Origin of the sequence: Streptomyces malaysiensis subsp. samsunensis, assembly GCF_024519315.1 — a bacterium.
GTDB classification, from domain to species: Bacteria; Actinomycetota; Actinomycetes; order Streptomycetales; family Streptomycetaceae; genus Streptomyces; species Streptomyces malaysiensis.
The window spans coordinates 1-57,671 of the sequence record NZ_JANIIC010000038.1 but is presented as its reverse complement, the minus strand read 5'-3'; the positions used below and the strand labels follow the sequence as shown (position 1 = coordinate 57,671).

General features: G+C 71.1%; 48 protein-coding genes and 1 pseudogene (1 of these 49 running past the window's edge). 30 read left to right on the top strand and 19 right to left on the bottom strand.

Annotated elements, in window-relative coordinates:
* The 4 genes from NQU54_RS28975 to NQU54_RS28960 all read left to right on the top strand — a co-directional run.
* Positions 1-522, top strand: the 3' end of a protein-coding gene (locus NQU54_RS28975; RefSeq protein ID WP_257633640.1) for an acyl-CoA synthetase. 858 nt of this gene lie to the left of the window's left edge; 522 of the gene's 1,380 nt are visible here — the last part of the coding sequence; its start codon lies beyond the left edge, outside the window; its stop codon occupies positions 520-522.
* Between the two features lie 102 nt (positions 523-624).
* A complete protein-coding gene (locus NQU54_RS28970; RefSeq protein WP_079257908.1) occupies positions 625-900 on the top strand; it encodes a hypothetical protein in 276 nt (91 codons plus the stop codon).
* The gene (locus NQU54_RS28965; protein WP_257633639.1) at positions 887-1,510 is read left to right on the top strand and encodes a DUF6879 family protein; all 624 of its coding nucleotides are present in this window, start codon (positions 887-889) and stop codon (positions 1,508-1,510) included. The genes NQU54_RS28970 and NQU54_RS28965 overlap by 14 nt, the downstream gene beginning before the upstream one ends.
* Before the next feature lie 54 nt (positions 1,511-1,564).
* On the top strand, positions 1,565-3,928 hold the full coding sequence (locus tag NQU54_RS28960) for an ATP-binding protein (protein ID WP_257633638.1): 2,364 nt from the start codon (positions 1,565-1,567) through the stop codon (positions 3,926-3,928).
* Between the two features lie 51 nt (positions 3,929-3,979).
* Here NQU54_RS28960 and NQU54_RS28955 read toward each other — a convergent pair whose 3' ends face one another.
* The 5 genes from NQU54_RS28955 to NQU54_RS28935 are packed head-to-tail and all read right to left on the bottom strand — an operon-like array spanning position 3,980 to position 8,928.
* Positions 3,980-5,458, bottom strand: coding sequence for a purine-cytosine permease family protein (locus NQU54_RS28955; protein WP_257633637.1), 1,479 nt, complete (start codon positions 5,456-5,458; stop codon positions 3,980-3,982).
* 16 nt (positions 5,459-5,474) lie between these two features.
* A complete protein-coding gene (locus NQU54_RS28950) occupies positions 5,475-6,413 on the bottom strand; it encodes an ABC transporter substrate-binding protein (protein ID WP_069873380.1) in 939 nt (312 codons plus the stop codon).
* Positions 6,414-6,471: 58 nt separating this feature from the next.
* Positions 6,472-7,149, bottom strand: a complete 678-nt coding sequence (locus NQU54_RS28945) for an ABC transporter permease (protein WP_069873378.1) — start codon at positions 7,147-7,149, stop codon at positions 6,472-6,474.
* Position 7,150: 1 nt separating this feature from the next.
* Complete coding sequence (locus tag NQU54_RS28940) at positions 7,151-7,792, bottom strand: ABC transporter permease (RefSeq protein WP_069873376.1); 642 nt, start codon at positions 7,790-7,792, stop codon at positions 7,151-7,153.
* Positions 7,789-8,928: an ABC transporter ATP-binding protein gene (locus tag NQU54_RS28935; protein WP_257633636.1), complete on the bottom strand. Its 1,140-nt coding sequence runs from the start codon at positions 8,926-8,928 to the stop codon at positions 7,789-7,791. The genes NQU54_RS28940 and NQU54_RS28935 overlap by 4 nt, the downstream gene beginning before the upstream one ends.
* 161 nt (positions 8,929-9,089) lie before the next feature.
* Between NQU54_RS28935 and NQU54_RS28930 the strand changes: the two genes are divergently transcribed.
* From NQU54_RS28930 to NQU54_RS28920, 3 genes are all read left to right on the top strand, one after another.
* The gene (locus NQU54_RS28930) at positions 9,090-10,616 is read left to right on the top strand and encodes an aromatic amino acid ammonia-lyase (RefSeq protein WP_372506070.1); all 1,527 of its coding nucleotides are present in this window, start codon (positions 9,090-9,092) and stop codon (positions 10,614-10,616) included.
* Positions 10,617-10,647: 31 nt separating this feature from the next.
* A complete protein-coding gene (locus NQU54_RS28925) occupies positions 10,648-11,676 on the top strand; it encodes a MurR/RpiR family transcriptional regulator (RefSeq protein ID WP_257633634.1) in 1,029 nt (342 codons plus the stop codon).
* Between the two features lie 139 nt (positions 11,677-11,815).
* On the top strand, positions 11,816-12,403 hold the full coding sequence (locus NQU54_RS28920; RefSeq protein ID WP_100807024.1) for a hypothetical protein: 588 nt from the start codon (positions 11,816-11,818) through the stop codon (positions 12,401-12,403).
* Positions 12,404-13,364: 961 nt separating this feature from the next.
* On the opposite strand, the gene NQU54_RS28915 is transcribed toward NQU54_RS28920, so the two are convergent.
* Positions 13,365-14,720: a type III PLP-dependent enzyme domain-containing protein gene (locus NQU54_RS28915; protein ID WP_257633633.1), complete on the bottom strand. Its 1,356-nt coding sequence runs from the start codon at positions 14,718-14,720 to the stop codon at positions 13,365-13,367.
* Positions 14,717-15,655, bottom strand: coding sequence for a helix-turn-helix transcriptional regulator (locus tag NQU54_RS28910; protein WP_257633632.1), 939 nt, complete (start codon positions 15,653-15,655; stop codon positions 14,717-14,719). Before NQU54_RS28910 ends, NQU54_RS28915 begins: the two co-directional genes overlap by 4 nt.
* A gap of 453 nt (positions 15,656-16,108) precedes the next feature.
* Here NQU54_RS28910 and NQU54_RS28905 point away from each other — a divergent pair, with 453 nt between their 5' ends.
* Positions 16,109-17,191 (top strand): SDR family NAD(P)-dependent oxidoreductase, encoded by a 1,083-nt coding sequence (locus NQU54_RS28905; RefSeq protein WP_257633631.1) that lies wholly within the window; start codon positions 16,109-16,111, stop codon positions 17,189-17,191.
* Positions 17,192-17,220: 29 nt separating this feature from the next.
* Here NQU54_RS28905 and NQU54_RS28900 read toward each other — a convergent pair whose 3' ends face one another.
* Positions 17,221-18,237, bottom strand: coding sequence for an MDR family NADP-dependent oxidoreductase (locus tag NQU54_RS28900; RefSeq protein ID WP_257633630.1), 1,017 nt, complete (start codon positions 18,235-18,237; stop codon positions 17,221-17,223).
* A 283-nt stretch (positions 18,238-18,520) separates the two neighbouring features.
* On the opposite strand from NQU54_RS28900, the gene hutU reads away from it, so the two are divergent.
* The 4 genes from hutU to hutI all read left to right on the top strand — a co-directional run bounded on the left by hutU (position 18,521) and on the right by hutI (position 24,208).
* Positions 18,521-20,179, top strand: coding sequence for a urocanate hydratase (hutU, locus tag NQU54_RS28895; RefSeq protein ID WP_079153734.1), 1,659 nt, complete (start codon positions 18,521-18,523; stop codon positions 20,177-20,179).
* A 158-nt stretch (positions 20,180-20,337) separates the two neighbouring features.
* Positions 20,338-21,525 carry an allantoate amidohydrolase gene (locus NQU54_RS28890; RefSeq protein WP_257633669.1) on the top strand — a complete coding sequence of 396 codons (1,188 nt, stop codon included), beginning with the start codon at positions 20,338-20,340 and terminating at the stop codon, positions 21,523-21,525.
* Positions 21,516-22,976, top strand: coding sequence for a formimidoylglutamate deiminase (locus NQU54_RS28885; protein WP_372506068.1), 1,461 nt, complete (start codon positions 21,516-21,518; stop codon positions 22,974-22,976). The genes NQU54_RS28890 and NQU54_RS28885 overlap by 10 nt, the downstream gene beginning before the upstream one ends.
* Before the next feature lie 44 nt (positions 22,977-23,020).
* Positions 23,021-24,208, top strand: coding sequence for an imidazolonepropionase (gene hutI / locus NQU54_RS28880; protein ID WP_069873356.1), 1,188 nt, complete (start codon positions 23,021-23,023; stop codon positions 24,206-24,208).
* Between the two features lie 117 nt (positions 24,209-24,325).
* On the opposite strand, the gene NQU54_RS28875 is transcribed toward hutI, so the two are convergent.
* The gene (locus NQU54_RS28875) at positions 24,326-25,273 is read right to left on the bottom strand and encodes an RNA polymerase sigma factor SigF (protein ID WP_069873353.1); all 948 of its coding nucleotides are present in this window, start codon (positions 25,271-25,273) and stop codon (positions 24,326-24,328) included.
* 261 nt (positions 25,274-25,534) lie between these two features.
* On the opposite strand from NQU54_RS28875, the gene NQU54_RS28870 reads away from it, so the two are divergent.
* From NQU54_RS28870 to NQU54_RS28845, 6 genes are all read left to right on the top strand, one after another.
* On the top strand, positions 25,535-25,903 hold the full coding sequence (locus NQU54_RS28870) for an STAS domain-containing protein (RefSeq protein WP_069873351.1): 369 nt from the start codon (positions 25,535-25,537) through the stop codon (positions 25,901-25,903).
* Positions 25,904-26,086: 183 nt separating this feature from the next.
* The gene (locus tag NQU54_RS28865) at positions 26,087-26,596 is read left to right on the top strand and encodes an ATP-binding protein (protein WP_167501968.1); all 510 of its coding nucleotides are present in this window, start codon (positions 26,087-26,089) and stop codon (positions 26,594-26,596) included.
* 185 nt (positions 26,597-26,781) lie between these two features.
* Complete coding sequence (locus tag NQU54_RS28860; RefSeq protein ID WP_099013997.1) at positions 26,782-27,549, top strand: LPXTG cell wall anchor domain-containing protein; 768 nt, start codon at positions 26,782-26,784, stop codon at positions 27,547-27,549.
* A gap of 26 nt (positions 27,550-27,575) precedes the next feature.
* Positions 27,576-28,634, top strand: coding sequence for a COG1470 family protein (locus tag NQU54_RS28855; protein WP_257633629.1), 1,059 nt, complete (start codon positions 27,576-27,578; stop codon positions 28,632-28,634).
* Positions 28,631-29,689, top strand: coding sequence for a hypothetical protein (locus NQU54_RS28850; RefSeq protein ID WP_257633628.1), 1,059 nt, complete (start codon positions 28,631-28,633; stop codon positions 29,687-29,689). Before NQU54_RS28855 ends, NQU54_RS28850 begins: the two co-directional genes overlap by 4 nt.
* A gap of 1 nt (position 29,690) precedes the next feature.
* A complete protein-coding gene (locus NQU54_RS28845; protein ID WP_257633627.1) occupies positions 29,691-31,097 on the top strand; it encodes a hypothetical protein in 1,407 nt (468 codons plus the stop codon).
* Positions 31,098-31,270: 173 nt separating this feature from the next.
* On the opposite strand, the gene NQU54_RS28840 is transcribed toward NQU54_RS28845, so the two are convergent.
* Positions 31,271-32,797, bottom strand: a complete 1,527-nt coding sequence (locus tag NQU54_RS28840; RefSeq protein ID WP_257633626.1) for a peptide MFS transporter — start codon at positions 32,795-32,797, stop codon at positions 31,271-31,273.
* A gap of 327 nt (positions 32,798-33,124) precedes the next feature.
* Here NQU54_RS28840 and NQU54_RS28835 point away from each other — a divergent pair, with 327 nt between their 5' ends.
* Both NQU54_RS28835 and NQU54_RS28830 read left to right on the top strand, forming a co-directional pair.
* On the top strand, positions 33,125-33,805 hold the full coding sequence (locus NQU54_RS28835) for a response regulator transcription factor (protein ID WP_014061218.1): 681 nt from the start codon (positions 33,125-33,127) through the stop codon (positions 33,803-33,805).
* A 40-nt stretch (positions 33,806-33,845) separates the two neighbouring features.
* A complete protein-coding gene (locus NQU54_RS28830) occupies positions 33,846-35,096 on the top strand; it encodes a sensor histidine kinase (RefSeq protein ID WP_069873336.1) in 1,251 nt (416 codons plus the stop codon).
* A 42-nt stretch (positions 35,097-35,138) separates the two neighbouring features.
* On the opposite strand, the gene NQU54_RS28825 is transcribed toward NQU54_RS28830, so the two are convergent.
* Positions 35,139-35,669, bottom strand: coding sequence for a GtrA family protein (locus NQU54_RS28825; protein WP_257633625.1), 531 nt, complete (start codon positions 35,667-35,669; stop codon positions 35,139-35,141).
* Positions 35,670-35,828: 159 nt separating this feature from the next.
* Here NQU54_RS28825 and NQU54_RS28820 point away from each other — a divergent pair, with 159 nt between their 5' ends.
* From NQU54_RS28820 to NQU54_RS28810, 3 genes are all read left to right on the top strand, one after another.
* The gene (locus NQU54_RS28820) at positions 35,829-36,971 is read left to right on the top strand and encodes a 5-(carboxyamino)imidazole ribonucleotide synthase (RefSeq protein ID WP_257633624.1); all 1,143 of its coding nucleotides are present in this window, start codon (positions 35,829-35,831) and stop codon (positions 36,969-36,971) included.
* Positions 36,968-37,492 carry a 5-(carboxyamino)imidazole ribonucleotide mutase gene (gene purE / locus NQU54_RS28815; RefSeq protein ID WP_257633623.1) on the top strand — a complete coding sequence of 175 codons (525 nt, stop codon included), beginning with the start codon at positions 36,968-36,970 and terminating at the stop codon, positions 37,490-37,492. The genes NQU54_RS28820 and purE overlap by 4 nt, the downstream gene beginning before the upstream one ends.
* Before the next feature lie 215 nt (positions 37,493-37,707).
* Positions 37,708-38,901 (top strand): dipeptidase, encoded by a 1,194-nt coding sequence (locus NQU54_RS28810; RefSeq protein WP_257633622.1) that lies wholly within the window; start codon positions 37,708-37,710, stop codon positions 38,899-38,901.
* A gap of 60 nt (positions 38,902-38,961) precedes the next feature.
* Here the strand turns inward: NQU54_RS28810 and NQU54_RS28805 are convergent, their stop codons facing one another.
* On the bottom strand, positions 38,962-40,302 hold the full coding sequence (locus NQU54_RS28805) for a UDP-glucose dehydrogenase family protein (protein ID WP_069873326.1): 1,341 nt from the start codon (positions 40,300-40,302) through the stop codon (positions 38,962-38,964).
* Positions 40,303-40,465: 163 nt separating this feature from the next.
* Here NQU54_RS28805 and NQU54_RS28800 point away from each other — a divergent pair, with 163 nt between their 5' ends.
* On the top strand, positions 40,466-41,641 hold the full coding sequence (locus NQU54_RS28800) for an acyl-CoA dehydrogenase (protein ID WP_257633621.1): 1,176 nt from the start codon (positions 40,466-40,468) through the stop codon (positions 41,639-41,641).
* 67 nt (positions 41,642-41,708) lie between these two features.
* Here NQU54_RS28800 and NQU54_RS28795 read toward each other — a convergent pair whose 3' ends face one another.
* Positions 41,709-43,031: an LCP family protein gene (locus tag NQU54_RS28795; protein ID WP_257633620.1), complete on the bottom strand. Its 1,323-nt coding sequence runs from the start codon at positions 43,029-43,031 to the stop codon at positions 41,709-41,711.
* Between the two features lie 107 nt (positions 43,032-43,138).
* Here NQU54_RS28795 and NQU54_RS28790 point away from each other — a divergent pair.
* Together NQU54_RS28790 and NQU54_RS28785 are read left to right on the top strand one after the other, a co-directional pair.
* Positions 43,139-43,390 (top strand): annotated as a pseudogene (locus NQU54_RS28790) (acyl-CoA thioesterase); the annotation flags it as partial.
* Positions 43,391-43,503: 113 nt separating this feature from the next.
* Positions 43,504-44,043 (top strand): acyl-CoA thioesterase, encoded by a 540-nt coding sequence (locus NQU54_RS28785; protein WP_198269208.1) that lies wholly within the window; start codon positions 43,504-43,506, stop codon positions 44,041-44,043.
* Between the two features lie 51 nt (positions 44,044-44,094).
* Here NQU54_RS28785 and NQU54_RS28780 read toward each other — a convergent pair whose 3' ends face one another.
* On the bottom strand, positions 44,095-45,234 hold the full coding sequence (locus NQU54_RS28780) for a methyltransferase domain-containing protein (RefSeq protein ID WP_257633619.1): 1,140 nt from the start codon (positions 45,232-45,234) through the stop codon (positions 44,095-44,097).
* Here NQU54_RS28780 and NQU54_RS28775 point away from each other — a divergent pair.
* Entirely contained in the window at positions 45,221-45,646 is a 426-nt protein-coding gene (locus tag NQU54_RS28775; RefSeq protein WP_308408507.1) for an RNA-guided endonuclease InsQ/TnpB family protein, read from the top strand. The two genes, NQU54_RS28780 and NQU54_RS28775, sit on opposite strands and share 14 nt — an antisense overlap.
* A gap of 340 nt (positions 45,647-45,986) precedes the next feature.
* Here NQU54_RS28775 and NQU54_RS28765 read toward each other — a convergent pair whose 3' ends face one another.
* Positions 45,987-47,444: an LCP family protein gene (locus NQU54_RS28765; RefSeq protein WP_257633618.1), complete on the bottom strand. Its 1,458-nt coding sequence runs from the start codon at positions 47,442-47,444 to the stop codon at positions 45,987-45,989.
* Between the two features lie 219 nt (positions 47,445-47,663).
* On the opposite strand from NQU54_RS28765, the gene NQU54_RS28760 reads away from it, so the two are divergent.
* Positions 47,664-48,680 carry a glycosyltransferase family 2 protein gene (locus NQU54_RS28760; RefSeq protein ID WP_257633617.1) on the top strand — a complete coding sequence of 339 codons (1,017 nt, stop codon included), beginning with the start codon at positions 47,664-47,666 and terminating at the stop codon, positions 48,678-48,680.
* Between the two features lie 94 nt (positions 48,681-48,774).
* Here the strand turns inward: NQU54_RS28760 and NQU54_RS28755 are convergent, their stop codons facing one another.
* The 4 genes from NQU54_RS28755 to NQU54_RS28740 form a co-directional block, all read right to left on the bottom strand.
* Complete coding sequence (locus NQU54_RS28755; RefSeq protein ID WP_257633616.1) at positions 48,775-50,409, bottom strand: LCP family protein; 1,635 nt, start codon at positions 50,407-50,409, stop codon at positions 48,775-48,777.
* Between the two features lie 87 nt (positions 50,410-50,496).
* The gene (locus NQU54_RS28750; RefSeq protein WP_257633615.1) at positions 50,497-52,188 is read right to left on the bottom strand and encodes an LCP family protein; all 1,692 of its coding nucleotides are present in this window, start codon (positions 52,186-52,188) and stop codon (positions 50,497-50,499) included.
* Positions 52,189-52,415: 227 nt separating this feature from the next.
* Complete coding sequence (locus NQU54_RS28745; RefSeq protein WP_257633614.1) at positions 52,416-53,534, bottom strand: LCP family protein; 1,119 nt, start codon at positions 53,532-53,534, stop codon at positions 52,416-52,418.
* A 301-nt stretch (positions 53,535-53,835) separates the two neighbouring features.
* On the bottom strand, positions 53,836-54,588 hold the full coding sequence (locus NQU54_RS28740) for a TIGR03089 family protein (protein WP_257633613.1): 753 nt from the start codon (positions 54,586-54,588) through the stop codon (positions 53,836-53,838).
* A 128-nt stretch (positions 54,589-54,716) separates the two neighbouring features.
* Between NQU54_RS28740 and NQU54_RS28735 the strand changes: the two genes are divergently transcribed.
* Positions 54,717-56,381: a peptidoglycan recognition protein family protein gene (locus NQU54_RS28735; protein ID WP_257633612.1), complete on the top strand. Its 1,665-nt coding sequence runs from the start codon at positions 54,717-54,719 to the stop codon at positions 56,379-56,381.
* Positions 56,382-56,453: 72 nt separating this feature from the next.
* The gene (manB, locus tag NQU54_RS28730; protein WP_257633611.1) at positions 56,454-57,560 is read left to right on the top strand and encodes a mannose-1-phosphate guanylyltransferase; all 1,107 of its coding nucleotides are present in this window, start codon (positions 56,454-56,456) and stop codon (positions 57,558-57,560) included.
* The last annotated feature ends 111 nt before the right edge of the window (positions 57,561-57,671 follow it).

The following is a 57,671-nucleotide window of genomic DNA, read 5'->3' as shown; positions in this document are numbered from 1 at the left end:
CGCCGCCCCGGCTATGTCGGCACCCCGCTGTCGGGCATCAGCACCCGGATCGCCGCCGAGGAGGGCGCCGAGATCGGCGAGCTCCAGCTGACCGGCCCGACCCTCTTCGACGGCTATCTGAACCGGCCCGAGGCCACGGCCGGTTCATACACCGAGGACGGCTGGTTCCGGACCGGCGACATAGCCGCCATCGACCCGGACGGCTTCCACCGCATCGTGGGCCGCGCCTCCACCGACATGATCAAGTCCGGTGGCTACCGCATCGGCGCGGGCGAGGTCGAGAACGCCCTGCTGGACCATCCGGCCGTCCGCGAGGCCGCCGTCGTCGGCGCCCCGCACGAGGACCTGGGCCAGGAGATCGTCGCGTACGTCGTGGCCGACGGCATCGGCGAACAGGAGCTGATCGACTTCGTAGCCTCGCAGCTCTCCGTCCACAAGCGGCCCCGCAAGGTCCGATTCCTGGAGGCGCTGCCCCGCAACGCCATGGGCAAGCCCCAGAAAAAGCTGCTGCCCCCGGCCTGAGGGGCCCGGCCCGCGGGCGCAACGGCGACTCTGATGACACGGGGTGTGCCAGGTCACTACACTGAGCAATCTCGGTTCTGAGATTTCTCATCGGAGGTCACAGTGACTCGCACATGGGAAGCCGACCCCTCCGCCTCATTCGCGCGCCGATTAGGAAAATCGGCGCGCGAACTTGGGAACACTGGCGGACGCGACGGATGCCCCGACATCTGGCAGCTCGACAACGGCGATATCGCGGTCATCGGCCGTGATCTCACAGACGACTACCGAGCGAAGCTCCCCGAGGATGCCAGCATCGCACCGGACGAGCGCCTCGTCGTCATTCCGTGCAACACCCTGAGCGCCGCGAAACCGGATATCCCCGATGCTCGGACTTGACGGCCCCCGCCTCGACTCCGCCCGGGGCGACTCGCTCCCCCTCGATGCCTACCGACACGACTTCCGTGAGCGGCAGTGGACGATCGACGGGCAGGATTCCTGGAAGCTGGAGCGTCAACAGCGCTTCAGGGAGCCGGGTTTCGCCAGTTGGGAGGCGTTCGCCCGAGGTGACTGGGACGAGGCCCTGCGTCTCATCGAGGAGGAGCGCGACTATCTGCGGGAATTCTCGCAGCAGGTCGAAAGCCACCGGATCACCCTTTTCCGGGTGCGGGTGGTGGAAGAGCCGATCGCCCCGTATCTGCAATGGGAGTTGCATCTGCTGCGGCTGCGTGCGGAATGCGGGGAGAAGATCCGGGTGGTCGGCCCGGAACAGATCGCCGACCTGGAGAGGCTCGAACCACTGCCAGAGCTTCTGACGCTGGGTGACCACACGACGTATCGGATCCGCTACACGGATGAGGGGATTCTCGACGGCGCGGTGCGGTTCATGGACGACGCCACCACCGCACGCTGCCGTGAACTGACCAGAGACCTCTACGACGCCGGTGAGGATCTGGCGCCGTATTTCGCCCGGGCAGTGGCACCTTTACCGCCACCACATGCGGAGTAGCTGATCAACGAGGACCATGGGACGCATTCCGAGCTGTCGGGGTCCGCAGGCGACGTGGTGCAGGCCCGGGACATCAGCGGAGGCATCCACTTCCACGGCGACAGCCGCCCCGACAGCCCGAAGCCCCGGCAACTGCCCGGGGACATCCGGGGGTTCGTCAACCGGGGTGAGGAACTGGGGCGGCTCGACGCCTTGCTGGCCGACGGCGAAGGCGAGACCGGCGGCTTGGGCGAAGCCCTCGCCGTCTCGGTCTGCGTCCTCGCCGGGACCGCGGGCGTCGGCAAGACCTCCCTGGCGCTGCGCTGGGCACACCGCACGCTGGCCCGCTTCCCGGATGGCCAGCTGTATGTGAATCTGCGCGGCTACGACCCGGGCGCACCGATCACCCCACAGGAGGCGCTGCACCGGTTCCTGTCGACCCTGGGCGTACCGGCGGGGGCGATACCGGCGGACCCGGAGGCGGGCGCGGCGCTCTACCGGTCGCTGCTGGCCGGGCGCAGGATGCTGGTCATCCTGGACAACGCGGCCACCGTGGGCCAGGTCCGGCCGCTGCTTCCGGGCACCGCCGGATCTCTGGCCCTCGTGACCAGCCGGAGCCGGCTGTCGGGCCTGGCTGTCCGCGATGGGGCGCATACGCTCACCCTGGGCACTCTGGATGAGCCCGAGGCCGTCGCGCTGCTGAGCGCCGTCACCGCCGCCTACCGGCCCCAGGACAACCGGGACCAGCTGGTTGAGCTGGCGCGGCTGTGCGCCCGCCTTCCACTGGCCCTGCGCATCGCCGCGGAACGGGCCGCCAGCCGTCCGCGGATGGGACTGGACGACCTGATAAGAGACCTTCGCGACGAGTCAGTCCTGTGGGAGGCCCTGAGCGTGGGAGACGACGAGGAAGCCGAGGCGGTGCGTACCGTGTTCGCCTGGTCCTACCGGGCGCTGCCCACTGATGCGGCGCGTCTCTTCCGGCTGCTCGGGCTGCATCCGGGCGCCGAGTTCGGGGCCGCGGCCGCCGGCGTTCTGGACGGGGGCGTCGGCATCGGCCGCGTACGGCATCTGCTGGACGTGCTGGTCGGCGCCCATCTGCTGGAGCAGACCGCGCCCGACCGCTATGAGTTCCACGATCTGCTGCGCGCCTACGCGGCCGACCAGGTGCGGCAGGAGGAGTCCCCGGAGAGCCGCGAGGCGGCGCTGCGCCGGGTGCTGGTCTGGTACCTGCACTCCGCGGACGCGGCCCAGACCTGGATCAACTCGCAGGAGGCTCATATCCCGCTCGACCCGCCAGGCGATGACCTCACCCCCGCGTCCTTCGCGGACTATGAGGAGGCCATGCGGTGGTACGAGGCGGAGCGCGGCAATCTGCTGGCCGCCACCCGTGCCGCCGAGGAGGCGGGTCTCGATGTGATCGCCTGGCAGCTGCCGGCGGTGCTGCGGAGCGTGCACATGCTCCTGAACCCGTTCGAGGAGTGGCTCGCCATGAGCCGTATCGGACTGAGGGCCGCGCGTCGCCTCGGCGACCGGACGGCGGAAGCCGAACTGCTGGAGAGCCTCGGGATGGCCTGCACGCAGTCCCATCGCCTGTCCGAGGGTGCCGAGTACCACCAGGGCGCCTTGGCCGCCCGTCGGGAGACCGGCGACCGGCTCGGGGAGGCGCTGTCGCTGAACGACATCGGGCTGATCCATTTGCGCGGACGCCGACTGGAGGAGGCGAAGGACCAGTTCGAGCAGGCCGCGGCACGCTTCCAGGAGCTGGGCGCCGCCCAGTGGCAGGCCGTCGTGACGTCGAATCTCGCCGAGGTGACGTATGAGCTGGCGCGGACCGAGGAGGCTTCCGGCTTCGTTGAGCGGGCCCTGGCAATGCACCGTGAGCTGGGCAACCAGGGCGGTGAGGGCAACGCGCTGCGCATCCTGAGCGCCGTGCAGCGGGATCGCGGGCAGGCGGAGGAGGCGCTGCGGTCCGCGGAGGCCGCGCTGGACATCGCCCGCACCCACCGCAACCACATGTGGGAGGGGTACTGGCTGTTGGAACTGGGCCGGGCACAGCGGGCCAACGGTGAACTCGACGCCGCGCTGGTCTCGTTCCAACGGGCCGCCTCGCTCCAGCGCCGCCTCGGCGACCAGGCGCGGGAGGCGCGGGCGTGGCACGGCGCCGGGGAGACGTACCGGCGACTCGGGCGTCCCGGAGAGGCGGCCGACTTCCACCGCCGCGCCGCGGCGGTCCACCGGGAGTTGGACGACCTGTGGCACGCGGCCCTCGCCCTCGACGGTCTCGCCGGTGCGTTGCGCGAGGCAGATGAGGGGGACGGGACGGGCGCGGCCGAGGAGGCACGGCGACACTGGGCCGAGGCCCTGAGGGCGCTCGCCTCGTACGACGACCCCCGGGCGGTCACACTGCGCGAACGCGTCTCCGCCGCCCTCGCGCAATAGGGCCATCAGCATGTGAACGGCTGGGTGTGACAACGCCTTTGTGGGTCCCGCTCACCCGGGTCCTGCTCGCCCGGGTCCTGCTCGCCCGGGCTCGGTGGCGTACGGGCGGTCCTCTGGTGGTTGTGGGGTGAGGATCATGTGGGTCGGGACATGGGCGGTGTCGTTGTGGGCCAGGAGCCAGTAGACGGCGGCGGGGACGGTCAGGCCGACCAGCCAGGAGATGTCCGCGCCGCCCAGCGGGGTGACGAAGGGGCCGGTGTAGAAGGCGGTGGACAGGAAGGGGAGTTGGGCGAGGACGCCGAGGGCGTAGGTGGACAGCGCCTTCCAGCGCCAGGCGCCGTAGCGGCCGTCCGGGTCGCTGAGGGCGGGGATGTCGTAGCGCTCCTTGGCGATGGCGTAGTAGTCGACGAGGTTGATCGCGCTCCATGGGGTGAAGAAGGTCAGCAGGAACAGCAGGAAGTCCTTGAAGGAGGACAGGAAGCTGTCCTTGCCCAGCAGTGCGACCGCCGTGCCCGCGACCATGATTCCGGCAATATAGGCGGCCCGGCCGCGCGGGGAGAGGGTCGCGCGGCCGCGGAAGCCGCTGACGCTGGTCACCATCGACATGAAGCCGCCGTAGGTGTTGAGCACGTTGATCGTCAGTTTGCCGAGGGCGATGACGAAGTAGAGCAGTGAGGTGATCAGGGCCGCGCCGCCGCCGAGGCCGACGATGTAGGAGACCTCGTGGCCGACGAAGGCGTGGCCCGCCGCCGCGGCCGCGAGGGCGCCGAAGGTCATGGACCACTGGGAGCCGAGGACGGTTCCGGCGAGGGTCCAGGAGAAGGTGGCCCTGGCGGAGGTGGTGCGCGGCAGATAGCGGGAGTAGTCGGCGACGTACGGGCCGAAGGCGAGCTGCCAGGAGGCGGACAGCGACACCGCGAGGAGGAAGAGCGGGAAGTCGAAGGTCCGGTCGTGGAGCAGGATGGCCAGGTCGGTGCGGTCCAGCAGCCGGATGCCCAGGTAGACGAAGGCCAGGGCGCAGATCACGCCCGCGATCCGGCCCAGGGTGTGGATCAGGCGGTAGCCGACGGCGGCCGCCACGGCGGTGACGAGGGCGAAGAGGATGATCCCGGTGGTGTCGCCGAGATGGGTGAGCTCGCCGACCGCCTGTCCCGCCAGCACGCTGCCGCTGGCGAAGAAGCCCACGTACATAACGATGACCAGCAGCAGTGGGACGATCGCGCCCCGGACCCCGAACTGGGCCCGGGAGGAGATCATCTGGGGCAGGCCGAGCCGTGGTCCCTGGGCGGAGTGGAGCGCCATGACGGAACCGCCGAGCAGGTTGCCGATCAGCAGGGCGATGATCGCCCAGAAGGCGCCCGCGCCGAAGACGACGGCCAGGGCGCCGGTCACCACGGCGGTGATCTGGAGGTTGGCGCCGAGCCACAGGGTGAACTGGCTGAAGGCGGTGCCATGGCGCTCCGCGTCCGGGACGACGTCGATCGAACGCTTTTCGACCAGGGAGTCCAGTGGGTCCGGGGAGTCGGGCATATGTGTGCTCCTGCCGCTATTCCTTGGTGAGGCCGTTCTTGGCGGCCCAGTCCGCGGCGACCCGGTCCGGGTCCTTCTTGTCGTTGCTCACCAGCTTGTTGAGCCGGGCCAGTTCCTGGGTGGTGAGGGCGCCGCCCAGGCGGGCCAGGGCCTTGCGGACCTTGGCGTCGGCCTTGGCGGAGCGGACGACGGGCACGATGTGCTGGGCGGGGATGAGGGCCTTGGGGTCGGCGAGGATCACCCAGTCGTTGGCCTCGATGTCGGGGTCGGTGGAGAAGAGGTTGGCGACGTCGACATCGCCCTTCTTCAACGCGCCCTTGACCAGGGGGCCGGAAGCGTCGAGGGCCTTGAACTCCTTGAAGGTCACGCCGTAGCGGTTCTTGAGGCCGACCAGGCCGACCACGCGGTTCTTGTCCTCGGCCGGGCCGCCGAAGACCAGCTTGCCGTTCTGCTTGGCCAGGTCGGCGAAGCTGCGCAGACCGTACTCGCGCGCGGCCTCACGGGTCACGCAGAAGACGTCCTTGTCCTCGGCGGCCGCGTACGACAGGGCCTCCAGACCGCCCGGGAGGGCGACGGTGAGGGCGTTCTGGAGGTCGCCCGCCTCGGTCTGGGGGGCCTTGTCGTCGAAGTGGAGCAGCAGATTGCCCTGGTACTCGGGGAGCAGATCGATATCGCCCTGCTGGAGGGCGGGGATGACGATCTCGCGTGAGCCGAGGTTGGGCCGCACGTTCGTCTTGATGCCCGCGCCCTTCAGCGCCTCGGCGTAGAGGTAGCCCAGCAGCTGGTTCTCGGTGAAGTTGGCGGTGCCGATGACCAGGCCGCCCACGCTGCTGCCGCCGCCCGAGCCACCGCTGCCGCCGTCGCCCTTGAGCGAGGTGATACCGCCGCCGCAGGCGGCGAGCGCGGGCACGGAGGCGCCGGCGAGCAGGCCGCCGAGCAGTTTCCTGCGGTTCATGGGGTCGTCTCCTCGGATCGGAGTGAACTCGGTGAGTGGGTGAGTCGGTGCTCAGCGCTCAGTGCGCGTGGGCGCGCGGGGGGCGGTTGCGGAACAGCAGACGCTGTACTCCGGCCAGCGCCAGATCCAGGGCGATGGCCAGTACGGCGACGAGCACCGCCCCGCCCAGCACCTGCACCAGATCGCGCTGGGCGAGCCCGTCGAAGACATAGCGGCCGAGGCCGCCGAAGCTGACGTACGCGGCGATGGTGGCGGTGGCCACGACCTGGACGCAGGCCAGCCGCAGCCCCGTCATGATCAGCGGCAGCGCGAGGGGCAGTTCGACCTGGAACAGCACCTGGTACCAGCGCATGCCCTGGCCCCGTGCCGCGTCCCTGACCTCGGGGTCTACGGCGGCCATGCCCGCGTACGTATTGGTGACGATCACCGGGACCGCGAGGGCGACCAGCGAGATGTAGACCGGCCACATGCTCAGCCCGCTGGCCAGGAAGACCAGGGTGACCAGGCCGACGGTCGGCAGCGCCCGCCCGAAGCCGGAGAGGTTGATGGCGAGGAACGCGCCGCGCCCGGTGTGCCCGATGAGCAGCCCGACCGGGAGGGCGATGGCGGCGGCGACCAGGGTGGCCAGCAGGGAGTACTGGAGGTGTTCCAGGAGGCGGGTCGCGATGCCGTCGGTGCCGGACCACTGGGAGCCGCTGGTCAGCCAGCGCAGCAGGTTCTGGAGTAGCTCGATCATGTCAGGCACGCCTCCTCAGCCACGGGGTGCACAGCCACTGGATGGTGACCAGCACCGCGTCCGCGACCAGCGCGAGCAGCAGGGACAGGATGACTCCGGCCACGACGGGGGTGGGGTAGTTGCGCTGGAAGCCGTCGGTGAACAGCTGGCCGAGACCGCCGTACCCGATGTAGCTGGCCACGCTGACCAGCGAGATCGCCATCACCGTGGCGACCCGTACGCCCGCCATGATCACCGGGAAGGCGAGCGGCAGCTCGACGGTGAGCAGGGTGCGCAGCGGACGGGCGCCCATCGCGGTGGACGCCTCGCGGACCTTGCTGGGCACGCTGTCCAGCCCCTCGACGGTGTTCCGGAGCAGCACGACCAGGGTGTAGATGGTCAGCCCGGTGATGGCGGTGGTCCGGGTGAGACCGGTGACCGGCAGCAGCAGGACGAAGATCGCGATGGAGGGGATCGTGAACAGGATGTTCGAGACCCCGAGCAGAAGTCCGCGCAGCGGGCGCACCCGGTGGGCGATCACCGCCAGCGGCAGCGCGATCAGCAGGCCGAAGAGGACGGCCGGGACGGCGGTGGAGAGGTGGTCGAGGGTGAGGGTGACCAGGTCGGACCGGTGGTCGGGGAACCAGCCCCAGTCGACGGTCATGCGGTCACGCTCGCGTCGGAGGCCGTGGTGCCCTCACCGGTGTCAGCGGTTTCGGGTGCCTCGTCGGCGTCCTTGAGGGCGGCCGCGCGGCCCGCCTCGGCGTGGCGGCGTCCGGCGTGCTCATGGATCCTGTCGCGCCCGGTGACCCCGGTGAGCACGCCGTCGGCGTCCACGCGGGCCACCAGACCCGCGGGGGATGCCAGCGACTCGTCGAGGGCGGTGAGCAGCGAATCGCCGTCCCGCAGCGGGCGCACCGGCAGCAGCGGGGCCCGGTCGCCGTCCGGCCCCTCGGTGTCGCGCCAGCCCAGCGGCTCACCGCGCTCGGAGGTGACCAGCCGCCAGCGCTCCCCGTCGGCGGGCGCGGCCTCCTGCGGCACGTCCGCGAGGGTGGACAGCGAGAGCAGCTTCAGCCCGCGCTCGGCGCCCAGGAAGCCCGCCACGAAGTCGTCGGCGGGGCTCGCCAGCAGCTCGGCGGGGGGCGCGCACTGGACGAGGTGGCCGCCGGTGCGGAAGATCGCGATGCGGTCGCCGAGCCGTACCGCCTCGTCGATGTCGTGGGTGACGAAGACGACCGTCTTGCGCAGCTCGCTCTGGAGCCGCAGCAGCTCGTTCTGGAGCTGGGTCCTCACGACCGGGTCGACCGCCCCGAACGGCTCGTCCATCAGCAGCACCGGCGGGTCGGCGGCGAGCGCGCGGGCGACCCCGACGCGCTGCTGCTGACCGCCCGAGAGCTGGTGTGGGTAGCGCTTGCCGGAGTCGGCGGGCAGCCCGACCAGCTCCAGCAGCTCGGCGGCGCGGGCCCGCGCCTTGCGGCGGCCCCAGCCGAGCAGCAGCGGGACGGTGGCGATGTTGTCGAGGATCGTGCGGTGCGGGAAGAGCCCGGCCTGCTGGATCACATAGCCGATCCCGCGCCGTAGCTCGGCGGCGTCCGCTTCGAGGACATCACGCCCGCCCACGCTCACCGTGCCGCTGCTCGGCTCGACCATGCGGTTGACCATGCGGAGAGTGGTGGTCTTGCCGCAGCCCGACGTGCCGACAAGAACGGTTATGCCCCCTTCGGGGAGTTCGAGATCGAGGCGGTCCACCGCTGTGGTGCCGTTCGGGTAGTGCTTGCTGACGTCCTTGAAGCTGATCATCCGCTTCCCCTTGCCCTGTCTGCATATAGTCATGCACAGTCATAGGCGAGTGAATAGAAGTCAAGAGGTCTGCGTTAATCACCGGTTACTTCTGCTCGCGATATGGACGGAGCGCTTGGTGTTTTGCCCGAATGGGGCGTGCTGGAGAGGGGTTGCCCTGGATGTTGTCTCATATGCTGGATGCTGATCACGTGGCCGCCGACGGCACGGACGGCGCGGGCCCGCGGATCACACTGGACGGCCGGAGCCTACGCGTCGTCGATGTCACCCGTCTGGCCGACCGCCGCAGCCGGCCCGCGCCGCCCGACCCCACCGCGCTCGCGCTGGCCGAGCGCGCCTGGGAGACCGCGGACCGGCTCGCCGCCACCGGCCGCGTCTACGGCCGCAGCACCGGGGTGGGCGCCAACCGCACCGAGGACGTCGGCCCGGCCGACTCCGACCACGGACTGCGGCTGCTGCGCAGCCACGCCGGCGCGATCGGCGCACCGCTGCCCGGCCGCGAGGTGCGCGCCATGATGGCCGTCCGCGCCAATCAGCTGCTGGCGGGCGGCGCCGGGCTGCGCCCCGCCGTCGTCACCGCGCTCGTCGAGGGCCTCGACAGCGGCGCCCACCCGGTGATCAACGAATACGGCGCGGTCGGCACCGGGGACCTCGCCGCGCTCGCCCAGGCCGGGCTCGCGCTCGTCGGCGAGCACCCCTGGGACCTCACCGAGGCCGTGCCCGGCCGGCGCGCCCCCGACCCCATCACGCTCGACAGCAATGACGCCCTCGCGCTCATCAGCAGCAACGCCCTCACGCTCGGGCAGTCCGCGCTCGCCCTCGCCGAGCTGCGGCGGCTGATGTCCGCCTCGCTCGCCGTCGCCGCGCTCTCGCTGATCGCGGTCGGCGGGTCGTACGAGGCGTACGCCGAACCCGTGCACGCCGCCCGGCCGCACCCCGGCTCCATCGCGGCCGCCGCCCGGATGCGCGCCCTGCTCGGCGCCCCCGCCCGGCCCACCCCGCCGCTCGGGCGCATACAGGACCCGTACGGCTTCCGCTGTCTGCCGCAGATCCATGGACCCGCGCTGGACGCGGCGGACGCGCTGGAGCGGGTGCTGACCGTCGAGTTCAACGCCGCCGCCGAGAACCCGCTGATCAGCGCCGCCGACGAGGCCGCCTACCACCACGGCAACTTCTACGCCGCGCATACCGCGCTCGCCCTGGACCACTTCCGGCTCGCCGCGCTCCAGACCGCCCGGCTCTCCACCGCCCGGCTCGCCGCGCTCAGCGAACCGGACTTCACCCGGCTGCGCCCCTTCCTCGGCGACGCCGCGTCCGCGAGTTCGGGCGTGATGATCCTCGAATACGCGGCGGGGGCGGCGCTCGGCGAGATGCGCGCGGTCTCCCACCCGGCCTCGCTCGGCCATGCCGTGCTCTCGCGCGGCGTCGAGGAACAGGCCAGTTTCGCCTCGCTCGGCGCCCGCCAGACGCTCCGGGTGGCCGACCACTACCGGTTGGTGCTGGGGTGTGAACTGGTCGCCGCCGTACGGGCGTTGCGCCAGCGCGGCCTGGAGCCCGACCCGGAGCTCCCGGCCGGTGCCGCCTTCGCCCTGGCGTCGGAAGTGCTCGATCCCCGGATGGAGGACCGGCCGTTGACGGAGGATGTGGCGGTGGCCGCGCGCCTGCTCGACCGGCTGGCGGAGGCATGAGGGACGAGGGTACGAGGGTCAGGAGGACGCCATGAGTACGGACCACGGGGTGAGCGGTGCTCGGACGACGCCGGTGGGAGAGGAGGCCGCGGGGGCGGCGGTCGGTACGGGCGGCGCGGGTGTTCCGGCGGGCGCGGGTGTTCCGGCAGGTTCGGGTGTTCCGGCGGGCTCGGGTGTTCCGGCGGGCGCGGGTGTTCCGGTCGGCGCGGGTGCGGCCACCGCCTCCGGTGCCTCGACCGCCGCCCGGCTCCAGGCGCTCTTCGAGGGCCACCGGCTGACCCCCACCCAGCGGCGGATCGCCCACTGCATGGTGCGGCGGGCCGCGGACGCGCCGTTCCTCTCCAGCGTCGAACTGGCCGAACTCGCGGGCGTCAGCCAGCCGTCCGTGACCCGCTTCGCGGTCGCCCTCGGCTTCGACGGCTATCCGGCGCTGCGCAAACATCTGCGCGATGTCGCCCCCGCCGAGCCGGCGGCGGACGAGGGCTCGTACAACGAGTACCAGCAGGCCGTGCAGTCCGAGATCGACAATCTGCGCCATCTCGCCGCGCTGCTGGCCGACCCCGCCCCCGTCGTCCGCGCCGGCCGGCTGCTCGCCGAGTCCCGCCCGCTGCCGGTCCTCGGGCTGCGGGCCGCCTCCGCGCAGGCGCGTGGCTTCACGTACTTCGCGCGCAAGGTCCACCCGGACGTCCGGCTGCTCGACGAGGGCGGCACGATGCTCGACGACCGCGTCGACGCGGCGAAGCGCGCGGGCGCCACGGCCCTGCTGTGCTTCGCGCTGCCGCGCCATCCGCGGGAGGTCGTGGAGGGCCTGGAGTACGCCCGGGAGGCGGGCCTGGCCGTGGTCACCGTCGCCGACAGCGCCTTCGCCCCCGTCGCCCGCCACAGCGATCTGCTGCTGCCCGCGGCGGTCGGCACGGGCCTGGCCTTCGACACCGCGTGTGCGCCGATGCTGCTGGGGCGGGTGCTGCTCGAGGCGATGTGCGACGCGCTGCCGGATGCGCAGGCGCGGCTGGAGGAGTTCGACGCGAAGGCGGCGGAGCGGGGGCTGTTCGTGGAGTGAGCCCCTGGGGCCGTAGCCGCCCGCTTCGGGGGTTCCGCCCCGACCCCGTCCCTCTCACCGAATTCTCAGGCATCCTGGCTAGATTCCTCGATTCGGCAGGGTTTTCTTCCGGAATTCACCAGGGGTGAGGAGGTCGGTCGTGGGGCGCGGGTCGTATGCGCTGGCACGGGTGGCGGTGATCGTGAGGGCTCCCGCGGGGTGGCTGTGGTGGCCCGGCGTACTGGCCGCCGGAATCGGAGCGCTGGTACCGGGGCTGACCGGACGCCGGATCGGAGTGCTCGCCGGGGCGGCGCTCTTCCTGGTCGCGGCGGTCGTGGTGTTCGCGGTGCGACGGAAGCGATATCGGGAACTGGCGCGCGCTGCCTCGCGCGCGGGCAAGTCGGTCTTCCTCCAGGACCGCGCGGTAACCGTACGGGCCCGCCGCCGCGCCCTGCGGTGGTGGCTCCTGCTGGCCTTCCTCGCCGCGGTCGGCTCCTCCTTCGCCGTCCCGGCGGCGGGCGGAATGCTGCTGGCGGGGCTCGGCGCGGGCCTGTGGGCGAAGGCGCTGTGGCTGGGCCGCTGGGAGCGCGCGAACGATGCGCTGCTGTGGGTCCGTACGGAACGAGTCTCCCGCGGGCGCCCGGCGGGCAAGGCGGTGGACGCCTACCAGACGACGGGCATCGTGGCCGGCGACGCGGGCCCGGGCGGCGCCCGCCGCCAGAGGACGATGGCGCCGACCGCGCGCTGAGGGTACGCCGTGGTTTCGGGGCTGCCGTGTATTTGGGTTGCCCGGTGCTGGGGTTGCGCTATGCCGGGTTGCCCCGTGCCGGGTTGCTCGGCGCCGGGGTTGCGCTGTGCCGGGGGCGCCCGGTGTCGGGGTTGCCCTGTGCCGGGTTGCCCCGTACCGGGGGCGTCTTGCGCCGGAGTTGTCCTGTGCCGGGGTTGAGCTGCGGGGGCTGGGCGGCGTGGGTGGGTGCGGCGCCGTCTCGCGCCTTCGGCGCATTTGAGCATGGGTCCGGGGTGTCCTGGCGGGGGCCCGTCGCCGACAGAGGGCCGGTGGGGGCGGACGCCGGTGGCGGCGCCAGTCCGGCCCAGGACTGGGCCCGATCCGGACTGCGGGGGTTTTGGGGTACCCCCTTCGAAAACGTTTGACAAATTAGTTGCACGAGATCAAACGTTTTTTGAAGGGGGGTACCCTACCCGGCACGACGCGTGACGCGCTCAGCCATCCAGGGTGCGCGGCCTGGGCGGCGACCGAGAACGCCGCCGGGCACCGGCCCGCCATCCCAGCGGCAGTCCGGCAACGGCCTCGGCCCCAGGCCACAGAAGCCGCCACCGCCCTTCGTCCCACCGACCGGTGGTCGGCGATGTGGCCCGTGCCCGTGCCTACCTGCCCCGTTGCTCAATCGGCGTCAGCCGAGACGAAGTCGGTGGTCGCGGGGCGGACTTCGGGCCCACTCAGTTTGGGCGGGGGCGGAGGTTGCCGGGTTCCGGGGCGTCCGCCGGTCGTGGGGCTGTCCGTCAGTCCGGCAGTGGCCTTGGCCCCAGGCCACAGGTGCCGCCGCCGGGCTAAGCCCCCACCGGCCGGTGGTCGGCGACACGGCCCCCGCCCCGTGCCTACCTGGCCCGTTGCTCAATCGGCGTCAGCCGAGACGAAGGCCGCGCTCGCGGGACGGACTGAGGAACCCCAGGGCTGGGCGCCCCGCGCCCTAACGCAGTCGGGTCAGCCCCAGCGCATACGCGGCACCACTCTCCGCCACGATCTCCCCCACCGTCTGCGGCGGCCGCACCGTCGCGAAGCGCACCTCGCCTTCGGTGGTGTCGAAGCCGTAGACGCCCGGCCTGGGCAGGCTGTTGTAGGCGAAGTGGTTGGAGAAGTAGTACGCGCCCGTGTCCAGCAGGGCGACCAGATCGCCCGGTGCCAGTTCCGGCAGGGGCCGGTCGCGGGCGATCAGGTCGCCCGCGAAGCAGCAGGGGCCGGCGATGTCCTGGGCGATCGGGCCGTCGGGGCCCGCCGCCTTGGGGCGGCCCTCCGCGTCGTAGGCGGCGACCCGTAGCGGCCAGGCATCGGGGGCGAAGACCGTACGCGTGGCGAGCTGGGCGCCCGCGTGGGTGACCGCGATGGGGCGGCCGCCCGCGGACTTGGCGTATTCGACCCGGGCCAGCACCAGACCGGACTTGGCGAGCAGGGACCGCCCGAACTCGGTGACCAGCGCGTACCGCCCGTCGAAGAGCCCCGGCACGGTGTTCCGCAGCAGCTGTGCGTACTCCCGGTAGTCGGGCGTGACCTCGTCGGAGGCGAAGTTCACGGGGAGCCCGCCGCCGATGTCGAGCGCGTCGATCTGCCGGCGGCCGACCGCCTCGTTGATCTCTTCGGCCAGTTCGTAGGCCACCCGTATGCCCACCGCCATCAGCTCCAGCGGACAGCCCTGGGAGCCGACATGCGCGTGCAGCCGGGTCAGCCAGGGGCGCTCCGTGAAGGCGCGGACGACCCACTCGCGCGCCCCCGGGTCCTGGAGGGCGACGCCGAACTTGGAGGTCGCGGTGGCCGTGCTGAGCGCGTCGATGCTGCCGCCGCCCACCTGTGGGTTGATCCGCAGGCCCAGGGGCGCGGGCGGGGTCGCGCGGTGCCCGACCAGCGTGCCGAGCCGGTCCAGCTCCTGCGGGTTGTCGGCGTTGACCGCGATCCCCAGGTCGAGGGCCTCGCGCAGCTCCGCGGCGGTCTTGGCGGGGGAGTCCAGGACAATCCGGTCGGGCGTCACCCCGGCCGCGCGGGCCAGCGCCAGCTCCCCGGGGCTGGCCACCTCGCAGCCCAGGCCCTCGTCGGCCAGCAGCCGCAGGACGGGGACGAGCGAGGCCGCCTTGACCGCGAAGGCGTGCAGGACGGGGGTGCCGGGCGCGACGACCTCCTCGAAGGCCGCGCGCAGTCCGGCGGCGGCCGCGCGGATCCCGGCCACGTCCAGCAGCCCGACGACGGGCTGGTCCGGGCCGAGCAGCCCCTGCTGCACGGCGGCCCGTACGGCCTGTTCACGCCGGGTGGCCATCGCGATCGGTGTCGATGTCATGACCTCAGCCAACCATTCGGGGACGGCTCCCGACCAGCGGCCCCGGAGCCGCTCCAGGAGCTCCGCCCCCTCTGCTCGGCGCCCCCCGAGTTCCCCGAGTCCCCTGCGCCTCCCACGTCCCCCGCGAGCCCCGACAGCAGCGCCAGGGCCTGTTCGGCGGGGTTGCCCGGGGCGGCGTGGTAGACCACCAGGAGCTGGCCCTCGGTGCCGGTGACGGCCAGCTTCTCGTAGCTCAGCTCGAGCGGGCCGACCTGCGGATGCTGGAAGGTGGACGTGCCGGACCCGGCCTTGGGCTTGACGTCATGGCGGGCCCACAGCTGCCGGAACCGCTCGCTCTTGACCGACAGCTCACCCACCAGCTCGGCCAGGGGCGGATCCTCGACATCGGGGCCGACGAGCGCGCGCAGGGCGGCCACGACCCCGGCGGTGGCGGTCTCGCTGCCGTGCGCCTCGTGGATCTCCGGGTCGAGGAAGAGCGCGCGGACGACGTTCACCCCGGGGCGGCAGAGCGGGGAGAGTGCGATGGCCAGCGGATTGGCGAAGAGGATGTCCATATAGCGGCCCTGGACGAAGGCGGGGTTCCGGGTCCAGGACATCACCAGCTGCTGAATCCCGGCGGGCACCCGCTCCGGCCGCCGCGGACGACGGCGACGGGGCGCGGGGCGGGCCAGCCGGTGCAGATGGGCGGTGGCGTCATCGTCCAGGCGGAGCACACGGGCCAGGGAGTCGAGCACCTGTGCGGAGGGGTGCCGGTCGCGGCCCTGCTCCAGCCGTAGGTAGTAGTCGCTGCTGATGCCCGCGAGGAGGGCGAGCTCCTCGCGGCGCAACCCGGGCACCCGGCGCCGCCCCACGGCGGGCAGCCCGACGTCCTCGGGCCGCACGAGTTCGCGTCGCGCCCGCAGATACTCCCCCAGCCGATTCGCGCACTCCACCATCTCTCCACGCTATGCGCCCGGCGAAGACTGAGCCTGGTCCTGCGACTACCAGGGTCGGCGGGGCGGAACGGGGTCCGGCCGGCGCGGCGGGGGCGGGCTGTATCGCGCCCGGCGCGATCTGGCACCGCCAGGGGCGGTCGTGGGACGGGGGTCGCTCGCGTCGCGGGCCGATGGGGAGGCGCCGCCGCAGGCGGAGCCGGACCCCGTCGGCGGGCCGCCGACCGGCGCGGCAGGCGCAAGCCCCCGAGCCATGGCTGCTGGGGCGGTCAGGACCTGGTGGCCCCGGAGCCGGCGGGCGGCTCCCGGCGGGGGCATCGCGGCCCGCGTGGGCCTGGCGCTGCCCGCGGCGCCCTGCGCGGGCCGGGGGCGTGTCGCGCGGGTCCAGCCTGGTCCTCGTACTCCCAGGACGCGGGGGGTCTGGGTGGGAGCGGTGGGTGGAGTGACGCTGGGGGTATGGACCCCAAGGAAACACGCATAACGACACCTTTTGGTGCCCGCTCCACCGCCGCCGAGGTGATCGACGGCGTCGATCTCTCGGGCAGGCGCGCGGTGGTCACCGGGGCCGCTTCCGGTATCGGTATCGAGACCGCGCGGGCGCTGGCCGGGGCGGGGGCCGAGGTGACCCTGGCGGTGCGGAACCTCGAGGCCGGGGCCCGGGTCGCCGAGGACATCACCGCCACCACCGGCAACAAGCGGCTGTATGTCGCACATCTCGACCTGGCCGACCGGGCCTCGGTAGCCGCCTTCGCGGACGGCTGGGACCGGCAGTTCACCGTCAACCACCTCGGCCACTTCGCACTGGCCCGCGGCCTGCACGGCGCCCTGGCGGCAGCCGGGTCTGCCGCATCCGCCGCATCCGCCGGGTCCGCCGGGTCCGCCGGGTCCGCCGGGTCCGCCGGGTCTGCCGGGTCTGCCGGGTCCGCCGGGTCTGCCGGGTCCGCCGGGTCTGCCGGGTCCGCCGGGTCTGCCGGGTCTGCCGGGTCTGCCGGGTCCGCCAAGTCCGCCGGGCTCGCCGCATCCGCCGGGTCCCCCGGCACCCCCGGCACCCCCGCGTCCGCCCGAATCGTCGTCGTCAGCTCCGCCGCACACCTCCGCTCACCAGTCGTCTTCGACGACCTCCACTTCGACTACCGGCCGTATGAGCCGATGCTGGCGTACGGGCAGTCCAAGACCGCCAACGTGCTCTTCGCGGTCGGCGCGAACGCGCGCTGGGCGGGCGACGGCATCGGCGTCAACGCCCTGAGCCCCGGGGGCATCCGGACCAATCTCCAGCGCCATGTCGGGGACATCGCGGCCCCGGGCGTGGTGTGGAAGACCCCGGAGCAGGGGGCGGCCACCTCGGTGCTGCTGGCCGCATCGCCGCTGCTGGAGGGCGTCGGCGGCCGCTACTTCGCGGACTGCGCCGAGGCCGAGCCGGTGAGCCGCCGCCCCGAGGACCTCAACGCCATGATGGTGGGGGTCGCCCCGTACGCCCTCGACCCGGAGGGCGCAGACCGCCTCTGGGCGACGTCGGAGCGGCTCCTGGCCGCAGACTGACCCGAGCCCCTTTCACCAGCACCCCGGGGCTACAGCTCCACCAGCACCGCCCCGAGGTGCCGCCCCTCCACCAGTTCGCACAGCGCCCCCGGCGCCCGGTCGATGCCCGTCAGCCGGGTGTACGGATACGTGATGGTGCCCTCGCGCAGCGCGCGGCCGAACTCGCGCAGGTAGTCGGGCATCGCGTCCTGGTGGTCCGCCGCGCTGATGCCGCGCAGCGTGACGCTCCGGGCGATCAGGGCCAGGGTGCTGATCGCGGTCGGGGCCAGCGCATCGTCGGACAGCTGTGCGGCCAGCGCGCCGACCAGGGCGAAGCGCGCGTTGCGGCGGGCCAGCTCCAGGGCGGCCCGCAGCTGTTCGCCGCCGACGGTGTCGAAGAGGGCGTCGATGCCGTCGGGGGCGGCCGCGCGCAGCTGCTCGTCGAGGGGGCCCGCGCCGCGGAGGACGACCGCGTCGTAGCCCAGCTCCCGCGTCAGCCGGTCGGCCTTGTGGCGGGAGCCGGTGGAGCCGATGACCCGCGCGGCGCCGTGCAGCCGGGCGAACTGCCCGGCCAGGGAGCCCACTCCGCCCGCCGCGCCGGTGACGAACACCGTGTCGCCGCGCCGCACCCCGGCCCCGCGCACGACCCCCAGCCAGGCGGTGAACCCCTGCGACAGATGGGCGGCGGGGTCGGGCAGCGCCTTGGGGTCGACGGGCGACACCTCCCCGGCGCCGAGGACCGCGTATTCGCGCCAGCCCGCGCGGTGGCGGACGACGGTCCCGGGGGCGAGATCCGTTCCCGGCGCGTGGACCACCTCGCCGAGGGCCGGGCCCCGCATCACCTCACCCGCCCTGTGCAGCAGCTGGGGGAGGCCGAAGGCGTCGGGGTCGGCGAGCGTGAGCGGGCGCATCACGGCGGCGACGCTCATCAGTTGGTTGCGCACCAGCACCTGGCCGGGGCCGGGTGTGGGGACGGGGACGGTGACGACCTCGAAGTGGCCCGGGGTGAGCGCGCCTTCGGGCAGGGCCGTCAGACGGACCTCGCGGTGGGTGGCGGGGAGGGACACGCGGGGCTCCTCGGCGGACGGACCGGACACGACCCGGCGACGCTACCCCGCGCCGACCATGCCGCGCCGACCATGCCGCGCCGACCATGGCGCCGCGCCCCACTGTGGCGCCCCGTTACGGCGCCCCGCCGTGGCGCCGCGCCGCACCGGACGCGCGCCCCCGGCGAGCCCGCGCCGCTGAACCACCTGGGTGTATGCGAGACTCCGCACTATTGACTAGTCATATTCATCGGCATCAAGATGTGAATATCTCGATCCAGTCGATGGCAGGGAGGCTTGGCCCATGACAGGACCGCGACCCGTACGGGCGCCGCGTGGTGCGCAGCTCAGCGCTCGGGGGTGGCAGCAGGAAGCCGCCCTGCGCATGCTCCAGAACAACCTCGATCCGGAGGTCGCCGAGCACCCGGACAAACTCGTCGTCTACGGCGGCACCGGCAAGGCGGCCCGCGACTGGCGCTCGTTCGATGCCATGGTCCGCACCCTGCGCACGCTGAAGCAGGACGAGACGATGCTGGTCCAGTCGGGCCGCCCGGTGGGCGTCATGCAGACGCACGAATGGGCGCCGCGGGTGCTGATCGCCAACTCCAACCTGGTCGGCGACTGGGCCAACTGGGAGGAGTTCCGCCGCCTGGAGGCGCTGGGCCTGACCATGTACGGCCAGATGACCGCGGGCTCCTGGATCTACATCGGCACCCAGGGCATCCTCCAGGGCACCTACGAGACCTTCGCGGCCGTGGCGGCCAAGAAGTTCAACGGCACCCTGGCCGGGACGATCACCCTCACCGCCGGCCTCGGCGGCATGGGCGGCGCCCAGCCGCTGGCGGTCACCATGAACGACGGCGTCGCGATCTGCGTCGACTGCGATCCGCGCGCCATCGAGCGCCGTATCGAGCACCGCTACCTCGACGTCCGGGCCGACAGCCTGGACCATGCGCTCCAGCTGGCCACCGAGGCCCGGGACGCCCGGCGCCCCCTCTCGATCGGCGTGCTGGGGAACGCGGCCGAGCTGGTCCCGCAGCTGCTCGCGATGAACGCCCCGATCGACATCGTCACCGACCAGACCAGCGCCCACGACCCGCTGTCGTATCTGCCGGTCGGCGTGGACTTCGACGAGATGGCCTCGTACGCCGCCGAGAAGCCCGCCGACTTCACCGAGCGGGCGCGCGAGTCGATGGCCCGGCATGTCGAGGCCATGGTCGGCTTCATGGACGCGGGCGCCGAGGTCTTCGACTACGGCAACTCCATCCGCGGCGAGGCCAAGCTGGCCGGCTTCGAGCGCGCCTTCGCCTTCCCCGGCTTCGTGCCCGCCTACATCCGGCCGCTCTTCTCCGAGGGCAAGGGCCCCTTCCGCTGGGCCGCCCTCTCCGGCGACCCGCGGGACATCGCGGCCACGGACAAGGCGATCCTGGACCTCTTCCCGGAGAACGAGTCGCTGGCCCGCTGGATGAAGATGGCGGGGGAGCGGGTCCACTTCCAGGGGCTGCCCGCCCGTATCTGCTGGCTCGGCTACGGCGAGCGCGACAAGGCGGGTGAGCGCTTCAACGAGATGGTCGCCGACGGCACGCTCGCCGCACCGCTGGCGATCGGCCGCGACCACCTCGACTGCGGCTCCGTGGCCTCCCCGTACCGCGAGACCGAGGCCATGCTGGACGGCTCGGACGCGATCGCCGACTGGCCGCTGCTCAACGCCATGGTCAACGTCGCCTCGGGCGCCTCGTGGGTCTCCATCCACCACGGCGGCGGCGTGGGCATGGGCCGCTCGATCCACGCGGGCCAGGTCACGGTCGCCGACGGCACGGCACTGGCGGGCGAGAAGATCCGCCGGGTGCTGACGAACGACCCCGGCATGGGCGTGATCCGCCACGTGGACGCGGGCTACGACCGCGCGGACGAGGTAGCCCAGGAACGAAACGTCCGGATCCCCATGAGGGAAGCAGAGTGACTGTTGTGGGCAATCGTTCCGCAGAGGGGGTACCTCCCAGCGGTAGCTGGGGGAGGGACGGGTGGGCACAACCTACCCACCGGGCCGCACCCGCCCAGGAAACGGAAGGGCCGGCGGCGGTGGGCGCACCCACGACCACGGGCGCATCGTTCCACGACATGTGGCGCGACCTGACCCCCATCGGCCGCAACACAACAACAAACGGCTACCGCCGCTACGCCTGGACGGAAGCCGACGCGGACTGCCGAGAGTGGTTCAGGGCACAGACAGAAACCCGCGGCCTCACCTACGAAGTGGACCGCAACGGCAACCAATGGGCCTGGCTGGGCGACCCCACCGCAGGGGACGCCGTGGTCACCGGCTCCCACCTGGACTCCGTCCCCGACGGCGGCGCCTTCGACGGCCCGCTGGGCGTCGTCTCCTCCTTCGCGGCCCTCGACGAGCTGCGCGCACGGGGCGCCCGCCCCACCAAACCCCTCGCCATCGTCAACTTCGGCGACGAGGAGGGCGCCCGCTTCGGCCTGGCCTGCGTCGGCTCCCGGCTGACCAGCGGCCGGCTCAGCGTCGAGCGGGCGCATGAGCTGCGCGGCGCGGACGGGCTGAGCCTCCCCCAGGCGATGGAGCGCGCCGGTTACGACCCGGACGCGATCGGCCCCGACCCGGAGCGGCTTGCCCGTATCGGCGCGTTCGTCGAGTTGCACATCGAGCAGGGACGTGCGCTGGCGGACACGGCCGACCCGGTGGGCGTCGCCTCCGCGATCTGGCCGCACGGCCGCTGGCGGTTCGACTTCCACGGCGAGGCCAACCACGCCGGGACGACCCGGATCGAGGACCGCCGCGATCCGATGCTCACCTACGCCAACACCGTCCTCGCGGCCCGTAAGAAGGCCAGGATCGCCGGGGCGCTGGCGACCTTCGGCAAGGTCAGCGTGGAGCCGAACGGCGTCAACGCGATCGCGAGCCTGGTCCGCGGCTGGCTGGACTCGCGCGCCGCCGACGAGGAGACCCTGGCCGCCGTGGTCGGCGAGATCGAGCGCGCCGCGGTCGAGCGGGGGCGGCGCGACGGGGTGGACGTCCGGGTCACCCGGGAGTCCTTCACCCCCGTCGTCGAATTCGCCCATGATCTCCGGGACCGGCTGTCCGGGCTGCTGGGCGGGGTTCCGGTGCTGCCGACCGGGGCCGGGCACGACGCCGGCATTTTGTCCGCGTCCGCTCCGACGGCCATGCTGTTTGTAAGGAACCCCACCGGCGTCTCGCATTCACCCGCGGAGACGGCGGGCGAGGACGATTGCCTCGCCGGTGTGGCCGCACTCGCGGAGGTACTGGAGGGCCTGGCGTGTCACTGACGGCGCAGACGTACTGGGCGGAGCACGCCTGGGTGAACGGAAGCGTGCGGTCGGACGTGGTGATCGTGGCCGCGGCCAATGGGCGGATCACGGCGGTGGTGCCCGGGAGCCCGCGGCCGCCCGCCGGTTCCGTCACCCTCCGTGGTCTGACGATCCCCGGTCTGGCCAACGCCCACAGCCACGCCTTCCACCGGGCCCTGCGCGGTGTCGTGCAGGCGGAGGGCGAGGCGGGCGACCGGGCGGAGGACGAGGACGAGGCAGGGAGCGAGGCGGAGAGCGGGGCGGAGGGCGATACGGCCGGCCGGGCGGCCCGGCACGGCAAGGGCGCGCCGGACTCCTTCTGGACCTGGCGCGAGGTGATGTACGGGGTCGCCGACCGGCTGACCCCGGACAGCTACTTCGACCTGGCTCGCGCCGTCTACGCCGAGATGGCCATGGCCGGGATCACCTGTGTGGGGGAGTTCCACTACCTCCACCACGCACCCGGCGGCACCCGCTACGGCAACTCCAACGCGATGGGGGAGGCCCTGATCGCGGCGGCGGCCGAGGCCGGTATCCGGATCACCCTGCTGGACACCTGCTATCTCTCCGCCGGTTTCGGGGCCGAGCCCAACGAGCACCAGCTGCGCTTCTCCGACGGCACGGCCGAAGCCTGGGCCGAGCGGGTCTCCGGGCTGAAGGGCGACGGCAACACCCGCATCGGCGCGGCGATCCACTCGGTGCGGGCCGTCCCCGTCGACCAGCTGGCGACGGTGTCCGGCTGGGCCCAGGAGCGCACGGCGCCCCTGCATGTGCACCTCTCGGAGCAGACCGCCGAGAACGACGCCTGCGTGGACGCACACGGCTTCACCCCCACCCGGCTGCTCGCCGACCACGGGGTGCTGGGCCCGCGGACGACCGCCGTGCACGCCACCCATCTCACCCCGGGTGATATCCGGCTCCTGGGCCACGCCTCGACCGGTGTCTGTATGTGCCCGACCACCGAGCGTGACCTCGCCGACGGGATCGGCCCGGCCGTCGAGCTCCAGCGCGCGGGCTCACCGCTCTCGCTGGGCAGCGACAGCCATGCCATGATCGACATCCTGGAGGAGGCCCGCGCCATGGAGCTCGACGAGCGGCTGCGCACCCGCGCCCGTGGCCACTGGACCGCGGCCCAGCTGCTGCGGGCCGCCACCGTGGACGGCCATGCGGCGCTCGGCTGGGGCGCGGACGCGGGCCGGATCGAGGTGGGCGCGCTCGCCGACCTCACCACGATCGCGCTGGACTCGGCGCGCACCGCGGGGCCGCCGCCCCGGCTGGGCGCCGAGACCGCCGTATTCGCGGCGACCAGCGCGGATGTCCGGCACACCGTGGTCGGCGGCCGCCATGTCGTACGGGACGGGACCCATCAGCTCGTCCCCCGCGTACCGCAAGCGCTGGCCGAGTCCATCCAAGCCCTGCACGGCTGGTGACCCGGCCGCCACCGCCACGGCCGACGAAGGAGAGCACCCCCACGATGACGACCGCGACGACTGCGCCGACTACGACCGCCATCACCGACATCGCCGGTCTGGTCACCAATGATCCCTCCCTCGGTGCGGGCCCCCTCGGCCTGATCAAGGACGCGGCCGTCGTCATCGACGGCGACCGCATCGCCTGGGTCGGTGAGTCCAGCAAAGCACCCGCCACCGACAATCGGGTCGACGCCGGTGGCCGGGCCGCCATTCCGGGCTTTGTGGACTCCCACTCCCATCTGGTCTTCGCGGGCGACCGGACCGAGGAGTTCAACGCCCGGATGTCCGGCCGCCCGTACAGCGCGGGCGGGATCCGCACCACCGTGGCCGCGACCCGCGCGGCCTCGAACAACGTGCTGCACGCCAACGTCGGCCGCTATGTGGCCGAGGCGCGCCGCCAGGGCACCACGACCGTCGAGATCAAGTCCGGTTACGGGCTGACCTCGCGGGACGAGGCCCGCGCTCTGACCATCGCCGCTGTCCACACCGACGAGGTGACCTTCCTCGGGGCGCATATCGTCGCCCCCGAGTTCGCCGACGACCCGGCCGGGTACGTGGATCTGGTCACCGGCCCGATGCTGGACGCCTGCGCCCCGCACGCCCGCTGGATCGATGTCTTCTGCGAGCAGGGGGCCTTCGACGGCGACCAGGCCCGCGCCATCCTGACCGCGGGCCAGGAGCGCGGGCTGATCCCGCGGGTCCACGCCAACCAGCTCTCCTACGGCCCCGGGGTGCGGCTGGCGGTGGAGCTGGGCGCCGCCTCCGCCGACCACTGCACCCATCTGACCGATGACGACGTGGACGCGCTGGCCCAGGGGGAGACGGTGGCCACGCTGCTCCCGGGCGCGGAGTTCTCCACCCGCTCGACCTATCCGGACGCGCGCCGGCTGCTGGACGCGGGCGCCACGGTCGCCCTGTCCCCCGACTGCAACCCGGGCTCGTCCTTCACCAGTTCCATGCCGTTCTGTGTCGCCCTGGCGGTACGGGAGATGGGGATGACGCCCGACGAGGCGGTGTGGGCCGCCACGGCCGGTGGGGCGCGGGCCCTGCGCCGTACCGATGTGGGCCGGGTGAGCCCGGGGGCCCGCGCCGATCTGGCGCTGCTGGACGCCCCGTCCCATGTGCACCTCGCCTACCGCCCCGGCGTTCCCCTCATCTCGGCGGTGTGGCTGGGCGGCACCCTGATCTGACGGTCCGGCAGCGCACGACGGGGACACGGACCCGACGGAGACGCGAACTCGACGGAGACGCGAATAAGGGCCCGTCCCGGTGATCCGGGGGCGGGCCCTTATCCGTCTGCGGAGGCGTCACTCCTCGATCATCAGACCCTTACGGAGCCGACGGAGGGTGCGCGACAGCAGCCGCGATACATGCATCTGGGAGATGCCCAGTTCCTCACCGATCTCCGACTGCGTCATATTGGCCACGAAGCGCAGGGAGAGGATCTTCCGGTCGCGGGCGGGCAGATCGGCGATCAGCGGCTTCAGGGACTCGACGTACTCGATGCCTTCGAGCCCGTGGTCCTCGTATCCGATCCGGTCGGCCAGCGCTCCCTCGGAGTCGTCCTCCTCCGGCTGGGCGTCCAGCGAGCTCGCGGTGTACGCGTTGCTCGCGGCCATGCCCTCGACGACCTCGGCCTGGGTGATGTCCAGCCGCTCGGCCAACTCGCGGACGGTGGGGGCGCGGTCGAGCCGCTGGGCCAGCTCGTCGCCGGCCTTGGCGAGGTCGAGACGGAGTTCCTGAAGCCGCCTCGGCACGCGCACCGACCAACTGGTGTCGCGGAAGAAGCGCTTGATCTCACCGACGATCGTCGGCATCGCGAAGGTCGGGAATTCCACGCCCCGGCCCGTTTCGAAGCGGTCGATGGCCTTGATCAGGCCGATGGTGCCAACCTGGACGATGTCCTCCATCGGCTCGCTGCGGGAGCGGAACCGGGAGGCGGCGAACTTGACCAGCGCCAAGTTGAGCTCGACCAGGGTGTTACGCACATAGGCGTATTCGTGGGTGCCTTCCTCCAGCACCTGGAGACGTTCGAAGAGGGTCTTCGACAGAGCCCTCGCGTCCACCGGTGCCACCGTGTCATACGGGGGTATCTCCGGCAGATCGGACAATTCCGGCAGTTCATCGAAGAGATGGCCAACGGCCGCCGGGGCGTCAGCGTCGGGGGTGAACTGCTCGGGCAGGGGGGCCGACGAAACGGTGGTCCGAGTGCTCCCCGAGGGTTCGGTACGCGTGTCGTCGAGGCGGGGTGACATGGTCTCCTCCATCGTTCTCGGCATATGGCTGCCGGTGCCATAACGTGCTGCTCCGGTGAGCGGCGCCTCCAAAGCCGGTCCGTAAGCGGGTGTGACCCTCTACGCCTACCTGCATCGGCCACCAAGTGGCAAGTCCACGTTGTCCATATTTGCCGAATTTGCCGAACTATGCGAAATGTTCGGCTACCAGGGGGCCGGGTAGAAGGCGTAGGGTTCGATGCGCGCAATCGAAAGCAACGAGACGCCAGAAGAGGTGCGCAGATGGACCGCGGGATGGTCGGCAGCGCCAGTAAGGGCCGACTTCAGGTCGAGGTTCGGCACCACGGGGCGAGTGCGGTCGTCACCCCGGCGGGTGAGCTTGACCACCACACCGCAGAAGTGCTGCGCGAGCCGCTCGAGAAGTGCGTGGAGGGGGGACGTGTCCGGCTGGTGGTGGACTGCTCGAAGCTGGAGTTCTGTGACTCCACCGGGCTCAACGTCCTCCTCGGTGCCCGGCTCAAAGCCGAGGCCGAAGGCGGCGGCGTCCATCTGGCCGGGATGCTCCCGATCGTTGCCCGGGTGTTCGAGATCACGGGCGCGGACGCCGTCTTCACGGTGCATGAGTCGCTCGACGCGGCCCTTGTCGAGTGATGTAGCTCACTCCTGTTTCCGGCGTGTCATCGGTGGGTCATCGATGCGTTGCACGCGTCACATCGGTGGGGCGGAAGTAGTGGGTGTTCTCACGCTATGGCCGGGCAGGAGACAGGCTGAAACTGTTGAAGAGATCAGGTATCCCTTGTCCCTGAATCGGTGAATCGGTGAGGTGAAGCGCTGATGAGCACCACCCGGCCGTACCCGCCGGGCGACCGCGGCCCGGATCCGGACGGCCCCGCCGCTTCGGCCTCCCCACCGGCTCCCCCGACCGCCGGCCCCATCGGCCAGATCCGCAGACTCCATCTGATCGGAGCCAGCGGGGCGGTGCCGCGCGCCCGCGACTTCACCCGCCAGGCGCTGCGCGACTGGGGGTGGCTTCCGGCGTCTACCGCCGACCACCGGGCCGCCGCCGAGGACGTTCTGCTCGTCGTCTCCGAACTGGTCACCAACGCCTGTCTGCACGCCGAAGGCCCGGAGGAGCTGCGCGTCAGCTGCAACGCCAAAGTGCTCCGCCTGGAGGTCGTGGACCTCGGCACCGGTACGCCCGCCCCGCGCACCCCGCACCGCGCCGGGCGGCCCGGTGGCCATGGCATGTTCATCGTCCAGAGGCTGTGCCTCGACTGGGGGGTCGTGCGCAACGTGGAGGGATCCGGCAAGACGGTCTGGGCCGAACTCGCCGCGCCGGGATGAAGAGCGCGGCTCAGGCCCCCCGCTCCCATCCCCTCCACCTGTCTTTCACCCGCGCTTCCCCCCGTTTCACACCGATCCGGCGTGCGCTTTGTCTTCCCTTGACAAGGTCCCCGGCGTACCGTCAGCGCCCAATCTGATGTGCCGTCAGTTACTTTCGGCTGCGGCGCTTGACGAGAGGGGAACTCGTGGTGTCCCGCAACCAACGCCGTCCGGCCGGCCGTGGCGGCGCCCTCACGCTCGCGGCGGCCCTGGCCGGCTCCGTGGTACTCCTCACCGCCCCGGCCGCGCACGCCGAAACCGTGGACGTCGACTACCAGTGCAAGACGCCGATCGGCGACAAGAGCGCCGTATCGCCCATCGACATCAAGAGCGTCGCGAGCGGCGGCGCCTACAAGCTCACGATGTCCTTCGAGAAGGGCGTCTCCTCCAGCCCCGTCGAGCTCGGCAAGGGCGCCATGCACCCCAGCGCGCTCATCAAACTGGGCGGCGCGGAGAGCGGCACGGTATCGGTGTCGGGGCCCGCCAACGACAAGGCCATCCCCGCCAACACCCCGATCAAGATCAGTGACCTGTCGGGCACCTACACCCCCAAGAAGAGCGGAAAGGTCACCTTCACGGCCTCGACCCTCACCATCAAGGCGCTGGGCACGACCACGACCTGCACCCCCGGCAACAACCCCAAGCCCTCGCTGACGCTGGACGTCAAGGCGGCGGGCGGCGGCGGGGACTCCGGCTCCACCGGCGGCACGGGCGGAACGGGCGGTACGAGTGCGGGCGGCACGGGCGGGTCCGGCGGCTCCGGCGGGGCGCAGGGCGGCTCCGGCAACGACCAGTTGCCGCAGACCGGCCCGACGGACTCCGCCGTCGCGCTCGGCACCCTCGGCGGCACGGTGCTGCTCGCCGGAGTGGCCGGGGCGCTCTGGCTGACCCGCCGTCAGCGTCCGACACCCTGACCCGCGCGGCATCCGAGGAGCCGCCGATGCCGTCGCGTATCCGTGCAGCCGTCCATGCCGTCCATGCCGTTCATGCCGTCCATGCCGTCCGTGCCGTCCGTGCCGTCCGTGCCGTCCGTGCCGTCCACGTCGTCCATGCTGTCGTCAGCTCAGCCGTACGACCAGCCGTGGGGCGGGCGTTCGCCCCGGTGCTGCTGGCCGCGTGCCTGGTGGCCCCGGCCGCCCCTGGGCCCTGGGCCGCCACGGCTGCCGCCGCCGGTCCCGACTGGTCGGCGGCTCCCGCCGCCGGTGGCGGCGGCGCACCGGGCGCGGGCGACCGCCCGTACATCTATCTCGAAGGCGGACCGGGCGCCGTGCTCGAGGACAAGCTCTCGGTCACCAACCGGAGCGAGCGCCCCCGCACCGTCCGGCTGCGCGGCGGCGAAGGCGCCCCGATCGCGCTCGCCGAACGGCGGGTGACGGTGCCGCCCCGCACTCGCGCCGACATCCCCTTCACCGTCACCGTCCCCTCCGACGCGGTGCCCGGGGAACGCCCCGGCGCGGTCATGGTCTCCTCCGGCGGCCGCGAGATCGCGGTGCGGCTGCGGCTGCGGATCAGCGGTGCGACGCTGTCCGCCCTCTCCGTCGAGGACGTGACCGTCCAGGGCCGCGGCGAAGCGGCGGCCATCCGCTACGCCCTCGTCAACCGCGGCAACACCGTGCTGACCCCACGGCTCGCCGTACGCGCCGATGGGCTCTTCGGCCAGGTGCTGCGCCGCGACCCGCGCACCCTGCCGGTCGAACTGCCGCCCGGCAAACGGGTCCGGCTCACCGAGAGCTGGCCGGACCCGCCCGTCCTCGACTCGGTGGACGTACGGCTCACGGTCACCGCGGGCGGGGGCGCGCACGCCACGGCGACCGCCGGATACACGGCCGCCTCCTGGTGGCTGCTCGCACCGGCGGCGGCCGTCCTGGTGGGCGCCGGCGGAGGCGTCTGGCTGCTGCGCGGACGACGGCGCCGAGGCCACACCCCGCGACCGCGGCCGCGACCGGAGCCGCAAGCGCAGCCGCAACCGGAGAGCACAGGGGCAGGAGCGACCACGTGAACGCACGCCGATACGCAGCCACCCCGGCCCGGCCCTCCGCCGTGGTCACCGTGCTGGCCCTGGTCCTCCTCACCCTCGGTGCGCCCCTTACGGGCGGCGCCGCGGCGGCCGATGGCCCCACCGCGAAGGTCTCCGAGGCCGAGGCGGGCACGGGCGGCACGGTCACCGTGACCGGCGCCCGATGGCGGCCCCGTGCCCTGCTCACCCTGCTGATCTGCGGACAGAACATGATCGGCGGCACCAACTCCTGCGCCAACGGCGACGGCAGGGCGGTCACCGTCGGCGCGGACGGCACCTTCACCAAGAAGCTGCCGGTCGCCGAGCCGCCCAAACCCTGCCCCTGTGTCATCCATATAGCGACCGTCACCGGGGAAGCCGCCGCCGCGGACGTGGAGTTCAAGGTCGCCGGACATCCGGTGGCGCCGCTGCCGAAGGAGCGGACCGGAGGCGAGCGGCTGAGCGTGCTCTCGGCCCGGCTCGACGGATCCAGCGGGCTGCTGACCTGGTTCGGCGCCCCGCCGAGGCGGCAACTCGTCGTCACCGTCGGCAATCTCGGCTCGACCCCGGCCCGCGATCCGGTCTTCGACGTGGGCACCTCGCACGGCGTCTTCGCCCCCTCCTGGGAGGAGCAGCGCTGGCGGGGGAGGCTCCAGCCGGGGAAGAAGACGCAGGTCAAGCTGGACGTCGAACTGTCCGCCGGGGCCCATGGCGACTATCTGGTCTCGCTGCGCTACGGCCAGAAGCTGCTGGTCGAACAGCCGTGGGCGGTGGGGCGGCCCTGGGGCGTCACGCTCTTCTGGGTTCTGCTGTGCGTGGTGGTCTCGGCGTCGGTCTTCCGGATCGGCATGGCCGTCGTGGACAAGCTACGGCCCCGTACGTCCCGTGCCACACCACCGCCCTCGTCCGCGCCCTTGTCGTCAGGACCGGCCGCGGCGAGCGGCGCGCGTCCGGCGCTGCCCTGGTTCACCCCGGACACCGCGCCGGAGCCAGGGCCGCGCCTCCAGATTTCCGCACCGTCCGAGGAGATCCGACCGACCCCGAAAGGAACCACGTGAGATGCGACCAAGAGTGAGTGCGGCCGCCGTCGCGCTGCTGCTCGGCGGTGCGGGCGTGCTGCTCGGCGCGGGCAGCGCGGAGGGCGCCGAGGTCTCGTACAAGACCGAGTGCTTACCGCCCCCCATCTCCGGTCTGCCCCCGGTGGAGGGCACCACGACCGTGGCCGTCACGGCACCGGAGACGGCGAAGGTCGGGGACGAGGTCGAGGTGGTGTGGAAGACGGTGCAGGCCGCCTCCAAGAACCCGCCGATCCTCGACCTGGAGGCCGACACCGTGCTGCCGACCGGCACCGTCACGGTGGGCGGCGCACAGACCGGCGAAGTGTCCATGGAGGGACCGCGGGAGAACCCGGCGATCCCCAAGGGCGCTGAGATGAAGCTCTCCGACATGAAGGGGAAGCTGAAGCTCACCAAGGCGGGCGAGGTGACGCTGACGCCCGGCGGCTACAACATCAACGTCAGCAAGCCGCTGTCCACGGACACCAAGTGCTCGGCGAAGGAGGACGTCAAGGCCGCCGCGACCATCAAGGTGACGGACGGCGGCAGCGGTCCGGGCGGCACCACGAGTGGCACCACGAGCGGCACGACCAGCGGTACCACCAGTGGTACGACGAGCGGGACGACCAGCGGAACCACAAGTGGCACCACGAGCGGGACGACCAGTGGCACGACCGGCGGCTCCACGAGCGGTACCACCAGCGGCACCACCGGTGGCGGGGGCGGCGGAGGCGATTCGTACACCGGTAAGGAGATTCAGGTCCCCTACGCCTGCAAGACCCCCATCGGCGACAAGAACGCCACCTCCCCGGTGCAGATCAACGCCACCAAGAGCGGCGGGAACTTCGAGCTGACCGTCAAGTTCGGCAAGTCCGTGATGGACAGCCCGGCCGATATCCCCGCCGATTCGGTCAAGCCGTCGATGGCCGTCAAGGTCGGCGGTGCGGACAAGGGCACCGTCGCCGTGGCGGGGCCCACCAACAAGGAACCCATCAAGTCCGGTGATCCGATCGAGATCCCCGACCTCACCGGCACCTACAAGCCGGGCGCGAGCGGCAAGTCGACGCTCACCCCGGGGGTGCTGACGGTCAAGGCGCTCGGTACGACCACCACCTGCACCCCGTCCAAGGACCCCGGTGTCTCGCTCGAACTGGACACCACCGGCCAGCCCGGCGGCACCACCGGCGGTGGGTCGACCGGCGGCGGCAGCGACTCCGGGGGCGGCACCTCCGGTGGCGGCGGCACCTCGGGCAGCGGCGGTTCGGCCACCAGCGGCGGGCTCGCCGACACCGGTGCGAGCGACCACGGCGGGCTGAAGGCGCTCGCCCTGATCGCCGGTACCACCGTTCTGCTCGGCGGCGCCATCTTCACCCTCACCCCGTGGCGCAAGCTGCGCGGCACCACCCGCTGAGCCCGTAGAACCGCCGTACGGAACGGCGAAAGACCGCCGTACGGAACGGCGAAAGACCGCCGTACGGAACGGCGAAAGACCGCCGTACGGAACGGCGAAAGACCGCCGTACGGAACGGCGAAGGGCCCGGCGCGGACCTCCCGCGCCGGGCCCCTTCGTGGCCTCCAGGGACGTCAGCGCACGTCGGCCATCAACGCCACGACCTTCTTGCGGTACATGAAGACCGCGAAGCCCGCGAGCGCCGCCAAGGCGGCCTCCAGCGCGATCACCCCGACCCCGCTCAGATCGACCCCGGCGATGGACAGCAGCCCGGTGACACAGTCGCCCGCGGTCACCGCCAGGAACCACACGCCCATCATCTGGCTGGCGTACTTCGCCGGCGCCATCTTGGTGGTCACCGACAGGCCGACCGGCGAGAGGCACAGCTCGCCCATCGTCTGGATCATGTAGATCGACACCAGCCACAGCGGGCTGACCTTGGTGCCGTCCTGGGCCATGCCCATCGGCACGACGAAGACGAAGAACGAGGCACCGACCAGGACCAGGGCCATCGCGAACTTCAGCGTGGTGTTCGGCTCCCGGTCACGCCGCGCCAGCCACAGCCACATCCAGGCGAAGACCGGGGCCAGCGCCATGATCATCAGCGGGTTGACCGACTGGAACCACGACGACGGGAAGTGCAGCCCGAAGATCGTGTCCGCGGTCTTGGAGTCGGCGAAGGCCGACATCGTCGAACCGCCCTGGTCGTAGATCATCCAGAACACCGCGGCGGCCACGAAGAACCAGATGTAGCCGCTCACCTTGGTCTGCTCGACCGCCGAGAGCTCCCGGTCGCGCTTGATCCGGATCAGCACCCCGGTCGGGATGATCAGGCCCAGGATGGTGATCGGGATCAGCACCCAGTTGAGGGTCCAACTGCCGCTGAGCACCACGCCGGTGTAGAAGACCGCGGCGACGATCAGCCAGATCATCGCCTTGCGCAGCCAGCCGCGGCGCTCCTCGGCCGCCAGCGGGGTCGGGACGACGCTGCTCTCCGCGTTCAGATGGCGGGTGCCGATCAGGAACTGCGCCAGACCCAGCGCCATGCCCAGTGCGGCGAGCGCGAAGCCCAGGTGCCAGTTGTAGGACTGGCCGACGGTGCCGATCACCAGCGGGGCGGCGAAGGCACCGAGGTTGATGCCGATGTAGAAGATGGTGAAGCCGCCGTCCCGGCGCGGGTCCTGCGGACCGTCGTAGAGCTGGCCCACCATCGTCGAGATATTGGCCTTGATCAGACCGGAGCCGAGCGCCACCAGGCCGAGACCGGCGAAGAAGGTCGCCTGGCCGGGGACGGAGAGCGCCAGATGCCCGGCCATGACGATCCCGGAGGCGATCACCACCGTCTTGCGGGGACCCCAGACCCGGTCGCCGAACCAGCCGCCCGGCATGGCCAGCAGATAGACCATGGCCAGATACACCGAGTAGATGGCCACCGCGTTGCCCTCGGTCATCCCGAGGCCGCCGCCCTGTCCGCCGACCTTGGCGTCGGGGCCACCGGAGATCAGATAGACGACGAGAAGGGCCCGCATGCCGTAGAAGCTGAACCGCTCCCACATCTCGATCATGAAGAGAGTGGCCAGGCCCCGGGGGTGGCCGAAGAAGGTCTTGCCGCCGGCAGGGGTCCCCTGCGCGGTGGCGCCCTTCGTCAGGCTGGACGCCATGGTGGTGTTTCCTTGTGTGCTCAGAGAGCGCTGCCAGGCGGGGCCAGCGCCCTGGGGGGATGGCTGAGCGACTGAGCGGCCGGGCGTGGCCGGGCCGGTTGTGCCGGCCCCGTCCCGCTCCGGACATGACAGAGACCTTTGGGTGCACCATCGCCACCAAAGGTCCCGGAGGAGTGCTACAGACGTTGTTTCACCATACGACACGTTCTTGACACTCTTGGGGACGGTGAGAGATACCTCACGGGCGGGGGTGTGCAACCTTTCGTGCTCCGTTCGTCGCACCGTACGCGCCCCGTGCCCCGACCTCGGCGGACTACCATCACCCCCATGACCCGAGTACTGCTCGCCGAGGATGACGCATCCATCTCGGAGCCGCTCGCTCGCGCCCTGCGCCGCGAGGGGTACGAGGTCGAGGTGCGCGAGGACGGACCCACCGCGCTCGACGCCGGTCTGCAAGGGGGCGTCGACCTGCTCGTCCTCGACCTCGGCCTGCCCGGGATGGACGGGCTCGAGGTCTGTCGCCGGCTCCGTACGGAGGGCCATGGCTTTCCGGTGCTGGTGCTCACGGCCCGCGCGGACGAGGTGGACACGGTGGTCGGCCTGGACGCCGGCGCCGACGACTACGTCACCAAGCCGTTCCGGCTCGCCGAGCTGCTCGCCCGGGTGCGGGCGCTGCTGCGGCGCGGTGCCGTCGAGACGCAGCAACAGCAGCCGGCCACCCACGGGGTGCGGATCGATGTCGAGTCGCACCGCGCCTGGATGGGCGACGAGGAGCTCCAGCTGACCGCCAAGGAGTTCGATCTGCTGCGGGTCCTGGTCCGGGACGCCGGGCGGGTCGTCACCCGCGATCAGCTGATGCGCGAGGTGTGGGACACCACCTGGTGGTCCTCCACCAAGACCCTCGACATGCACATCTCCTGGCTGCGCAAGAAGCTCGGTGACGACGCGGCCAACCCCCGCTACATCGCCACCGTCCGGGGCGTCGGTTTCAGATTCGAGAAAAGCTGAGAAGGCTGAGAAAGCTGACCAGGGCTGACACGGTAGGGCAATGCGCCGTCGCTTGATCAACTCCACGCTCGCCGTGGTGCTCGTCGTCATCGCGGTCTTCGGCCTGTCGCTGGTGATCGTGGAGACGCGGACCATCGAGAACAGCGCCCAGGAGAGCGTGAGCTCCGACGCCGTGCGCCTGGTCAGCATCGTCGACAGCAGGCTGCTGGGCGGCGAGGGGGTCACCCCCCGGGTGCTGCGCGAGCAGATCGAGCCCGGCCGCTACGCCGTGATCAGGATGCCCGACCACCGCACTGTGGAGATCGGCAAGCGCCCCACGGGCAGTGTCATCTCCGCCAAGGAGACGGGTGAGCAGGGCGAGGTCGTACGGGTCGAGGCGTCCCGCTCCACGGTGAGCCGCGAGATCGGCCGCACCATGCTGATCATCCTCGCGGTCGCGCTGCTGGCCGTGCTCGCCGCGGTCGCCCTCGCCGTGCGCCAGGCGCACCGGCTCTCCGCCCCGCTCACCGATCTCGCGGAGACCGCGGAGCGGCTGGGCTCCGGGGACCCCCGGCCGCGCCACCGGCGCTACGGGGTGCCGGAGCTGGACCGGGTCGCCGATGTCCTGGACGCGAGCGCCGAGCGCATCGCCCGGATGCTCACCGCCGAGCGGCGGCTGGCCGCCGACGCCTCCCATCAGCTCCGTACGCCGCTGACCGCGCTGTCGATGCGGCTGGAGGAGATCACGCTCACCGACGACCCGGAGACGGTCAAGGAGGAGGCGACGATCGCGCTGGGCCAGGTGGAGCGGCTCACCGATGTCGTCCAGCGGCTGCTGACCAATTCACGCGATCCGCGCAGCGGCTCCGCGGTCGCCTTCGACCTGGACGAGGTCGTCAAGCAGCAGATCGAGGAGTGGCGCCCGGCCTCGCGCAGCGAGGGCCGCGCCATCGTGCGCTCGGGCAAGAAGGGGCTGCGCGCGGTGGGCACCCCGGGCGCGGTCGCCCAGGTGCTGGCCACGCTGATCGAGAACTCGCTGATGCACGGTGACGGTACGGTCGCGCTGCGTACCCGGGTCACCGGCAACCAGGCCGTGGTGGAGGTCTCCGACGAGGGGCCGGGGGTCTCGCCCGACCTGGGGGCGCGGGTCTTCGAGCGGACGGTCAGCGGCCGGAACTCCACCGGGCTGGGGCTCGCCGTGGCACGGGATCTGGCGGAGGCGGACGGCGGCCGGCTGGAGCTGCTTCAGCAGCATCCGCCGGTGTTCGCGCTCTTCCTCAGCCGCGAGGCCGAGGACGCCTCGGGCTCCTGAGCGGCCCTGAACCGCGCGGCCGGGCGCTACCTCGCCACCGCGCTACTTTCTGACCGGCTGCGTTCGGCGGTTGGCCTGGGCGGGCGGCGCCTCGGACAGAAAGGCTTCCGCGCGCTCGACGGCATCCCGCGCGGGCAGCGTCTGGAACACCCAGGTCCGGTAGGACCAGAAGCGGAAGAGGGTGCCCAGGCCGATGCCGAGGAACTTGAACACATTGCTCTGGAGCGAGCTGTCCCATCCGAAGCCGTAGGTGGCGCTGTAGAGCACACCGTTCTCGATGATCAGGCCGATGGCGCTGAACAGCAGAAAGAGGCTGAGTTCCTTGGTGCGGCCCTGCTTGTCGCGGTCCCGGTAGGTGAAGTACCGATATCCCAGGTAGTTGAAGCCGGTGGCGACCACCGTGGCCACGATGCTGGCCCGCACCACGGGCAGTTCGGTGACGCTGCGCACCAGGTTGAACACCGCGAGATTGACGAAGACGCCGGCACCGCCGACCACCCCGAACTTCGCGATCTCGCGGGCCAGTTGCCCCATCTGGGCGCGCAGCCCACCGAGTGTGCTCCGTTCACTCATGGTGATCGTTCAGCCCCGTCCTGTCGGCGTCAATCACTCCATGCTAACCAGCGGCCGTGCCCCCCGCTCTCCAGACCGCGATCGCGGCCCGGCGGGAATGTCTGGAGGTTCCTCCAACGCAGGTCAGGGCCGGTCGAAGGGGGAAGTTACCCTGGGAGGGTGACATTCCCGGTAGTCGGCATGGTCGGTGGCGGCCAGCTCGCCCGTATGACCCATGAGGCGGGCATCCCCCTCGGTATCAGGTTCAAGCTGCTCAGTGACACCCCGCAGGATTCGGCGGCCCAGGTGGTCAGCGATGTCGTCATCGGCGACTACCGCGACCTGGCCACCCTTCGTGCGTTCGCACAAGGCTGTGATGTGGTCACCTTCGATCATGAGCATGTCCCGGCCGAGCATCTGCGCGCCCTGGAAGCGGATGGCGTGGTCATCCGCCCCGGAGTCGAGGCGCTGTTGCACGCTCAGGACAAGGGTGTGATGCGCGAGCGGCTGCGGAACGCCGGTGTGCCGTGCCCCCGCCACCGCATCGTGACCGACCCCGAGGACGTCGCGCGATTCGCCGAGGAGGAGGGCGATGGCTATCCGGTCGTCCTCAAGACGGTGCGCGGCGGCTACGACGGCAAGGGCGTGTGGGTGGTCCGCGGTGTGGCGGAGGCGGCCGAGCCGTTCCGCGCGGGGGTGCCCGTCCTCGCCGAGGAAATGGTCGACTTCGCCCGTGAGCTCGCCGCCAATGTCGTACGGTCCCCGCACGGCCAGGCCGTCGCCTACCCCGTCGTGGAGTCGATCCAGGTGAACGGGGTCTGCGACACCGTGATCGCCCCGGCCCCCGGCCTCTCCGAGGAGCTGTCCGGCCAGGCGCAGGAGATGGCTCTGAAGATCGCGGCGGAGCTCGGGGTGGTCGGCCATCTCGCGGTCGAGCTGTTCGAGACCCGCGACGGCCGGCTGCTGGTCAACGAGCTGGCGATGCGCCCCCACAACTCCGGTCACTGGACCCAGGACGGCGCCGTCACCTCCCAGTTCGCCAACCATGTACGGGCCGTGCTGGACCTGCCGCTCGGCGACCCCAGGCCGCGTGCGCCGTGGACCGTGATGACCAATGTGCTCGGCGGCGACTACCCCGATATGTACGCGGCCTACCTGCACTGCATGGCGCGCGACCCGGCGCTCAAGATCCATATGTATGGCAAGGACGTGAAGCCCGGGCGCAAGGTCGGCCACGTCAACACCTACGGCGACGACCTGGCGGATGTGCGCGAGCGCGGCCGCCACGCCGCCGACTACCTCCGAGGGACCATCACCGAATGAGCGCTCCTGTGATCGGCATCGTCATGGGCTCCGACTCCGACTGGCCCGTCATGGAAGAAGCGGCCAAGGCCCTCGACGAGTTCGAGGTCCCCTACGAGGTGGATGTCGTCTCGGCACACCGCATGCCGCGCGAGATGGTCGCCTACGGGGAGAACGCGGCGGACCGCGGCCTCAAGGCGATCATCGCGGGCGCGGGCGGCGCCGCCCACCTCCCCGGCATGCTCGCGTCCGTCACCCCGCTGCCGGTGATCGGGGTGCCCGTACCGCTGAAGTACCTCGACGGCATGGACTCCCTGCTGTCGATCGTCCAGATGCCCGCGGGCGTGCCGGTGGCCACCGTCTCCGTGGGCGGCGCCCGCAACGCGGGCCTGCTCGCCGCCCGGATCCTGGCCGCCCACGACCCCGGACTCCAGGCCAAGATGCGCGAGTTCCAGAACGAGCTCAACACCCAGGCCACGGAAAAGGGCAAGCGCCTGCGAGCCAAGGCGAACGGCGCGGGATCCTTCGGCTTCGGCCACTGAACCAGCCAGCCCCTCCGGGAATTTCCAGCCCCTCCGGCGTTTGAGGAGCAACCCCAGCCCCTCCGGCGTTTGAGGAGCGGGGTCCAGGGGCGGAGCCCCGGCGGGGGCCTGGGGGCGGAGCCCCAAGTTCCGGGAAGGGGCGGGGTGGGGGCAAGCCCGCCGCAGGCGCCCCCACAACACGTGACTTCGTCACGCCCGGGGGCGAAAATGCCAAGATGACCGATCACCTCGCGCAAGCCCACGACCTGCTGGCCGCAAACCCCGTCGTGGACGGCCACAACGACTTCCCCTGGGCCCTGCGCGAGCAGGTCCGCTACGACCTCGACCAGCGCGACATGGCCGCCGACCTCACCGCGTACACCCACACCGACATCCCCCGCCTACGGGCCGGCGGCGTAGGCGCCCAGTTCTGGTCGGTCTACGTACGCTCGGACTTCAGCGGCGACACCGCCGTCAGCGCCACCCTCGAACAGATCGACGTTGTCCGCCGTTTCACCGAGCGGTACGCGACCACGCTGCGCCCCGCCTTCACCGCCGACGACATGGAGGCGGCGCGGACCGAGGGCCGCATCGCCTCCCTCATGGGCGCCGAGGGCGGCCACAGCATCAACTGCTCCATGGCCACCCTGCGCACCCTGTACGACCTGGGCGTGCGGTACATGACGCTCACCCACAACGACAACGTCCCCTGGGCCGACTCGGCCACCGACGAGCCGAAGGCGCACGGCCTCACCCGCTTCGGCGAGGAGGTGGTGCGCGAGATGAACCGCCTGGGCATGCTCGTGGACCTCTCCCATGTCTCGGCCGACACCATGCGGGACGCGCTCCGGGTGACCGAGGCGCCCGTGGTCTTCTCGCACTCCTCCGCACGCGCCGTCTGCGACCATCCGCGCAACATCCCGGACGATGTGCTGGAGCTGCTGCCCGCCAACGGGGGCGTGGCGATGGCCACTTTCGTCCCCAAGTTCGTCCTGCCCGAGGCGGTCGCCTGGACCCGGGAGGCGGACGAGAACATGCGCGCCCATGGTCTGCATCCGCTGGAGATGACGCCCGCCGCGATGAAGGTCCAGCGCACCTTCGAGGAGGCCAATCCGCGCCCCCTGGCCACCGTGTCGACCGTCGCCGACCATCTGGACCATATGCGCGAGGTGGCGGGCATCGACCACATCGGCATCGGCGGCGACTTCGACGGCACCGCGTTCACCCCGGAGGGCCTCAGCGATGTCGCGGGCTATCCGAACCTGGTCGCCGAACTCCTCGACCGCCGCTGGTCATCGGCCGACCTCGCCAAGCTGACCTGGCAGAACGCGGTCCGTACGCTGCGCGGTGCCGAGGATGTGGCGCGCACCGCGCAGACCACGCGCGGCCCGTCCCTGGCGACCATCGATCAGTTGGACGGCGCCGAGTAAGGCCGTTCGGCCACGTACCGCCTCGCCCCTGCCGGACCTCGTCCGGCAGGGGCGAGGCGGTTACGCCATCGGGCGGCCGAGCGCCCGGTAGGTCCACCCGGCGTCGCGCCAGACGTCGGGGTCCAGGGCGTTGCGCCCGTCGAGGATGCGGCGCTCGGCGACCACGGTCCCGAGGATCGCCGGGTCCAGCTCGCGGAACTCGCGCCACTCGGTGAGGTGCAGCACCGCATGGGCGCCCTCCGCCGCCTCGGCCGCGCTCGCCGCGTAGGCGAGGGTCGGGAAGAGGGCGCGGGCGTTGGCCATGCCCTTGGGGTCGAAGACGGTGACCTGGGCGCCCTGGAGCTGTATCTGGCCGGCCACATTGAGCGCGGGGGAGTCCCGGACGTCGTCGGAGTCGGGCTTGAAGGTGGCGCCCAGCACCGCGACCCGCTTGCCGAGGAAGCTGCCGCCGACGGCCTCGCGGGCCAGCTCGACCATATGGCCGCGGCGCCGCATGTTGATCGAGTCGACCTCGCGGAGGAAGGTCAGCGCCTGGTCGGCGCCGAGTTCACCGGCGCGCGCCATGAAGGCCCGGATGTCCTTGGGCAGACAGCCGCCGCCGAAGCCGATCCCGGCCCGCAGGAACTTCTTGCCGATGCGCTCGTCGTAGCCGATGGCCTCGGCCAGCTTGACCACATCGCCGCCCGCCGCCTCGCAGACCTCGGCCATGGCGTTGATGAAGGAGATCTTGGTGGCCAGGAAGGAGTTGGCCGCGACCTTCACCAGCTCGGCGGTCGGGAAGTCGGTCACCACGAACGGCGAGCCCTCGCCGATGGGCGTCTGGTACACCTCGCGGAGCAGCTTCTCGGCCCGGTCGCCGGCGACGCCGACCACGATCCGGTCCGGGTGCAGGGTGTCCTGGACGGCGAACCCCTCGCGCAGGAACTCCGGGTTCCAGGCGAGCTCCGCGTCCGCCCCCACCGGGGCCAGCTCGGCCAGCCGGGCCGCGAGCAGGTCGGCGCTGCCGACCGGCACCGTGGACTTGCCCACGACCAGCGCGGGGCGGCGCAGATGCGGGGCGAGCGAGTCCACCGCGGCGTTCACATAACTCATGTCACATGCGTACTCGCCGTGCTTCTGCGGGGTGTTCACACAGATGAAGTGGATGTCGCCGAACTCCCCGGCCTCCTCGTAGGAGGTGGTGAAGCGCAGCCGCCCGGTGGCGCCCTCGATCCCCGCGGTATGGCGCCGCAGCAGATCCTCGAGGCCGGGCTCGTACATGGGCACCCGGCCCTGTGTGAGCATCGCGATCTTCTCGGGTACGACGTCGAGGCCGAGCACCTCGAAGCCGAGCTCCGCCATGGCCGCTGCGTGGGTGGCGCCGAGGTATCCGGTGCCGATCACGGTGATCTTGAGGGCCATGCAGTGCTCCAGAACGGTCGATCGCAGATGCGGTGCCTGAGCATAGTCGGGACCGCGGGACGGCTCAGCCGACTCTGTCAGGTAGGTCACGTATACCTACCGGGGCATCGCCCCTAGAATTCAGTTACTTAACGGTAGTTAGCACTTTTGGGGAGTGAGAGGCTTGGCGTCCTCGGTGAACGACTTCGACCTGTACCGGCCGTCGGAGGAGCACGACATGCTCCGTGACGCCGTCCGCTCTCTCGCCGAGGCGAAGATAGCCCCCTATGCCGCCGAGGTCGACGAGGAGGGCCGCTTCCCGCAGGAGGCGCTGGACGCCCTGGTCGCGAACGATCTCCACGCGGTACACGTCCCCGAGTCCTACGGCGGCTCGGGCGCGGACGCGCTGGCCACCGTGATCGTCATCGAGGAGGTGGCCCGGGTCTGCGCCTCCTCCTCCCTGATCCCGGCGGTCAACAAGCTGGGCTCGCTGCCGGTCATCCTCTCCGGCTCCGAGGAGCTGAAGAAGAAGTACCTGGCCCCGCTCGCCAAGGGCGACGCGATGTTCTCCTACTGTCTCTCCGAGCCCGACGCGGGCTCGGACGCGGCGGGGATGAAGACCAAGGCGGTGCGCGACGGCGACACCTACGTACTCAACGGCGTCAAGCGCTGGATCACCAACGCCGGGGTCTCCGAGTACTACACGGTGATGGCCGTCACCGACCCCGAGAAGCGCTCCAAGGGCATCTCCGCCTTCGTCGTCGAGAAGTCCGACGAGGGCGTGTCCTTCGGCGCCCCCGAGAAGAAGCTCGGCATCAAGGGCTCCCCGACCCGCGAGGTCTACCTCGACAACGTCCGCATCCCCGCCGACCGGATGATCGGCGCCGAGGGCACCGGCTTCGCCACCGCCATGAAGACCCTCGACCACACCCGGATCACCATCGCCGCCCAGGCCCTCGGCATCGCCCAGGGCGCCCTCGACTACGCCAAGGGGTACGTCAAGGAGCGCAAGCAGTTCGGCAAGCCGATCGGCGACTTCCAGGGCATCCAGTTCATGCTCGCCGACATGGCGATGAAGCTGGAGGCCGCCCGGCAGCTCACCTACGCGGCGGCGGCCAGGTCCGAGCGGGTGTCCGCCGGGAGCGCCAAGGAGGACCTGACGTTCTTCGGCGCCGCGGCCAAGTGCTACGCCTCCGACGCCGCGATGGAGATCACCACCGACGCCGTCCAGCTCCTCGGCGGCTACGGCTACACCCGCGACTACCCGCTCGAGCGGATGATGCGCGACGCCAAGATCACGCAGATCTACGAGGGCACCAACCAGGTGCAGCGCATCGTGATGGCGCGCAACCTTCCGTAACCCTCCGGGACCAACGAGCGGCGCCGGGCCCGATCGGGCCCGGCGCCGCTCGTCCGTCCGGTCCGGATCAGTTGCCGGAGACGGTGACCTTCTCGTCGTTCTTCAGCTCGCCCATCAGCTGCTTGACCTTGGTCATGTCCCACTGCACCGCGCTGCCCTTGGAGGTGGCGAGGCCGGGATTGGAGACGGGCATGTTCATCTGCTTGCCGTCGCCGCCGGAGACGCTCTTCATCGCGAAGAACATGTCCTTCACGTCCCACAGGCTCATGTCCTTGTCGACGACCAGGTTGTCCAGGCCGGCGCCCATCGTCGGGTAGAGCTTGAAGGGGTTCAGGACGGTGCTCGGCGAGGCCGCCTTGTTGGCCAGGGCGGAGAGGAACTTCTGCTGGTTCTTGGTGCGGTCCAGGTCGCCGCCCGCGAGGCCGTAGCGCTGCCGGACGAAGGCGAGCGCCTGCTGGCCGTTCAGCGTCTGCTTGCCCTTCTTCAGGTCATTGCCGGACTTCTTGTCCTTCATGTCCTGCGGGATGTCGATGTCGACACCGCCGACGCCGTCCACGAGGTTGGCGAAGCCGTCGAAGCCGATCTCCGCGTAGTGGTCGATCTTCAGACCGGTGTTGTACTCGATGGTGCGGACGAGCAGCCCGGGGCCCTCGGAGGAGTACGACGCGTTCAGCTTGTTCTGGCTCTGCGGGATCCGCCGGCCGCTCTCCGAACCGGTGAAGGCCGGGATGGTGACCCAGGAGTCACGCGGGAGGCTGACCATGGTGTTGCCGTTGTCACCGACATGGAGAAGGATCATGGAGTCGGTGCGGCGGCCGTCGGCCGAGCCGGTGTGCAGCTTCTTCTTGTCCTCGTCGGACATGCCCTCGCGGCTGTCCGAACCCACGATCAGGTAGTTGGTGCCCTTGCCGCCGCCCGGCCGGTCCTCGACCTTGCTGAGGTCGACCTCGCGGCGGAGCTTGGAGTCGGCCCAGAAGTAGGTGCCGATGCCGACGGCGAGCAGCAGGACGATCAGGGTGACCAGGCCGATGGTTATCCGGCGCTTCCAGTTCTTCGGCCTCACCGGACGCGGGCCGGGGCCGCCCGGACCACCGGGGCCGTAGGGGTCGCCGCCGCCGGGCCCGCCGTTGCCGTGGCCGTAGACCTGCCCGGTGTTGTAGCCGTCGTCGTAATCGTCATAGCCCTGGGACGCCTGCTGCCGCGGGATGGTGCCGTGGGGCGAGAGGTCGGGCGGGAGCGGCGGCTCGTGGTGCGGCGGTGGACCGCCCGCACCGGGTGCCGCACGTCTCACTTGCGGCATGGCGCGCGCCCCTTCCGGCTCGGCGCTGCCGCTACCACGTCCGTACCGGCCGCTGCCGTCGCCGGTGAATCCTTGGGGCCATTCGCTCATGCAAGGCAGTGTGCCTGGTCGGGTGGGTCGCATTACAGGGTGGGGGCCGGATCGCGGCACGGCTGTTGCAGACCTGATAAGAATCTCGTCCGCATAAGGTGGGCGGCATGACCAATCAGGCCCAGGATGCGGAACTGGAGCTTCTGGGTAAGCCCACCTCCGCCTCTCGTACCACGCTGTCACGCATCATGACAGGCAGTGACACCAATCTCCTCGGGACCGTTCACGGCGGCGTCATCATGAAGCTGGTGGACGCGGCGGGAGCGGTCGCCGGACGCCACTCCGAGGGGCCCGCGGTCACCGCGTCGATGGACGAGATGGCCTTTCTCGAACCCGTCAGAGTCGGCGACCTCGTCCACGGTTAGTCCCCTAAGGCATAAACCCGCTGACCAGCGGGAACGCGGCGAGCAGCTACAGGCGGCCCCGACGCTGTCACAGCAAGGCGTCGGGGCCGTCCGCTTATGGTGGTGTCATGACTGATCAGGGCCCTACGTCGGCAGGGGACGACCTTCCCGGCAAGCCGACATCGGCGTCGCGTACGACGCTGTCCCACATCATGACGGCCGCCGACACCAACCTGCTCGGTACCGTCCATGGTGGCGTGATCATGAAGTTGGTGGACGACGCGGCCGGAGCGGTCGCGGGGCGGCACTCGGGCGGCCCCGCCGTAACGGCGTCCATGGATGAGATGGCGTTTCTCCTGCCCGTCCGTGTGGGCGATCTTGTGCATGTTCACGCACAGTGCAATTGGACTGGCCGTACGTCCATGGAGATCGGCGTACGGGTCGAGGCCGAGCGCTGGAACGAGTCGACGCCGGCGCAGCAGGTCGGATCGGCCTACCTGGTGTTCGCCGCGGTTGACGCCGACGGCAAGCCGCGCGCGGTCCCCCCTGTGCTTCCGGAGACGGAACGCGACAAGCGGCGCTTTGAAGAGGCACAGATCAGGCGTACGCACCGGCTTGCCCGGCGCCGCGCGATTCGAGAGCTGCGCGAGCAGCGTCCGAGCGAGTAAAACGCGGATACCCCCGCCGGGAGATCCCGACGGGGGTGTGTGGTGGCGAGCTCAGCTCAGCTCGGCTTGCCACTTCCCGCGGCCGAGGAAGGTACGGCCGTCGGGCATGATGTCCACCCGGGCCCCTCGCACCGGTAGCTCGCCGTGACTCAGCCAGTAGTCGCGGACCTTGTCGAGGGCGTCCCATAGCCGGCGGGGGCCGCCCTGGTGCACGGTGGGCCGCTCGTTCCCGGTCGCCGTCGCACGGGCCCACGATCCGTCGGCGTGTGCCATGAGCGCGACGCGCTGCTCGCCGTCCTCCCGGTACTCGTGCTCGATACCGGGTGTCTCGATGTCGAGCATGGAGGCGAGGTCCCACGCGTTCGCCACGTCGACGACGGGGTACGGACCGCGGGTCACTTCGTCTCCGTCCAACTCCGCGGCCTTGGCGAGGCGAACGGTCGCGCCGGGCGGGTAGTCGTCACCGTGGCGCGCGTGCATGAACCCTGCCCGGTCCCACTCGACGCGCCCGGTCGCGCCCCCGTCCTGGTCCTTCTCGGCCGTGACGAGAAGGGAGGTACCGGCGATCGTGGTCACCAGCCGACCGCCGGGGCGAAGCACCCGGAGCCAGCCTGCGGGGATGGTGCGTACAGACACGGTGGCGACGATCCGATCGAAGCTCGCGGGGTCGTACGGCAGGTCCCCGGTCGCGTCGAACGTGTCGAGCGTGGGAGCGACCCCAGCCTCGCTCACCCGCTTGCGGGCGATCTCGGTCAGGTAGAGGTCGACGTCGACGCTTGTCACCTGCTCGTCGCTCAGTCGGCGGGCAGCGAGGGCGGCCCCGTACCCGCTTCCCGTGCCCACATCGAGCAGCCGGTCGCCATCGTCGACGCGGGCATGCTGGAACATGCCCACCACCAGGCTTGGCAGCGTGGCCGAGGACGTCGGCCGGCCGTGCGGCCGGTCGGCCTCCGTGGCGTAGTCGGCGTGTAAGGGACCGACACGGGTCACGAGCGAGGTGTCGCGGTACGCCGCGTCGAGCCAGCGATTCGGGTCTGAGGGGCCGTCGTGCAGCTCCCAGCCGTCCGAACCGCGCTCCCACCATCGGGGGACGAACAGATGCCGTGGCGTAGCGGCGACGGCCGGCGCCCATCGGGAGTGCCGGTGTGTCGCGGCGCCGGCCAGAGCGACGGCGCGGGTGGACCAGTTCACGCGTGAACTCCAAGGGAGGGAGGCGGGGCGGGTGCGAAGTGCTTCGGGGCTTAAGCGGGAACAGTCCCGCCTGTCGCGTAAGCAGAAGGGATCGAAGAACCGGGATAAGCAGCGCCGGAAGGTCGCCCGAGCCCACGCCAGGGTGGCGGATGCGCGACGGGACTTCCATCACAGATGGTCTTCGAAGCTGGCCCGTGAGAACCAAGCGGCCTCCGCGGAGTCCTTATCGGTGCGAGCCCTCGCCTGTGGCATACACGCCAAGTCCGTCCATGACGCCGGCTGGGCATCTTTCCTCAGCATGCTTGCATACAAGATGACCCGGTACGGGCGCATATTCACCAAGATCGCCCGGGACTTCCCCTCCAGTCAGGTGTGCTGCCGGTGTGGACACGCTGGGGCCCGCCGCCGGTAACGGCGTCGGTAAAAGCCTGCGAAGCGCTGTAAGTCCCACACGGTCGGAAATCGTGAGGCCCGCGCACAACCCCTCACCGAAAGGAGAGGGAGGAACCAGGAAACACCGGGGTCCTCGGCTCACCACACGAGCTGAGGACGGACGGAGTCTCTCCCTCTTCACGAGGGAGAGACGAAGGTCAACAGGAGGCCGAGATCCGCCGGACCCACCGGCTGGCCCGCCGCCGCGCGATCAAGGAGCTCCGCGCCCAGCGCACCGCCGGGCGCGCCGACGACGCCACCGAGGGCGCCGACCGGCGGTGACCCCCGGGGTCAGCACCGACCGGCCGTGACCTGCGGGGTCAGAGGGAGCGGATGGCGCCGCCCTCGGGGCAGACGACCTCGTCGCCGGTGACGGCCCCGAACCCGGTCTTGTCGGTCTTCGGCCCCTCGGCCCGGACCGGCCGTACGCCCGTGTAGTCCGCGCCGATCGTGATCTGCATCACGGCGCCCTGCCCGGCCACCGGCTTCAGCCGGGCCCCGGGCAGCGCGGCCGTCAGCGAGCGCACCGAGCGGTCCCAGACGGGGTCGTAGGCGATCACCGTGTGCCGGACGTCGGGGGTCGCGGCGTCGGCGGGGGAGCCGGTGGTGGCGAAGCCGGTGGCGTGCAGCGCGCGGTCCGCGCGGCGGGCGAGCCCCGTCGTATTGGTGCCGTTGAGCACATGGACCCGGACCCGGGCCGGGTCCACATCGACCGGGGTGGCCGCCGTCTGCTTCGGGCGGTCGGCCACGAGCGGCCGGTCCTCGCGGAGGGTGGCGAAGAGCCGCTCGGACTTGGCCCGGTCCCAGCGGAGCGTGGAGCCGGCCCCCTTCACCGCGACGCCCGGCAGGACCACCGGGACCGAGGCGAACTCCGAGGACGCGGGGGTCACCCCGCTCATCGCCCGCCCCAGGGCGACCATGTCCGCCGCGTCGAAGCCGTTGTCGGCGCGGACCGAGCCGAGCAGGGCCCCGGCCACCCGGTTGAACCGCACCGGGTTGAGCAGGATGCCACCGGCCGTGGTCTGGTGGACCACGGCGGCCAGGAAACGCTGCTGGCGCTGGATCCGGCCCAGGTCGGAGGTGCCGTCCACATGCCGGGAGCGGACGTATTGCAGCGCCTCGCCGCCGCTCAGCACATGGGTGCCGGCCGGCAGGTCAAGACCGGTGTGGTCGTCCTTGAGCGGCCGCGCGGTACAGATCTTGACCCCGCCGAGCACATCGACGGTCTTCATGAAGCTGGTGAAGTCGACCTCGAGGTAGTGGTCGACATGGACTCCGGTCATATGCTCCACGGTCCGCACGGTCAGGCTGGGCCCGCCCTCGGCGTACGCGGCGTTGAGCTTCCGCGGATGCCGCGGATGGCGTTTGCCGGTGGCGTCGGTGTACGCGGGGATCTGGGCGTAGGAGTCGCGGGGCAGGCTGACCGCGCTGACCCGGCGGTGGTCGGCCGACAGATGCATCAGCATGATCGTGTCCGTGCAGTGGCAGGGGGCTCCGCCCAGCCGGTACAGCGCCTTCTCCCGAGGCGTGATCTTCTCCCGTCCGTCCGTGCCGACCACGAGGAAGTTGACGCCCCCGCCGGTGTGCTTCGGCCGGTTGTCCAGGCCGCCGAAGGCATCCACCCGGTGGATCCCGGATTCGAGCTCCCTGACCAGCAGATGCCCGATGCCGCTGACCGCCAGCACCAGACAGGCGCCGCCCGTGGCGAGCCGCAGCCCCCAGCGGGGGCGGCGGGAGCGGGGGCGCGACGGGCGCGGCGATCTGGCCGGTGCACTCACTCCGGGGACCTCCGTGACTTCGGCGGGCTGGGCGGAACCGCCTCACCGTAGGCCCATACGACGATCGCCCCGGCGGCCCCACGCCGCCCGTACGGCGCGCTGCCACCCGGGCGGCGCGTTCCGGTGTCCCCCATTCGCGGTAACGTGACCCCGCTACCACAGTCTTTTGGGGCCCCGCCACCAGTCTCCTGGGGCCCGGCCCCCGAACCCCGAGGTGCCATGCCCCCGCATCAGCTCCCGGCCGTCTCCGTGATCATGCCGGTGCTCAATGAGGAACGCCATCTGCGCAATGCCGTGCGGCACATCCTGGAGCAGGAGTACGACGGCGAGATGGAGGTGGTGATCGCGCTCGGCCCGTCCACGGACCGCACCGACGAGATCGCCGCCGAACTGGTGGCGGAGGACCCCCGGGTGCATACGGTCCCCAACCCCACGGGCCGCACCCCCGCCGCCCTGAACGCGGCGATCAAGGCATCCCGCCATCCGGTGGTGGTCCGGGTCGACGGCCACGGCATGCTCTCTCCGGACTACATCGCGACCGCCGTACGGCTCCTGGAGGAGACCGGCGCGCAGAACGTCGGCGGGATCATGCACGCCGAGGGCGAGAGCGACTGGGAGAAGGCCGTCGCCGCCGCCATGACCTCCAAGATCGGAGTGGGCAACGCGGCCTTCCACACCGGCGGTGCGGCGGCCCCCGCCGAGACCGTCTACCTGGGTGTCTTCCGCCGCGAGGCGCTGGAGCAACAGGGCGGCTACAACGAGGAGTTCATCCGCGCCCAGGACTGGGAGCTGAACTTCCGGATCCGTGAGGCCGGCGGGCTGATCTGGTTCTCGCCCGAGCTGAAGGTCTCCTACCGGCCGCGGCCGAGCGTGCGGACCCTGGCCAAGCAGTACAAGGACTACGGGCGCTGGCGCCATGTCGTCGCCCGCTTCCACCAGGGCTCGATCAATCTGCGCTATCTCGCCCCGCCGACCGCCGTCGTCGCCATCGCGGCGGGCATCGTGGTGGGCGCGGCGGTCACCCCGTGGGGCCTGGTGATCCCCGGCGGCTATCTGGCCGCGATCGCCGCGGGCTCGATCCCGGCGGGCAAGGGGCTTCCGGCGAAGGCCCGGCTGCGGATCCCGGTGGCGCTCGCGACCATGCACATGTCGTGGGGCTGGGGCTTCCTGACCAGTCCTCGGTCGCTCGCCAAGAGGGTCATCGCGAGCCGCCGCCCGGCGGTCATGGCGCGGTAGCGGCCGTCCCGCGCGGCTTCGTACGAAGGGGTCGGACCCGGGTCCGACCCCTTCGCCGTGCCGTCACGGGACCTCACGTGCCGTCACGGGGAGCTCAGAAGGTGTAGCCCGGGTTGACCTGCATACAGCCCTTCTCCTCGCCGTTGAGCGCGTCCGCGCTCTTGGGCGTCTTGCCGCCGCCGCCGTCGTCGTCGGCCGCCGGCCGCGGATAGACGGTGCCCTGGCGCCAGTCGTTGCCGACCACCACGCTGATCTCCCGCACCGACTGCGACGACTTCACCGCGGACTCCGGCAGCTTCAGCGCCTTGGCCACGGCCAGGCCGTCGCCCTGCCGGGCCTCGTCCGGGTAGAGGACGGTGGTGTCGGCCTGCGAGATGAGCGTCGCGTTCGCGGTGGCCTTGGCGTAGCCGAGCCGCACCAGCTCGGAGGTGATGACCGAGGCCCGGCCGGAGACCGGCCCCAGGACGGTGCTGGCGGTGCCGTTCTGCACCACCACCGGGATCTCCTCCTTGGGCCCGGTGGGCGCCGGGGTCGCGTCGGGCTTCTTCTTGTCCTTGCCGTCCAGCGCGACGTCGTTGCGCAGCAGCGAGAAGGTCTGCTCGGCGTCGCCCGGCTTGGGCAGTACGTAGCCACCGCCGCCGCCGTACTCCCAGGGCATGGTGATCATGGTGGTGCGCTTGGTCGGCACCCGCTTGAGGTCATTGCCCAGGTCGTACAGCTCCTTGACGGTGCCGAGGCCGTGGTCGACGGTCAGCGCGTCGGTGGCGGCCTCCGCGAGGTCCATCAGCTTGCCCGGGTCGCTGAGCTTGGTGCCCGCCTTCAGCTGGCGGATCATCGAGGTCATGTACATGTGCTGGGCCTTGGCCCGGCCTATGTCGCTGTTGTCCTCGAAGCCGTAGCGGGTGCGCAGCCACTGGAGGGCCTGGACGCCCTTGACGTTGTGGGTGCCCTTGGTCAGCTTCAGACCGGAGCCATGGCCCTTGCTGTCATGGGAGTAGACGTTGTCGTCCACGCACACCGGGACGCCGCCGATGGCGTCCGCCATGGAGACCACCCCGGAGAAGTCGATCATCATGAAGTGATCGATGTAGACGCCGGTGAGCTCCTTCCAGGTGGCGACCGTGCAGCCGGGACCGCCGTGCTGGAGCGACTGGTTGATGGCCCCCTCGGTCTTCGGGTACACCGTGCCGTCGTGCGGATCGGTGCACTGGGGGATGGTCACCCGGGTGTCGCGCGGGATGCTGACCACCGACATATTGCTGCGGTCGGCCGAGACGTGCACCAGCATCTGCACATCGCCCAGTGGCTTGCGGCCGGCGTCCTGCTTGGCGCCGCCCAGCTTGACGTTCTCCGCGGTGTTCCGGCTGTCGGAGCCGATGAGCAGGATGTTGAGGGGGGTCTGGCCGGCGGCGTTGGGCTCGGGTTTGCCGATCTTGCTGTCGCCGAGGTCCAGATCCTCCTTCTTCAGATTGCCGTTCAGGTGTTCGTAGTAGAAGTATCCGGCGCCGGCCGCGCCAAGTATCAGTACCGCCAGCGTCAGGGCGGTCCAGCGCAGGATCCGCACTCCGCGACTCCTCTTCGGCCGCCCTTGACCGCCACCCGGTCTGTGCCCCGCGCCTGGCGACGCGGGGCCCTTCCGTTCCGGCGGTCTGCCGTCCTCACCGTGCTCACGGGGTTCGGGGACGGCGGCCCGCCGACCTCTTTCCCCCCGCACATCGCTCTGCCGCATCGGGCCCTCCCCGCACTTTCTAGGTCGTCCGGCCCGATGGCCCCGCGGGGCCCCGATGGACGAGATGGATCCGCCGGCCGACGACGGTCACTTGGCGCAGACGTTCTTGTCGTCGGCCCCGACCCTCTGGATGTCCTTCGGCGCCTTCGACGGAGCGGAGATGGGGGTACCGGCGCCCTTGAAATCCGCGCCGAGCGTCAGGGTCATCTCCGCCATCGGCTCGGCGTCCTTCGTGCCTTGCTTCATGGCGGAGGCGGGCAGCCCCATGCTGTCGGCCAGCCGGCGCGCCTGGTCGGCCTGGTTGGGAGCGTACTCCAGCGTCGTCTTCTTCAGCTCTGACGGAGCGTTTCCGCCGTTGCTGGTGCGGAGCATCCCCTCGGTATTCTGCATCCAGTCGACGGTCTCCTGGGCGGCGCCGAACTGCCCACTGCCGTTGAGCACCTTGACCCGGACGTCGGCGGGGTCGGCCTTCGGCCCCTTCAGCAGCGCCGCCTGCTTGTCCTTGGCGGCCTTCTCCTTCTCCTTGACCTCGGTCAGGGAGACATCCTGGCGGACCATGGCGAACAGCGGTTCGGCCTTGGTCTTGTCGAGCAGCACGGTCGCACCGTCGGTGTTGTCGACAACCGGGACGGTCGCGAAGGTGACGTTCTTGAGGTCGACCTTGCTCAGGTTCTTCCCCAGCGAGGCCAGCTTGGAGACGGTGCCGATCCCGGTGTCCACGGTGAGCGCCTTGGTGGCCGTCTGGGCCAGGCCCCACAGCTTGCCCGGGCTGGAGAGCGTGCCGCTGGACTTCATCTTGCGCATCAGCGAGCTCAGAAACTGCTGCTGGAGCTTGATCCGGTCCAGGTCGCCGCCGAAGCCGACGGTGTGCCGGGTCCGGACGAACGCCAGCGCCTCCTCGCCCTCGATCGTATGGCGGCCCTTCTTGAGGTTCAGATGCGACTTGGGGTCGTTGACGTCCTTGGCGAGGCACACCTCGACCCCGCCGACCGCCGAGGACATCTCCTTGACCGCGTTGAAGTCGGCCATCATGAAGTGGTCGATCTCGAGCCCGGTGAGCTTCTCGACCGTCTGCCAGGTGCAGCCGGGGTCACGCTCCTCCTGGCCCAGACTGGTGTTGAAGCGCACCTCCGACTCGCCCGGGATGTTCTTGAAGGAGCCGTCCTCCTGCTTGGTGCGGCAGTCCGGGATGTCGGTGATCATGTCGCGCGGAATGGACAGCACGGTCGCGTTGGACCGGTCCTCGGAGACATGGAACAGCAGCGTGGTGTCGGCGTGTCCGACGCTACCCGCGTCACCGTAGCCTTCGTTCCCCTTGCCGTCGCGCCGGTCGGTGCCGATCAGCAGGATGTTCATCGGGCCGTTGGAGACCGCGGCGTTGTTCTCGCCGACATCGACCTTGCTGATGTTGCTATTCAGGTGCTGATAGACGAAGTACGCGGCGGCCGAGCCGCCCACCAGCAGAAACGCCAGCGTGCCGCTGCCCCAGTAGAGCGCCTTCTTCGCCTTCGACTTCTTCGGCTTCGGCTTGCGACGGCTGACCGGGCCCGTCGCCTCCTCCTTCTCCTCCCGCTTCGCCGCACGGCGGCGCCCTCTGAGCTCGGAGCCGACGGCGCCGTCACCGCTCGACGATCTGGGGACCCGTCGCAGCTCGGTGGTGTCGTCCGCCGATGTTTCGGCCGGGTTCAGCCGCAGTTCGTAGTTGCCCGTATTCGGGTCGAACACCCACTGATCGGCTGGGTCGAATTCACCCGCCCCGCCAGGGCCTTGCGCGTCCACGGTCGCCTGTGTCCTCCGTCGGTGCCACGCGGCGCCTCCCCCTCAAGGCGCTCCATCCTTCTTCGTGCAGTGCGCGGCCACCTCGTAGAGCGCACCGGATCGCTCACACTATCCGCCCAGATCAGCGTCAAGCGACGCCGGTGACAAATTCCACTTCCCTACAACTGGGCAATCTGCCCAATCCTTATCTGATCCTTCACGAATCGTGGCTCCTCCTTATGGTCCTTTTACTCGCAGATGCCGCGCGCCGCCGTCGTCCCCTGGTACGAACCGAGGCCGGCGGTCTTCGGGACACCGCTCGTCGAAGCCGTCACGGCATGGGACACCGGAACCGGCCGGTCCAGCCGCAACTGCCGGAACAAGCGGTCGGCATCGGGTTGGACGAGCTCATCGCGGTTTTTGTTGTACGCGTACGGCTGGCGCGGAATCGTGAGGAACCGGATCTTCTCCCGGGGGATGTCCCGCAGACCGCGCACCAGAGCGTACAGATCTTTGAGCGAATCCAGTCCCGGATCCGTGGTCAGCGAGGAGGTCGCCGCGTTGAGCACCGGATACAGCTTCGCCGGATTGAGCAGCACACCATTGTTCTGCACTTTCTTCACAAGCGAGCTCATGAACTCTTGTTGTCTGCCGATGCGCTCCGTGTCGCTGCCGTCGCCGATGCTGTACCGGGCGCGCACATAGCCCAGGGCCTGCTCCCCGTGGAGGACCTGACGGCCCGCGGGCAGTTTCAGATGCGCGTCATCGTCGTCGACGGGCTCCTTCAGGCACATCTCCACCCCGCCGACCGCGTTCACCAGCCGCTTGAAGCCGTTGAAGTCCACGATCACATGGTGGTCGACGCGGATCCCGGTCAGCTTCTCGACGGTGCGGATCGTGCAGGCCGCGCCACCGGTTTCGAACGCCCAGTTGAACTGGGCGAACCGGGCCTGGGCCGGCTTTCCGCCCGGCCGGTCGCAGGCCGGGATGTCCACCATCAGATCGCGCGGGATGGAGACGGCGGTGGCGCTCCTGCCGCCGGCCTGGAGATGCAGCAGGATCGTGGTGTCCGAGCGCTGGGTGCCGGTGTCCCTGCCGTATTTGCCGTTGCCCTCGCCGCCCCGGTTGTCGGAGCCGATCAGCAGGATGTTCTGCGCGTCCCGCACCACCGACACCGGCCGCTCGGCCTCGTACTTCCGGAGCTCGTGCGCGGTACGGGTATCGGTGCGGATATTGCCGTCGAGGCGCTCGTAGAACCACCACCCCACCCCGGAGGCCGACAGCACCAGCACGGCCACGCCCAGCGCCAGGACACGCGGCCAGCGGCGCCTGCGTCTCGGTATGGGATCAGAGCTGTCGGTCGTCACGTCCGCGTCCTCCCACCCGTCCTCCGCCCGTGGACGGAGCGGCATCGCATGCCGGGAACCCGATGACCGGTCCGAGGACCGGTCCGAGGACCGGTCCGATGACCGGGACGCCGGGCGCCGGGACACCGATGACCGGAATACCGGGCGCCGGAGTGCTCCCGGGGTACCGATTACCGGAACAGACATGCGAAGCCCGCGCATGGTTGTACGTATCCGTAGATCATCGCGGGGTGGGCGACGCGGCCCGTGGACTGGGCCCTCGGTCCGCCGGACAGGTCAGGGTGTGGTGGCGGTGAGCGGGTCAGGGTGTGGTGGCGGTGACGCGCTCGCTCTCCGTGCGCTCGGCCAGCTCCTTGTCGTCCAGCCGGTCCAGATGGCGGCAGAGCACCACCGAACCACCGCTGACCAGCGGCGCGTACAGCCCGTACGACAGCCCCTCCCAGATGTCGTACGGCAGCCCCGAGAGGATCCGCGAACCGGGCCCGAGCCCCCGCCCGGCGGCGTCGGCCCGCGCCCGCTCCACCACCTCGGCGCTCGTCAGCTCCACCCCGCTGACGGCCAGCGCGGGCGTATCCGGATCCACCGGGGAGTACGGGGCGAAGCGGTCGCCCTGGCTGGGCACCTCCACGGCGTAGTCCGCGAACCCGTCCGGCAACTGGCGGAAGCGGCCGCCCAGCGGCTGGAGCGACAGCGCCACCCGCTCCCCGGCACACTCCCGCGCCTCCTCGAGGGTGTCGGGGCCGCTGACGACGAGGTCGGCGGAGGCCGGGTCGCCCCCGATGTCCACGAGGACCCCGACCGAGGAACAGGCCACCAGCCACACGGCGGTCTGCCAGTGGGCGGGAAGCAGCAGTGCGCATCTCTCGCCGGGCGCGGCGGCGAGATCGTCCTGGAGGAGATTGGCGGTCTTCGCCACCCAATTGGCGAAGGTGGCCACGGAGAGTTCGACACGTTCGCCCGTGGCGTCGTCGTAGAAGGTGACAAACGGGCGGGAAGGGTCCGCGTCGAGCGCGGATCCCAGCAGGTCGGCAGGGGTGCGATCGGTGGCGTTCACCCGCGCAAGCCTACGCGCCGAATATACGGCTCGGACGGGGCCTGTTGGGTCCGGGCCGCCGGACGGTCCGTGACGTGTCCGCTCTTCCGAATGGACAGTTTTGTCGCTGTATGTAGACGATTTCAATCATGCGTGCATACCTGGCATCCTCGATCGGCGTCGCGTGCACCGCCGCCCTCGCCCTTCCCCTCGCCCTCCACCCCGACCCCGCCCACGCCCGGGCCGAACGGACCGTCGCCGCGGGTTCCACACAGTCGCTGCCGCTCAGGCCGCTTGTCGGGGGCGGGCTCGATGGGGGTGTTGGCCGGGGCGTTGATGGGGGCGTCGATCGGGATGTCGCTCGGGACGTTGATGGGGGTGCTGATCGGGACGTGGGTCGGGAGGCCGACGAGGACGTGGGTCGGGAGGTCGATCAGGGCATGGGTCGGGAGGTCGATGAGGGCGCGAGGCGGGGCGTTGACCGGGGTGCCGACCCGAGCGTCGATCGGGGCGTCGCGGTGCCCGGCGCCGACGCTCCGGCCGCCGACCGAGGCGTCATCGCGTCGGGCGTGCGGCCGTTCTCGCTCGTCGGCGTCGTCTGGGACCGGCCCGCCGCCGAACTCCGCGGCCGGGCGCAGGTGCGCACCCGCGCGGTCGGCGGCGAGTGGACCCCCTGGCGCGAGCTGCTGCCGTACGGGGACGAGGCCCCCGACCCCGACTCGCCCGAACGCCTGGCCGCACGGGCCCACGGCGGCACGGCGCCGCTGTGGGTCGGCGCCTCGGACGGCGTCCAGGCGCGGGTCAGGCCCGAACCGGCCTCGGCCGCGGACGCGCGGGCCGCGGCGGCCCTGCCCAGCGGGCTGCGGCTGGAGCTGATCGACCCCGGCGAGGCCCCGGCGCCGCCGCCCCCGGACCGGGCCGCGCTCCGCGCCCTTCCGGCGCGTCCGGTGCCGACGGCGAGGGGTGTCGCGAGGACGGGCGGGGCGTCGGCGGGTGCTGCGCCGACAGCGCCGGGTGCGAGGCCGTCGGCGGGAGCGTCCCGGAAGCCGCCCTCGGGATCCTCCGGAACGTCTGCCAAGCCGCGGCCGTACCCCGCCACCCGGCAACCGAGCCCCGCCACCCCGCCGTCCATCCAGCCGTCCGCCCCGCCGTCAGCCCCGCCGTCCAGCGCGCTCCCGGCGGAGGTGACCAAGGCGAACGCCGCCCGGTACGGCGCGCCGCGGCCCCGCATCGTCACGCGCGCGGGCTGGGGCGCCGACGAGAAGATCCGCGAAACGGGCCATGTCTACAGCAAGACCGTGAAGGTCGCCTTCATCCACCACACCGTGACGGGCAATAAGTACAGCTGCTCCGAGGCGCCCTCCCTTTTGCGCAGTATCTACCGCTACCACGTGAAGAGCCTGGGATGGCGTGACTACGGCTACAACTTCACCATCGACAAGTGCGGAAATATCTACGAAGGCCGCTCCGGCGGGGTGGCCAAAGCCGTACGCGGAGCACACACCCTGGGCTTCAACACCGACAGCATGGGCGTCGCCGTCCTCGGCACTTTCTCCACCCAGAAGCCTCCGGCCAAGGCCGTGACGGCCATCGCGAAGCTGACCGCGTGGAAACTGGGTCTCTTCAAGCGGAATCCGCGCGGCACCGCGCATCTGGTGTCCGGAGGCGGCAACAAGTACAAAAGGGGCGCCAGCGTAAAGCTCGATGTGATCGCGGGTCACCGCGACGGCTTTGCCACCGAGTGCCCGGGAGAGCGCCTCCACGAGAAGCTCGGTTCGGTACGGAAGACAGCCGCCCGCCTCCAGGGGCGCTGATCAGGCGCGGTCCGGGGATCTGCATACACTGGCCGCCGACCGGCGAGCCCCACCAGGAAGCAGAGACGATACGTGACCAAAGCGCCAGCAACGCTATCGCCGGAGGCGATCCTCCTGGTCGGCGGCAAGGGAACCCGGTTGCGCCCGATGACGGTGCACACTCCCAAGCCGATGGTCCCGGCGGCCGGCGTTCCGTTTCTGACCCACCAACTCGCCCGCGCCCGCGCCGCCGGGGTCGAGCACATCGTGCTCGCCACCTCCTACCTGGCGGAGGTCTTCGAGCCGTACTTCGGTGACGGCTCCTCGCTCGGCCTGCACCTGGAGTACGTCACGGAGGTGGAACCGCTCGGCACCGGCGGCGCCATCCGGAACGTCGCCTCCCGGCTGCGCTCGGGCCCCGACGACCCGGTGCTCATCTTCAACGGCGACATCCTCACCGGCCTCGACATCCGTGCCCTGGTCGACAACCACCGCACGACGGGCGCCGACGTCTCCCTGCACCTCACCCGGGTCCCCGACCCCCGTGCGTACGGGCTGGTGCCCACCGACGAACACGGCAGGGTCACCGCCTTCCTGGAGAAGCCGCAGACCCCCGAGGAGATCGTCACCGACCAGATCAACGCGGGCGCGTACGTCTTCAACCGCTCGGTCATCGACACGATCCCCGCCGACCGCCCCGTCTCCGTCGAACGCGAGACCTTCCCCGGACTGCTCGCCGACGGCGCGCATCTGCAAGGCATGGTCGACTCCACGTACTGGCTCGACCTCGGCACCCCCCAGGCGTTCGTCCGCGGTTCCGCGGACCTCGTGCTGGGCCGCGCCCCCTCCCCGGCCGTACCGGGCCGCTGCGGAGACCGCCTCGTCCTGGACAGCGCCTCGGTCGCGGTCGACGCCAAGCTGACCGGCGGCACGGTCATCGGCCCACAGGCCCGGGTGGGCGCGGGGGCCCGTATCGACGGCAGCACGGTGCTGGAGGGCGCCGTCGTGGAGGAAGGCGCACAGGTGCACGACTCACTCGTCGGCGCGGGCGCCCGGATCGGCGCCCGCACGGTACTCCAGGGCGCGGTCGTCGGAGACGGCGCCCTGGTCGGCCCGGACAACGAACTACGGGACGGCGTACGAGTGTGGTGCGGCGCGGACATCCCAGCAGGCGCGGTCCGCTTCTCATCCGACCAGTGACGACCCCGAACCCCTACCCGAACCCACATGAGCCCGGCCCCTCCAACCCCAGCCTCTCCGGCGTTTGAGGAGCGGGGTCCGGGGCGGAGCCCTGTGTTCCAGCCTCTCCGG

Coding starts and splice junctions, on each gene's coding strand:
- NQU54_RS28965 (WP_257633639.1), top strand. CDS start 887: ATGCTCGGACTTGACGGCCCCCGCCTCGACTCCGCCCGGGGCGACTCG.
- NQU54_RS28955 (WP_257633637.1), bottom strand. CDS start 5,458: ATGCCCGACTCCCCGGACCCACTGGACTCCCTGGTCGAAAAGCGTTCG.
- NQU54_RS28950 (WP_069873380.1), bottom strand. CDS start 6,413: ATGAACCGCAGGAAACTGCTCGGCGGCCTGCTCGCCGGCGCCTCCGTG.
- NQU54_RS28945 (WP_069873378.1), bottom strand. CDS start 7,149: ATGATCGAGCTACTCCAGAACCTGCTGCGCTGGCTGACCAGCGGCTCC.
- NQU54_RS28940 (WP_069873376.1), bottom strand. CDS start 7,792: ATGACCGTCGACTGGGGCTGGTTCCCCGACCACCGGTCCGACCTGGTC.
- NQU54_RS28935 (WP_257633636.1), bottom strand. CDS start 8,928: ATGATCAGCTTCAAGGACGTCAGCAAGCACTACCCGAACGGCACCACA.
- NQU54_RS28930 (WP_372506070.1), top strand. CDS start 9,090: ATGTTGTCTCATATGCTGGATGCTGATCACGTGGCCGCCGACGGCACG.
- NQU54_RS28925 (WP_257633634.1), top strand. CDS start 10,648: ATGAGTACGGACCACGGGGTGAGCGGTGCTCGGACGACGCCGGTGGGA.
- NQU54_RS28915 (WP_257633633.1), bottom strand. CDS start 14,720: ATGACATCGACACCGATCGCGATGGCCACCCGGCGTGAACAGGCCGTA.
- NQU54_RS28910 (WP_257633632.1), bottom strand. CDS start 15,655: ATGGTGGAGTGCGCGAATCGGCTGGGGGAGTATCTGCGGGCGCGACGC.
- NQU54_RS28905 (WP_257633631.1), top strand. CDS start 16,109: ATGGACCCCAAGGAAACACGCATAACGACACCTTTTGGTGCCCGCTCC.
- hutU (WP_079153734.1), top strand. CDS start 18,521: ATGACAGGACCGCGACCCGTACGGGCGCCGCGTGGTGCGCAGCTCAGC.
- NQU54_RS28890 (WP_257633669.1), top strand. CDS start 20,338: ATGTGGCGCGACCTGACCCCCATCGGCCGCAACACAACAACAAACGGC.
- hutI (WP_069873356.1), top strand. CDS start 23,021: ATGACGACCGCGACGACTGCGCCGACTACGACCGCCATCACCGACATC.
- NQU54_RS28875 (WP_069873353.1), bottom strand. CDS start 25,273: ATGTCACCCCGCCTCGACGACACGCGTACCGAACCCTCGGGGAGCACT.
- NQU54_RS28870 (WP_069873351.1), top strand. CDS start 25,535: ATGGACCGCGGGATGGTCGGCAGCGCCAGTAAGGGCCGACTTCAGGTC.
- NQU54_RS28865 (WP_167501968.1), top strand. CDS start 26,087: ATGAGCACCACCCGGCCGTACCCGCCGGGCGACCGCGGCCCGGATCCG.
- NQU54_RS28855 (WP_257633629.1), top strand. CDS start 27,576: ATGCCGTCGCGTATCCGTGCAGCCGTCCATGCCGTCCATGCCGTTCAT.
- NQU54_RS28845 (WP_257633627.1), top strand. CDS start 29,691: ATGCGACCAAGAGTGAGTGCGGCCGCCGTCGCGCTGCTGCTCGGCGGT.
- NQU54_RS28840 (WP_257633626.1), bottom strand. CDS start 32,797: ATGGCGTCCAGCCTGACGAAGGGCGCCACCGCGCAGGGGACCCCTGCC.
- NQU54_RS28835 (WP_014061218.1), top strand. CDS start 33,125: ATGACCCGAGTACTGCTCGCCGAGGATGACGCATCCATCTCGGAGCCG.
- NQU54_RS28830 (WP_069873336.1), top strand. CDS start 33,846: ATGCGCCGTCGCTTGATCAACTCCACGCTCGCCGTGGTGCTCGTCGTC.
- NQU54_RS28825 (WP_257633625.1), bottom strand. CDS start 35,669: ATGAGTGAACGGAGCACACTCGGTGGGCTGCGCGCCCAGATGGGGCAA.
- purE (WP_257633623.1), top strand. CDS start 36,968: ATGAGCGCTCCTGTGATCGGCATCGTCATGGGCTCCGACTCCGACTGG.
- NQU54_RS28810 (WP_257633622.1), top strand. CDS start 37,708: ATGACCGATCACCTCGCGCAAGCCCACGACCTGCTGGCCGCAAACCCC.
- NQU54_RS28805 (WP_069873326.1), bottom strand. CDS start 40,302: ATGGCCCTCAAGATCACCGTGATCGGCACCGGATACCTCGGCGCCACC.
- NQU54_RS28795 (WP_257633620.1), bottom strand. CDS start 43,031: ATGAGCGAATGGCCCCAAGGATTCACCGGCGACGGCAGCGGCCGGTAC.
- NQU54_RS28785 (WP_198269208.1), top strand. CDS start 43,504: ATGACTGATCAGGGCCCTACGTCGGCAGGGGACGACCTTCCCGGCAAG.
- NQU54_RS28760 (WP_257633617.1), top strand. CDS start 47,664: ATGCCCCCGCATCAGCTCCCGGCCGTCTCCGTGATCATGCCGGTGCTC.
- NQU54_RS28755 (WP_257633616.1), bottom strand. CDS start 50,409: ATGCGGCAGAGCGATGTGCGGGGGGAAAGAGGTCGGCGGGCCGCCGTC.
- NQU54_RS28735 (WP_257633612.1), top strand. CDS start 54,717: ATGCGTGCATACCTGGCATCCTCGATCGGCGTCGCGTGCACCGCCGCC.